Annotated in this window: 37 protein-coding genes and 2 pseudogenes; 21 read left to right on the top strand and 18 right to left on the bottom strand. The window is 61.4% G+C overall.

The genetic code is table 11. From position 1 onward, the window contains the following. The 3 genes and pseudogenes from Q7T10_RS14625 to Q7T10_RS14615 form a co-directional block, all read left to right on the top strand. Nucleotides 1-779 (top strand): annotated as a pseudogene (locus tag Q7T10_RS14625) (translational GTPase TypA); the annotation flags it as partial. Nucleotides 780-874: 95 nt separating this feature from the next. After that, nucleotides 875-1,747 carry a DMT family transporter gene (locus Q7T10_RS14620; RefSeq protein ID WP_304749578.1) on the top strand — a complete coding sequence of 291 codons (873 nt, stop codon included), beginning with the start codon at nt 875-877 and terminating at the stop codon, nt 1,745-1,747. After that, nucleotides 1,744-2,871, top strand: coding sequence for an enoyl-CoA hydratase/isomerase family protein (locus Q7T10_RS14615; RefSeq protein WP_304749576.1), 1,128 nt, complete (start codon nt 1,744-1,746; stop codon nt 2,869-2,871). The genes Q7T10_RS14620 and Q7T10_RS14615 overlap by 4 nt, the downstream gene beginning before the upstream one ends. A 15-nt stretch (nt 2,872-2,886) precedes the next feature. Here the strand turns inward: Q7T10_RS14615 and Q7T10_RS14610 are convergent, their stop codons facing one another. The 4 genes from Q7T10_RS14610 to smpB all read right to left on the bottom strand — a co-directional run bounded on the left by Q7T10_RS14610 (nt 2,887) and on the right by smpB (nt 5,226). Next, nucleotides 2,887-3,702: an anti-sigma factor gene (locus tag Q7T10_RS14610; RefSeq protein ID WP_304749573.1), complete on the bottom strand. Its 816-nt coding sequence runs from the start codon at nt 3,700-3,702 to the stop codon at nt 2,887-2,889. A 20-nt stretch (nt 3,703-3,722) separates the two neighbouring features. Further along, complete coding sequence (locus tag Q7T10_RS14605) at nt 3,723-4,268, bottom strand: RNA polymerase sigma factor (protein ID WP_304749571.1); 546 nt, start codon at nt 4,266-4,268, stop codon at nt 3,723-3,725. 7 nt (nt 4,269-4,275) lie between these two features. Then, on the bottom strand, nt 4,276-4,659 hold the full coding sequence (locus tag Q7T10_RS14600; RefSeq protein ID WP_304749570.1) for a hypothetical protein: 384 nt from the start codon (nt 4,657-4,659) through the stop codon (nt 4,276-4,278). Between the two features lie 93 nt (nt 4,660-4,752). Next, complete coding sequence (smpB, locus tag Q7T10_RS14595) at nt 4,753-5,226, bottom strand: SsrA-binding protein SmpB (RefSeq protein ID WP_304749568.1); 474 nt, start codon at nt 5,224-5,226, stop codon at nt 4,753-4,755. A 68-nt stretch (nt 5,227-5,294) separates the two neighbouring features. Here smpB and Q7T10_RS14590 point away from each other — a divergent pair, with 68 nt between their 5' ends. Both Q7T10_RS14590 and Q7T10_RS14585 read left to right on the top strand, forming a co-directional pair. Beyond that, nucleotides 5,295-5,738, top strand: a complete 444-nt coding sequence (locus Q7T10_RS14590; RefSeq protein ID WP_304749565.1) for a type II toxin-antitoxin system RatA family toxin — start codon at nt 5,295-5,297, stop codon at nt 5,736-5,738. A gap of 1 nt (nt 5,739) precedes the next feature. Beyond that, on the top strand, nt 5,740-6,075 hold the full coding sequence (locus Q7T10_RS14585; RefSeq protein WP_304749562.1) for an RnfH family protein: 336 nt from the start codon (nt 5,740-5,742) through the stop codon (nt 6,073-6,075). Between the two features lie 33 nt (nt 6,076-6,108). Here Q7T10_RS14585 and Q7T10_RS14580 read toward each other — a convergent pair whose 3' ends face one another. Beyond that, nucleotides 6,109-6,642 (bottom strand): DUF4124 domain-containing protein, encoded by a 534-nt coding sequence (locus Q7T10_RS14580; RefSeq protein WP_304749560.1) that lies wholly within the window; start codon nt 6,640-6,642, stop codon nt 6,109-6,111. Nucleotides 6,643-6,780: 138 nt separating this feature from the next. Between Q7T10_RS14580 and guaB the strand changes: the two genes are divergently transcribed. The 6 genes from guaB to Q7T10_RS14550 are packed head-to-tail and all read left to right on the top strand — an operon-like array spanning nt 6,781 to nt 13,922. Next, complete coding sequence (gene guaB, locus Q7T10_RS14575) at nt 6,781-8,250, top strand: IMP dehydrogenase (RefSeq protein ID WP_304749557.1); 1,470 nt, start codon at nt 6,781-6,783, stop codon at nt 8,248-8,250. 12 nt (nt 8,251-8,262) lie between these two features. Further along, the gene (guaA, locus tag Q7T10_RS14570) at nt 8,263-9,873 is read left to right on the top strand and encodes a glutamine-hydrolyzing GMP synthase (RefSeq protein WP_304749554.1); all 1,611 of its coding nucleotides are present in this window, start codon (nt 8,263-8,265) and stop codon (nt 9,871-9,873) included. A gap of 32 nt (nt 9,874-9,905) precedes the next feature. Beyond that, entirely contained in the window at nt 9,906-10,544 is a 639-nt protein-coding gene (locus Q7T10_RS14565; RefSeq protein WP_304749553.1) for an FMN-binding negative transcriptional regulator, read from the top strand. Further along, on the top strand, nt 10,531-11,925 hold the full coding sequence (gene tadA / locus Q7T10_RS14560) for a tRNA adenosine(34) deaminase TadA (RefSeq protein WP_304749552.1): 1,395 nt from the start codon (nt 10,531-10,533) through the stop codon (nt 11,923-11,925). The genes Q7T10_RS14565 and tadA overlap by 14 nt, the downstream gene beginning before the upstream one ends. Nucleotides 11,926-11,933: 8 nt before the next feature. Beyond that, nucleotides 11,934-12,971 (top strand): LD-carboxypeptidase, encoded by a 1,038-nt coding sequence (locus Q7T10_RS14555; protein ID WP_304749549.1) that lies wholly within the window; start codon nt 11,934-11,936, stop codon nt 12,969-12,971. 36 nt (nt 12,972-13,007) lie between these two features. Further along, a complete protein-coding gene (locus Q7T10_RS14550) occupies nt 13,008-13,922 on the top strand; it encodes an adenylate/guanylate cyclase domain-containing protein (RefSeq protein WP_304749547.1) in 915 nt (304 codons plus the stop codon). A 1-nt stretch (nt 13,923) separates the two neighbouring features. Here Q7T10_RS14550 and Q7T10_RS14545 read toward each other — a convergent pair whose 3' ends face one another. Further along, nucleotides 13,924-15,783, bottom strand: coding sequence for a GspE/PulE family protein (locus Q7T10_RS14545; protein ID WP_304749544.1), 1,860 nt, complete (start codon nt 15,781-15,783; stop codon nt 13,924-13,926). A gap of 143 nt (nt 15,784-15,926) precedes the next feature. Next, the gene (locus Q7T10_RS14540) at nt 15,927-17,063 is read right to left on the bottom strand and encodes a PilT/PilU family type 4a pilus ATPase (RefSeq protein WP_304749542.1); all 1,137 of its coding nucleotides are present in this window, start codon (nt 17,061-17,063) and stop codon (nt 15,927-15,929) included. A 30-nt stretch (nt 17,064-17,093) separates the two neighbouring features. Here Q7T10_RS14540 and Q7T10_RS14535 point away from each other — a divergent pair, with 30 nt between their 5' ends. The 4 genes and pseudogenes from Q7T10_RS14535 to Q7T10_RS14525 all read left to right on the top strand — a co-directional run bounded on the left by Q7T10_RS14535 (nt 17,094) and on the right by Q7T10_RS14525 (nt 19,092). After that, nucleotides 17,094-17,696: a VC1465 family Xer recombination activation factor gene (locus Q7T10_RS14535; protein WP_370653776.1), complete on the top strand. Its 603-nt coding sequence runs from the start codon at nt 17,094-17,096 to the stop codon at nt 17,694-17,696. A 233-nt stretch (nt 17,697-17,929) separates the two neighbouring features. Continuing rightward, a pseudogene (locus Q7T10_RS20825) lies at nt 17,930-18,337 on the top strand (VC1465 family Xer recombination activation factor); the annotation flags it as partial. A 191-nt stretch (nt 18,338-18,528) separates the two neighbouring features. Beyond that, nucleotides 18,529-18,837, top strand: a complete 309-nt coding sequence (locus Q7T10_RS14530; RefSeq protein WP_304749539.1) for a hypothetical protein — start codon at nt 18,529-18,531, stop codon at nt 18,835-18,837. 57 nt (nt 18,838-18,894) lie between these two features. Further along, complete coding sequence (locus Q7T10_RS14525; RefSeq protein WP_304749536.1) at nt 18,895-19,092, top strand: hypothetical protein; 198 nt, start codon at nt 18,895-18,897, stop codon at nt 19,090-19,092. Nucleotides 19,093-19,419: 327 nt separating this feature from the next. Here the strand turns inward: Q7T10_RS14525 and Q7T10_RS14520 are convergent, their stop codons facing one another. Genes Q7T10_RS14520 through mltG form a run of 6 tightly spaced genes read right to left on the bottom strand, consistent with a single transcriptional unit; the run spans nt 19,420 to nt 23,977 of the window. Continuing rightward, nucleotides 19,420-20,076 (bottom strand): ankyrin repeat domain-containing protein, encoded by a 657-nt coding sequence (locus tag Q7T10_RS14520; protein WP_304749534.1) that lies wholly within the window; start codon nt 20,074-20,076, stop codon nt 19,420-19,422. A 23-nt stretch (nt 20,077-20,099) separates the two neighbouring features. Continuing rightward, complete coding sequence (locus Q7T10_RS14515) at nt 20,100-20,894, bottom strand: TatD family hydrolase (protein WP_304749531.1); 795 nt, start codon at nt 20,892-20,894, stop codon at nt 20,100-20,102. 48 nt (nt 20,895-20,942) lie between these two features. Beyond that, nucleotides 20,943-21,305, bottom strand: coding sequence for a PilZ domain-containing protein (locus Q7T10_RS14510; protein ID WP_304749529.1), 363 nt, complete (start codon nt 21,303-21,305; stop codon nt 20,943-20,945). A 9-nt stretch (nt 21,306-21,314) separates the two neighbouring features. Then, nucleotides 21,315-22,316 (bottom strand): DNA polymerase III subunit delta', encoded by a 1,002-nt coding sequence (locus Q7T10_RS14505; RefSeq protein WP_304749526.1) that lies wholly within the window; start codon nt 22,314-22,316, stop codon nt 21,315-21,317. After that, nucleotides 22,313-22,954, bottom strand: a complete 642-nt coding sequence (gene tmk / locus Q7T10_RS14500; protein ID WP_370653775.1) for a dTMP kinase — start codon at nt 22,952-22,954, stop codon at nt 22,313-22,315. Before tmk ends, Q7T10_RS14505 begins: the two co-directional genes overlap by 4 nt. A 39-nt stretch (nt 22,955-22,993) precedes the next feature. After that, a complete protein-coding gene (gene mltG, locus Q7T10_RS14495) occupies nt 22,994-23,977 on the bottom strand; it encodes an endolytic transglycosylase MltG (protein ID WP_304749583.1) in 984 nt (327 codons plus the stop codon). 47 nt (nt 23,978-24,024) lie between these two features. Between mltG and Q7T10_RS14490 the strand changes: the two genes are divergently transcribed. Further along, nucleotides 24,025-24,942, top strand: a complete 918-nt coding sequence (locus tag Q7T10_RS14490) for a folate-binding protein YgfZ (RefSeq protein WP_304749522.1) — start codon at nt 24,025-24,027, stop codon at nt 24,940-24,942. A 7-nt stretch (nt 24,943-24,949) separates the two neighbouring features. On the opposite strand, the gene Q7T10_RS14485 is transcribed toward Q7T10_RS14490, so the two are convergent. Next, complete coding sequence (locus Q7T10_RS14485) at nt 24,950-25,849, bottom strand: YbgC/FadM family acyl-CoA thioesterase (protein ID WP_304749520.1); 900 nt, start codon at nt 25,847-25,849, stop codon at nt 24,950-24,952. A gap of 112 nt (nt 25,850-25,961) precedes the next feature. Between Q7T10_RS14485 and Q7T10_RS14480 the strand changes: the two genes are divergently transcribed. Beyond that, nucleotides 25,962-27,098 (top strand): iron-containing alcohol dehydrogenase, encoded by a 1,137-nt coding sequence (locus tag Q7T10_RS14480; protein WP_304749518.1) that lies wholly within the window; start codon nt 25,962-25,964, stop codon nt 27,096-27,098. Nucleotides 27,099-27,213: 115 nt separating this feature from the next. Continuing rightward, nucleotides 27,214-30,693: a DUF2126 domain-containing protein gene (locus Q7T10_RS14475; protein ID WP_304749515.1), complete on the top strand. Its 3,480-nt coding sequence runs from the start codon at nt 27,214-27,216 to the stop codon at nt 30,691-30,693. A 33-nt stretch (nt 30,694-30,726) separates the two neighbouring features. Here Q7T10_RS14475 and Q7T10_RS14470 read toward each other — a convergent pair whose 3' ends face one another. Continuing rightward, on the bottom strand, nt 30,727-31,731 hold the full coding sequence (locus tag Q7T10_RS14470; protein ID WP_304749513.1) for a sodium:calcium antiporter: 1,005 nt from the start codon (nt 31,729-31,731) through the stop codon (nt 30,727-30,729). Between the two features lie 98 nt (nt 31,732-31,829). Continuing rightward, complete coding sequence (locus Q7T10_RS14465) at nt 31,830-32,708, bottom strand: transglutaminase family protein (RefSeq protein ID WP_304749510.1); 879 nt, start codon at nt 32,706-32,708, stop codon at nt 31,830-31,832. 224 nt (nt 32,709-32,932) lie between these two features. Here Q7T10_RS14465 and Q7T10_RS14460 point away from each other — a divergent pair, with 224 nt between their 5' ends. The 3 genes from Q7T10_RS14460 to Q7T10_RS14450 all read left to right on the top strand — a co-directional run bounded on the left by Q7T10_RS14460 (nt 32,933) and on the right by Q7T10_RS14450 (nt 37,021). After that, nucleotides 32,933-35,560 carry a circularly permuted type 2 ATP-grasp protein gene (locus tag Q7T10_RS14460; RefSeq protein ID WP_370653774.1) on the top strand — a complete coding sequence of 876 codons (2,628 nt, stop codon included), beginning with the start codon at nt 32,933-32,935 and terminating at the stop codon, nt 35,558-35,560. Then, nucleotides 35,560-36,495 (top strand): transglutaminase family protein, encoded by a 936-nt coding sequence (locus tag Q7T10_RS14455; protein ID WP_304749507.1) that lies wholly within the window; start codon nt 35,560-35,562, stop codon nt 36,493-36,495. The genes Q7T10_RS14460 and Q7T10_RS14455 overlap by 1 nt, the downstream gene beginning before the upstream one ends. A gap of 70 nt (nt 36,496-36,565) precedes the next feature. Further along, nucleotides 36,566-37,021, top strand: coding sequence for a RidA family protein (locus Q7T10_RS14450; RefSeq protein ID WP_304749505.1), 456 nt, complete (start codon nt 36,566-36,568; stop codon nt 37,019-37,021). Between the two features lie 39 nt (nt 37,022-37,060). On the opposite strand, the gene Q7T10_RS14445 is transcribed toward Q7T10_RS14450, so the two are convergent. After that, the gene (locus Q7T10_RS14445; RefSeq protein WP_304749503.1) at nt 37,061-39,271 is read right to left on the bottom strand and encodes a Cache 3/Cache 2 fusion domain-containing protein; all 2,211 of its coding nucleotides are present in this window, start codon (nt 39,269-39,271) and stop codon (nt 37,061-37,063) included. A 158-nt stretch (nt 39,272-39,429) separates the two neighbouring features. After that, a partial coding sequence (locus Q7T10_RS14440) for a chromate transporter (RefSeq protein WP_304749501.1) occupies nt 39,430-40,540 on the bottom strand: 1,111 nt, incomplete at its 5' end.

Raw genomic sequence — 40,540 nt, 5'->3', positions numbered from 1 at the left:
TGGCCTTGCGGGTCAAGGAAACCGACGAAGAAGGTATCTTCGAAGTCATGGGTCGCGGCGAACTGCACTTGACCATTCTGCTGGAAAACATGCGCCGCGAAGGCTTCGAGATGGCGGTCTCCAAGCCGCGCGTCGTCATGAAAGACGTGAACGGTGAGAAGTACGAGCCGATCGAGTTGGTGACTGCCGACATCGAAGAGATTCACCAGGGCGGCGTGATGCAGGCTTTGGGCGAGCGCAAGGGCGACCTGGTCAACATGGAATCGGACGGCCGTGGCCGCGTGCGCCTGGAATACCGCATCCCGGCCCGTGGCCTGATCGGTTTCACCAACGAATTCCTGAACTTGACGCGTGGCTCTGGCCTGATCTCCAACATCTTCGACAGCTACGAACCGCACAAGGGTGACATCGGCGGCCGCAAGAACGGCGTGCTGATTTCCATGGACGCAGGTGAAATTTTCACCTATGCACTGGGCAAGCTGGACGAACGCGGCCGCATGTTCGTCAAGCCCAACGATCCGGTGTACGAAGGCATGATTGTGGGTATCCACAGCCGTGACAACGATCTGGTGGTCAATGCCACGCGCACCAAACAGCTGACCAATTTCCGCGTCAGCGGCAAGGAAGACGCGATCAAGATCACGCCCCCGATTGAATGCACGCTGGAGTACGGCGTTGAATTCATCGAGGACGACGAGCTGGTTGAAATCACGCCGAAGTCAATCCGCCTGCGCAAGCGCTACCTGACCGAGAGCGAGCGCAAACGCGCTGGCCGCTAAAAAGGCAACAGTACTCTGCAACTCGCAGAGCTCACGAAATCCCGGACATGATCCGGGATTTTTTTGTAGCACGGGTGCTGAAAACCTGTTCCTTCATGAAGTTAACCCATAACCGCGCCGTCGTTCTCATGGTAGCCGTGGCCCTGATGTGGTCCACGGCCGGGGTCATCACGCGCCATCTTGAGTCCGCCCGCAGTTTCGAGATTACCTTCTGGCGCTCCGCCTTCACGGCGTTGTCGCTGCTGGTGATCCTGCCGTTTTTTCAGGGACGCCAGGTATTTCGCCAGATCCGCCGGGGCACGGTGGCTTTCTGGATATCAGGCGTCTGCTGGAGCGTGATGTTCACCGCTTTCATGGTGGCACTGACCTTGACCAGCGTGGCCAATGTGCTGGTAACCATGTCGATTGGCCCCTTGCTGACCGCACTGCTGGCGCGGATTTTTATCGGACACCGCATCCCGACGCGTACCTGGATTGCGATTGTCGTGGCCGGTGCCGGCATCGTCTACATGTACGCTTCGCAGGTGGGTGATGCGTCCCTGGCCGGAACACTGGTGACGTTGTGCGTCCCGTTGGCGGGGGCGTTGAACTGGACCGTGACCCAGCACTCCCACGCGCAGGGCCACGACGTGGACCTGGTGCCTGCCGTGCTGGTAGGGGCCGTGATCTCGGTGGGCCTGACGCTGCCATTGGCGTTTCCATTTCAGGCCACGTCCCACGACCTTGCGTTGCTGGCCTTCCTGGGTTTGGGGCAACTGGCTATTCCCTGCGTGTTGTCGGTCATTTGTGCGCGTGTCCTCAAAGCGCCGGAAATCTCGCTGCTGGCTTTGCTCGAAGTGATTTTCGGCATCCTGCTTGCATGGGTGGGCGCGCATGAAGTCCCCGGCGCATCCGTGCTCACTGGCGGCGCTGTGGTGATTGGCGCGCTGGTTGTCAATGAACTTATTGGATGGAGAAACAGACGATGACTGCGAAAAGTGACCTGCCAAGCGGTGATGCCCCCGATGTTCTGACCGAAGTTCGTGGTCAGGTCGGCTTCATCACGCTCAATCGCCCCAAGGCCCTCAACGCCCTGTCGCTTGGCATGATCCGGGCGCTGACGGAATGCCTGCAGGTCTGGCGCGACGATCCGGCCGTCAAGGCCGTGGCCATTCGTGGCACCAGCAAGACGGGCCCTTTTGGCGCCTTTTGCGCCGGTGGCGACATCCGCTTTTTCCATCAGGCCGCGCTGGCGGGCAACCCTGAACTGGAGGACTTCTTCACTGAGGAATATGCCCTCAATCACCTGATCCACACCTACCCCAAGCCCTACATTGCCTTCATGGATGGCATCGTCATGGGCGGCGGCATGGGCATCAGCCAAGGCGCCAAAATCCGCATCGTCACTGAGCGGACCCGGATGGCCATGCCTGAAACGAATATCGGGCTGTTTCCCGATGTGGGCGGCGGCTATTTCCTGAGTCGCTGCCCCGGACGCATCGGCGAGTGGTTGGCCCTGACGGGTGAAATGATGGGGGTAGGGGAGGCGCTGGCGTTTGGGCTGGCCGATGCATGCCTTGACGTGTCCCAGCTGGCCCCGGCCTGGGATGCGTTGGCAAGCACCGACTTTGCCCGCCCCGACGCCATCGAGAGCTGGCTCGCTATGCATTCAATAGCTGCTCCCGCTTACTCCACGGGGGCTAGAAGCCAGATTGACCATTATTTCGCACTGCCTTTGGTCGTTGATATCGTGCGTGAACTGGAAGCTGATACCGATGAGTGGGCGCAACATACGGCAGCCAGCTTGCGCAAACGTTCGCCGCTGATGTTGCATGTGGTGCTGGAGCAGATTCGCCGGGCCCGCACGATGTCGCTGGCCGATGACCTGCGCATGGAGCGTGACATGGTGCGCCACTGCTTTCACACCCGCCATCTGGAGCGCAGTGCCAGCCAAAGTGAGACGGTGGAGGGCATCCGCGCACTGGCCGTGGACAAGGACCACACACCACGCTGGAATCCGGCCCGCATTGAAGATGTCACTCCCGCCATGGTGGCACCGTTCTTTTCCAGCCCCTGGACACCCCGGAGTCATCCGCTGCGCGAACTGACCTGAGCGGACAGTGGCCCCTCAAAGCTGGCGATAAACCGCTTCCGCGAGATTCATCAGTGCCTCACGGGGCAGCTGTCCGGCCAGCGCATAGCCGAAGCCCTGGTCGATCCAGTAGAAGCTCGGAATCGGACCGTCAGCGCCGAAGTGAAAGCTGGTCTCACGTGCCGCCAATCCGCCCGGCGCCTTGTCGACGGCCCCCAGATAGAGCGTGATACGGCTGCCTGCAGCGTTCTGGAACATGAACTGCGCCCGTGCGCCGGCTTCGCCTGGCAGCAGGCGTCCGCCCACGAGTTCATAACCCTGGGGTGCCAGATTCGGGACCTTGAGCGGTTTGCCAACACGCTTGGACAGCCATTGCACCAGGTGCTCCTGGTCAGCGGCCGTGACCTCGACCGGGTGCCGTATTTCCGGCGAATACACGGCGTGCGCAAAACTGGCCTGCCGCACAAAATTCTGCTCAAACTGCGTGTTCGCCAGAATGAGCGACGACGGCCGGCCTTGCCAGGCCGTGTGGGAGAACCAACCCACACCAAAAGCCAGCATCACTCCGGCGGCCATGCCACCCCAGCGCCACCATTGGCTTATTGCCTGTTGCGAGGCAGCGGTCTGCTGCGAAATGGTCATCAGTGCTGCAGGAACCGGCTCGTCCAGGACGTGCTGATGCAGGTGTCGCAGGGCGTCGCGCTGCTGCTGCCACTTCGCTATCGTCGCCTGCGCTGCCGGGTCCTGCGCCACGCGCGACTGCAGCGCCGCAAGCTCCCCGGCTGAAAGCTGGCGGTCCACGAACTTGTGGATTTCGTCTTCGGTCAACGGATGAAGGTCAGTCCTGTCCATGGTGTCTTTTCTCTGGCTCATTACAGGCGCCGAAGGGGGGTTACGGAGCTTGCCGGCGTGCCGGCTGCTGGCGGTTGGTGGACACCGCGCGCCGGTTCATCCAGCAGTTCCTGCAGGCGACTGCGGGCACGGGACAAACGCGACATGACGGTGCCAATTGGGACTCCCGTTATTTTTGCCACTTCCCGGTAGCTCATGTCCTCCACACTGACCAGCAGCAGAACCGCCCGCTGGTCCTGTGGCAGGCGCAGCAGGCACCGCTCCAGGTCAATGGCATGGCCCAGACCCGGGTCCGGTGCCACCAGCTCATGCGCCACGTCGTCAAGATCCACTGTGCCGCCCGGCGCCTGCCGCGTGGCGCGACGCACCTGGCTGGCAAACAGGTTGTGCATCACCGTGAACAACCAGGCTCGCAGGTCAGAACCTGCGGCCCATAAACGCCACTTGCTGCAGGCACGTTCCAGCGTGTCCTGCACCAGGTCATCTGCAGCCCATGTGTCGCCCGTCAGCGCGCGGGCATACCGGCGCAGTGCTGGAATCTGAGCGACGATGGGTTGGCGATTCATCAATGAATTACGGCTTGGCGGCCTTCCACACCTGGTTGAAACCGTCACCGGTTTTGTCGCCAGGCTTGGCGTCCTTCACCCAGTAATAAACGGGCTTGCCTTTCACCGCCCATTGCTTTTTGCCGTCGTCACGGGTGATGATGGTGTAGTCGCCCGAGGCTTTGTCAGTCTCGGTGGCCATGAACGGCGGCCAGTTGGTCGCGCAGGGACCATTGCACACCGACTTGCCGCTGCCGGCGACATCTTTGTCAAACGTGTAAAGCGTCATGCCGTTCGGGCCGACCAGCACGCCGTCGGCGACCTGGGCGGGAGCCGCGGCCATGGCAGCGCAACCGCCCAGAAGGGCAAGCGCCAGCGACACGGTCAGGGTAGCGCGAGAGAGGTATTTCATGGTGAACTCCTGAGTTGATGAAAGCAAACAAGCATTTGCACTTCCATAAACACCCGCACCGTCCCGTTTATTCCCACTTGCGGGAAAAAAATGTTATCGCCGATGAATTTTCATGGCCCGCTCCACCTCGCGCTTGCCTTCGCGGTCCTTGATGGTGTCACGCTTGTCGTGTTCAGCCTTGCCCTTGGCCAGGGCAATGTCGCATTTCACTTTGCCCGCTTTCCAGTGCAGGTTCAGCGGCACCAAGGTGTAGCCTTTTTGCTCAGTTTTTCCAATGAGCCGCTTGATCTCTTCCTTGTGCATCAAGAGCTTCTTGGTCCGTACCTTGTCAGGACTGATATGGGTGGAAGCGGTGTTCAGAGGCGTGATCTGCAGGCCGATGAGGAACAATTCACCGTTGCGGATGACCACATACCCATCGGTCAGCTGCACCTTGCCTTCGCGCAGCGATTTGACTTCCCAGCCTTCCAGCACCAGCCCTGCCTCAAAGCGCTCTTCAAAAAAATAGTTGTAGGCGGCCTTCTTGTTATCGGCAATGCGGGCAGCAGTTTCGGGTTTCTTGGCCATAAGTTAGATGTGGGGTTGTAAGTCGTGCGTACAAGGCTTGTCTACAATCCCGCGCAGACCTCCATTCTATGAAAACCATCGCGAAGTCCGTCCTGATCTGGTACAGCCCGCAAGAAATGTATGCGCTTGTGACTGAAGTTGACCAATATCCCCAGTTCCTGCCCTGGTGTGATCGCGCCCGGGTGGTCGCCACTGACGCAGGCGGCATGACGGCGGAAGTCGGCATTTCGTTCAGTGGTCTGCGCCACACGTTCACCACCCGCAACGAACATGTGCCGGATCGCCAGGTCACCATGACGCTGGTGAATGGCCCGTTTTCACGGCTCGATGGCGAGTGGAACTTTGTGCCACTGGGCGATGGAACGCAGCGGGCCTGCAAAGTGGAATTGACGCTGAGTTATGGCTTTGACAACGCAACGCTTGGCAAACTGGTCGGCCCCGTATTTGACAAGATTGCCGGCAGCCTGGTCGACGCCTTCGTCAAGCGGGCAACGCAGGTGTATGGCGAGTGAGATGAACATTCAGGTGACCGTGGTCTATTCGCCTGGCCCGCGGGATGTGCGGGAGGTATCCCTGCACCTGACTGCATCGAGTACCGTTTTGCAGGCACTGCGGGCAAGTGGTTTCCTGCAGCTATTTCCAGCCATTGACCTTCAGGCCGCTGTGGTCGGTGTCTGGGGCCGCAAGGCCAGTTTGAGCCAGCCACTGCGGGAAAACGACCGGGTCGAAATCTATCGGCCGCTCACCGTGGACCCCAAGGTGGCGCGACGGGAGCGATTTGCGAAGCAGGGCGCCCGGACCGCGGGTCTTTTTCAAAAGAAACGCGCTGGGGCCAAGGCCGGGTACTGACCGGTCCAGTGAACCGGCTACCGGAAGTACCGCCTATTTGCAGTCGGCGTCAATGACGGACTGAATGCGTTTGACCTCAGCGGCACGGGCGGCATCATCCATCACTTCACGTTCGCCCTTGTCGTTGGTTCGGGCAATGCGGACCCCGGAATCAAAGCTGGTTTTGGCTTGTTTGGCACGCGCGCAATTTTCGACTTTTGCTTTCAGGACCTTCTCTTCCTCAGCCTTGCGTTTTGCGACCTCGGCTTCTTCAGCCTTCTTTTTCTTCTCAGCGAGTTCCTTATCCACGCCACTCAACCGGGGTGCACTGGCAGCACCTTGTGGCGCCGATGCCGGCGTCGTCACGGCGGCGGCCGTTGCCGCGGCATTCGTGGGGGCATCAGTTGTAACTGCTGCTGCGCTGCGGCCGCCGGGTCGTTTGAGAATATTCTTCTCCGGAACCTCTGCCGATGGCGCACGGTCGCTGTAGACCTTTCGCCCATCCTTGTCAGTCCACTGCCACTGCGCCGACGCTGCCAGCGACGTCAGGCAAAGGGCAACAGTCAAAAAATGTCGGATATGTTTCATGCATGAAGTTTAGCGCGCGTCTGACGGGATATTCCGTTGAACACTGCCTTTGGGCCGCTCCATTTGTCCGTTTATCGGCATCTCGTTCAGGGTTAGTACCCGGTGACGCGGGTACAATCCGCCATTTGGAGCCCAGACATGCGCCTAATTGGCAAAGCGCTCACCTTCGACGACGTCTTGTTGGTGCCAGCGTTCTCCCAGGTCCTGCCCAAGGACACCTCACTTTCCACCCAGTTTTCCCGCAATATTCGCCTGAACTTGCCGCTTGTGTCGGCAGCCATGGATACGGTGACTGAAGCCCGGCTGGCCATTGCCATTGCGCAGGAAGGCGGCATCGGTATCGTGCACAAGAACCTGACGCCGCAGGAGCAGGCTGCCCATGTCGCCAAGGTCAAGCGTTATGAATCCGGCGTGGTGCGTGACCCTGTCGTGATCACACCCGAGCACACCGTGTTGCAGGTGCTGGAGCTGTCCGAGCAACTGGGCATTTCCGGCTTTCCGGTATGCGACGGCGGCAAGGTGGTGGGCATTGTCACCAGCCGTGACCTGCGGTTCGAGACCCGCTACGACGTCAAGGCGCACCAGATCATGACGCCGCGCGAGAAGCTGATCACGGTCAAAGAGGGCACTTCGGCCGCCGAAGCCAAGGCCCTGCTCAACAAATACAAGCTTGAGCGCGTGCTCGTGGTCAACGACGACTTTGAACTCAAAGGTCTGATCACGGTCAAGGACATTACCAAGCAGACGAATTTTCCCAATGCCGCACGCGACGCGTCGGGCCGCCTGCGCGTGGGCGCGGCGGTCGGCGTTGGCGAAGGGACGGAAGAGCGCGTTGAACTGCTGGTCCGGGCTGGCGTGGATGCCATTGTTGTCGACACGGCCCATGGCCACAGTCACGGCGTCATTGAGCGTGTGCGCTGGGTCAAGAAGAATTATCCGCAGATCGACGTGATTGGCGGCAATATTGCCACCGGTGCCGCCGCGCTGGCGCTGCTGGAGGCCGGTGCCGACGCGGTCAAGGTCGGCATTGGTCCTGGCAGTATCTGTACCACGCGCATCGTGGCCGGTGTCGGTGTGCCGCAAATCATGGCCATCGACAGTGTGGCGACCGCCCTGCGCGGCACCGGTGTGCCACTGATTGGCGACGGTGGCATCCGCTTCAGCGGCGATATTGCCAAGGCAATCGCCGCAGGCGCCGGCACCGTCATGATGGGCGGCATGTTTGCCGGCACCGAAGAAGCGCCCGGCGAAGTCATCCTGTTCCAGGGTCGCAGCTACAAGAGTTACCGCGGCATGGGCAGCATTGGTGCCATGCAGCAGGGCAGTGCCGACCGCTACTTTCAGGAGTCGAGCACCGGCAACCCCAATGCCGACAAACTGGTGCCCGAGGGCATCGAAGGCCGCGTGCCCTACAAGGGCTCGATGGTCTCCATCATTTACCAGATGGCCGGCGGTCTGCGCGCCAGCATGGGTTACTGCGGTTGCCCCACGATTGAAGATATGCAGAACAAGGCGGAATTTGTGGAAATCACCTCTGCCGGCATTCGTGAAAGCCATGTGCACGACGTGCAAATCACCAAAGAAGCGCCCAACTACCGGGCGGACTGATCTGCAACAGCCATGCATCAAAAAATCCTTATCCTCGACTTTGGTTCCCAAGTCACCCAGCTGATTGCACGTCGCATCCGCGAAGCGCATGTTTTTTGCGAAGTTCACCCCTGTGATGTGACCGATGACTGGGTTCGCGCCTATGCCCGCGACGGCAAGCTCAAGGGCATCATCCTCTCGGGCAGCCACGCCAGTGTCTACGAAGAAACCACCGACAAGGCGCCGCAAGCGGTGTTCGAACTCGGTGTGCCGGTGCTCGGCATCTGCTACGGCATGCAAACCATGGCACACCAGTTGGGCGGCGTCGTGCAAAGCGGGCACAAGCGCGAGTTCGGTCCTGCCGATGTGCGGGCGCATGGTCACACCCAGTTGCTGGAAGGGATTCAGGACTACAGCACCCCCATGGGCCACGGCATGCTGGAGGTGTGGATGAGCCATGGCGACAAGGTCACCGAGCTGCCGCATGGTTTCAAGCTGATGGCCAGCACCGATAGCTGCCCGATTGCCGGCATGGCCGATGAAGAGCGCCGCTTCTACGGTGTGCAGTTTCATCCTGAAGTCACCCACACCAAGCGCGGTGCCGCGATTCTGGAGCGCTTCGTACTGGATATCTGCGGTACCCGGCCCGACTGGATCATGGGCGACTACATCAGCGAAGCGGTTGAACAAATCCGCGCGCAGGTCGGCACAGACGAGGTGATTCTGGGCCTGTCCGGCGGTGTGGATTCATCCGTGGCGGCTGCGTTGATCCACCGTGCTATCGGTGACCAGCTCACCTGCGTGTTCGTCGACCATGGCTTGTTGCGCCTGAATGAAGGCGACATGGTGATGGAGATGTTTGTCGGCAAGCTGCACGCCAAGGTGATCCGCGTCGATGCTGCAGACCAGTTCCTGGGGCATCTGGCGGGCGTGAGCGAGCCCGAGGCCAAACGCAAGATCATTGGCCGCGAATTTGTGGAAGTGTTCAAGGCCGAGGCCGGCAAGCTCAAGAACGACCAGTCGCGCCATGTGGCCTGGCTGGCGCAGGGCACGATTTATCCCGACGTGATCGAGTCGGGCGGTGCCAAGAGCAAGAAAGCGGTCGTCATCAAGAGCCACCACAACGTGGGCGGTTTGCCCGAGCTGCTGGGCCTCAAGCTGCTGGAGCCGCTGCGCGAGTTGTTCAAGGATGAAGTGCGCGAGTTGGGCGTGGCCCTGGGCCTCCCGTACCACATGGTTTACCGCCACCCGTTCCCGGGACCGGGCCTGGGTGTGCGAATTCTGGGTGAGGTCAAGAAGGAATACGCCGACCTGCTGCGCCGGGCCGACGCCATCTTCATCGAAGAATTGCGCAATTTCATCGACCCTGACAGTGGCAAAAGCTGGTATGACCTGACCAGTCAGGCGTTCGCCGTGTTTCTGCCGGTCAAGAGTGTGGGCGTGATGGGAGACGGCCGCACCTACGACTATGTGGTGGCCTTGCGCGCCGTGCAGACCAGCGATTTCATGACCGCTGACTGGGCCGAGCTGCCCTATGCACTGCTCAAGAAAGTGTCCAGCCGCATCATCAACGAGGTTCGCGGTATCAACCGTGTGACCTATGACGTCAGCAGCAAGCCGCCGGCAACCATCGAGTGGGAATAAGCCGGACCCTGGACGGATACCGCTGACAGATCATGTACTTGCCGCCGCAGTTCAATTCAAAAAACAAATCTGACGCGGCAGAGGTCATGCGAGCCAATCCGTTCGCCAGCCTGATCAGCGTGGACGAGGCCGGCCTGCCTTTTGTCAGTCACATTCCGCTGCACCTTGAAGAGCGGGGTGCCGACCATGTTCTGCTGGGACATGTCGCGAAGGCCAATCCACACTGGCGTTACCTGCAAGCGCGCCCGCAAGCCGTGGTGACCTTCATGGGCCCGCACGCCTACCTGTCACCCAGTGTGTACCCGGATCTGACCCGGGTGCCGACCTGGAACTACCTGGCCGTTCACTGCACAGTGCAAGCCTCCCTGATCGAAGACCCGATTGCGAAAGACGCCCTGCTCAAAAAACTCATTGCCGATCATGAACCCGCCTACGCCGAGCAGTGGCGTGGTCTGGGGGACGAGTTTGCGCAGAAGATGCTGGCCGGCATCGTGGGCTTTGAATTGCGGGTGACTGAACTGCAGTGCAAGCTGAAGATCAACCAGCACCGACCTGAATCGTTTGACGCCATGCGTGCCATGTATGCATCGGGCAACGACAATGAGCGTGATCTGGCCTCGTGGATGGAGCGACTTGCAGTAACCACGCAGCGGCTAAATGGAGATGGATGACGCCACTTTCATGGCCCAGGCACTGGCACAGGCGCGAGTCGCGCTGGCCGCCGGTGAAGTGCCGGTAGGCGCCGTGGTGGTGCGCGATGGTGTTGTGATTGCCGTAGGCAGCAATGCCCCCATTGGTCGCCACGATCCGACCGCCCACGCCGAAATTGCCGCCTTGCGCGTCGCTGCATTGGCCTTGGGCAACTACCGCCTGGATGACTGCGAGCTGTTTGTCACCCTGGAGCCTTGCGCCATGTGTGTCGGCGCCATGCTGCATGCGCGCCTGAAGCGCGTGGTGTATGGTGCGCCAGACCCCAAAACCGGTGCCGCAGGCTCAGTACTGGATTTGTTCTCCAATCCCCGATTGAATCACCAGACGCAAGTGCAGGGCGGGGTGCTGGCCGATGAGTGCTCTGCCCTGTTGCAGAGTTTTTTCAAACAGAAACGTGAGGAGATCCGGATGAGCAGCAGCCCTGTGCGCGACGATGCCGTGCGAACGCCTGATGCGCAGTTTGCCGAGTTGCCCGGCTACCCGTGGCCCCCGCATTACCTGAACGATTTGCCAGCGCTGGCCGGGTTGCGCATGCATTACCTGGACGAAGGTCCCTCTGACGCCCCATTGACCTACCTCTGCCTGCATGGCAACCCCGCCTGGAGTTACCTGTATCGAAAAATGATTCCCGTATTTCTCGCAGCCGGGAGCCGGGTTGTGGCGCCCGACCTGATCGGCTTCGGCAAGAGCGACAAGCCGAAGAAGGATGCCTTTCACAACTTCACCTGGCACCGGCAGGTGCTGCTGGAGTTCGTCGAACGGCTGGATTTAAAAAATGTCGTGCTGGTGGTGCAGGACTGGGGCGGGCTGCTAGGACTGACCTTGCCCATGGCCGACGAACGCAGGTACTGCGGCCTGCTGGTGATGAATACCACCCTGGGCACCGGCGACACGCCGTTGTCGGCAGGCTTTCTGGGCTGGCGTGACATGTGTGCCAAGAACCCTGAATTTGACGTCGCCCGTTTATTCGCCCGTGGCAATCCCGACATGAGTCCACAGGAGTGCGCCGCCTACGCGGCTCCGTTTCCGGACCGCGGCCACCGCGCGGCACTGCGGGCGTTTCCGGCGATGGTGCCCGAATTCGAAGATTCGGACGGCGCTGCCATCTCACGCCAGGCCCGTGACTTCTGGAGAGAGCGCTGGTCTGGCCAAACCCTGATGGCCGTTGGCGCGCAAGACCCGGTGCTCGGTTTGCCGGTCATGCAGAATTTGCAGCAACTGATTCGCGGTTGCCCGGAGCCAATGGTCCTGGCACAGGCCGGGCATTTTGTGCAGGAGCATGGGGACGCGATCGCGCGGGCTGCTGTCAATCATTTCGTATCTCCCCAATCTGCCAATTAATTGACACCGTGAAACAAGACTCCGTGAAGAAGCACATCTATATTTACTCCCCATCCGGAGCCGTGCGCGACAAGGCGGCTTTTCGACGCGGTGTGGCGCGACTCAAGGCGCTGGGGCATGAAGTCGAGATTGATAGCGCAGCGCTGGCCAGTCATTTGCGCTTTGCGGGCGACGACGAAACCCGGCTCGCTGCCATCCATCGCGCTGCCGCCAGCGGGGCTGACCTTGCACTGGTTTCTCGGGGCGGCTACGGCCTGACCCGCATTCTGGGCGGCATCCGCTACAAGGCGGTGGCCAAAGCGATTGAAAAAGGCACGCAGTTTGTCGGCATCAGCGACTTCACGGCGTTTCAGAGTGCCGTGCTGGCCCGGACCGGCGGTATTACCTGGGCCGGGCCTGCGTTATGCGAAGGTTTTGGCGTCGGTGGCAAGCCGGACATGGTGGATGGCCACGGTCATGGCGAAGCACCAATACCGGATGACATCATGGAGGCCTGCTTTGACGATCTCATCAGCGGGCAGGGGGAGGGCGCCGGATGGCGACAAAACCGGGAGACGCCCCTGGTTGCTATAAATTCAATAGCTGATAGCGCAATAAACACGGGGGCTAGAGCCGACTTTTCTATCAAGAAGGCGGTCATGTGGGGCGGCAACCTGTCGGTGTTGGTATCGCTGCTGGGCACCCCGTATTTCCCGGAGATCAAAGGTGGCATCCTGTTTCTGGAAGATGTGGGAGAGCACCCCTATCGCATCGAGCGCATGCTGACCCAGCTGCTGCACGCCGGTGTACTGGGGCGTCAAAAAGCGATTCTCATGGGTCAATTCACCGAGTACAAGCTGGTGCCGCACGACCGCGGGTACAAGTTGCAGACGGTGGTGAGCTGGCTGCGCCAGCAGATCAAGGTGCCGGTGCTCAGCAACCTGCCCTATGGCCACGTCGCCACCAAAATCATCCTGCCGGTCGGTGCCAAAACCGACCTGATTGTAGAAGGGCGTGATGCTTTGCTCTTTTGGGGTCACATCTCCGACGCCGCGGATATGCCCTAAACTGTGCCCAAATCAAAGAAACGGAATCAGTCGGGAATGGGCGCTCAAACTACGGTGGTATTTACCGATCTTTTCGGCAGCACAAGTGCCTTTGAATCGTTGGGGAACGCCCGGGCAACACAGGCCGTAACCCAGATAACCACCTGGATTGCCAAAATAGTTGAGTCCCATGGCGGGCGCGTTGTCAAGATGCTGGGCGATGGCGTACTGGCGTTATTTGGTGACACTCGTTCAGCCATCAATGCCGTGGTGGAGATGCAGCGCACCCATCAAAAGCGAATGACCCAGATACCGCCTGCCAACCGCATGCCCATCCGCATTGGTGTTGCCAGTGGTGACGTAGAAATTGTGGCTGGCGACTGTTATGGTGATGCGGTCAATGTTGCCGCCCGGTTAAGCGATCTTTCTGGTCCGCATCAGATATGGGTCAACGCCGCAGCGCTGGATGGCGCCAATGAAGCAGATGGTGTGCGCTTTCGCCTGCTGGGTCCCATCAGCATTCGCGGTCGTGCCGAGCCCTGTACCGTCTATCAGGTCGATTGGCAGGAAGACGTGACCACGGATTTTCTGACCATGCAGGCTGATCTTGATCCCATGCGCGATGGCCCGCAGACAGATGCATTGGGGGGGCAGATTGAACTGACCTGGCTGGACACCAAGAAGACCTTCAAGTCGTTCGAGCTGCCGATTCATATTGGGCGGGTACGTCAGGCTGAGTTTGTAGTCAACGACCCACGTGTCTCCCGTACCCACGCCCGCATTGACTGGCGCAATGGCAGCGTCATGCTGGTGGACGTCAGCTCCTATGGCTGCTGGGTGCGTTTTTCCGGCGCTGGCTCGGATCTTTTACTCAGGCGCGAGGAATGTGTCTTGCATGGACGCGGTGAAATTGCGCTGGGCTCGTCGTTTGCCGATTTGAGCGCTCCCACCGTGAGTTTCTCGGTATCCTGACTCAGGCGTAAGCGGTTCTCGCCTGCTTCAGGTCAATCAGACCGGCGACCACCTTCTCGAGGGCGTCCTGTCGCAGGGTTCGCATACCGGCCCTGGACGCCTCGGCAAAGATTTCCGAGGTTGCGGCGCGCGACTGGATTTTTTGCTTCATGTCACCCACGTTTTCCAGCACCTCGTAGATGCCCATGCGGCCTTTGTAGCCGCGGCCACCGCACCGTTCACACCCCACGGCATGGCGGGTGTGAATTTGTGACACGGGATCGCCCGACGCAGCCGAGGTGGCCGCAGCAAGCAATCGCTTGTGACCTTCTTCAGCGGTCAAGGCGGTGCCATCGACGTATTCGTGCACGAGTGACTCGTACTCCTCGCGAGAGAGCGCCGTGGACACCGCACAGTGTTGGCACAGGCCGCGAACCAGCCGTTGCGCCACGATGCCGATCAGGGAGTCTCCGAAGTTCATCGGATCCATGCCCAGATCGAGCAAACGGATCACGCTCTCTGCCGCACTGTTGGTGTGCAATGTGGAGAGAACCAGGTGGCCGGTGAGTGAGGCTTCAATGCAGACTCGTGCGGTTTCCTCATCACGCACCTCGCCAATCATGATGACGTCCGGGTCTGCCCGCAGGAATGCCCGCATGGCCGTGGCAAACGTCACCCCGATCTTCGGATTGACCTGAAGCTGGCGCAGCCCCTTTTGGGTAATTTCAATTGGATCTTCGGCGGTCCATATCTTGCGGTTGTCGGTGTTGATGTGGGCCAGAAGAGAGTGCAGGGTGGTGGTCTTGCCCGATCCGGTGGGACCGCAGGCCAGGATGAGGCCGAACGGCCGCTCGGACAGGCGTTTGATGATCTTGTCGTCCCGTGCGGAAAACCCGAGTTGCGGCAGGGGGATGGGTTTGCTGGACGCCAGCAGCCGCATGACCACATCTTCAAGACTGTCATGCGTCGGCAATATCGCCACCCGCAACTCAAGCTTGATATCGGAGAACTCATTGAAATTGATCTTGCCGTCCTGCGGCCGGCGGCGCTCGGAAATGTCCAGCCGACTCATGATCTTGATCCGCGATACCAGGGCCGCCCGCAATGAAAATGGCAGCAGCAGATAGTCTTCGAGATCGCCATCCTTGCGAAACCGGATGCGCGAGACATCATCGCCCGGATTTGTTTCAATATGAATATCGGATGCTTTCTGGCCATAGGCGTCAATGATCATCTGGTTGACCAGTTTGATCACGCTTGAGCTTTCATTCACCGCGTTGACCTGCTCCTGGTCGCCCGCGCCTTTTAGCTCGATCAGGGCGTCGGTCAGCAGTGCGTGCACGTCCAGTGGCGCATGATCGCCCGCTCCGGGCCAGCCATCAGGCCCATTCTTTGATGCCGTGTCCTGCGGCGCCTGGGCATGGTTTTCCAGCGCCAGCCGGCGGTCAATCTGGAGTTTGGGAGCCCAAACCAGCGACACGATGCAATCCGCCATGACACCTAGCCGCAGCTCCAGTTCGCGCTTGAGCGGAGTCGGAGAGGCCGCGTAAAGTACGCCGGATTCCACTCCCAGCGGCAGAACATGGTATTTCAACGCGTCTGCCCACGACAGGCGATCCAGTGCCTGCGGCTCGACCTGAAAGACGGTGGCATCGACTTCCGGCGTACTGAGCATGTGTGCACGCGCATGCTCGAGCTGCAACTCGCTCACCAGTCCCGATTCGAGCAGCACGTGTTCAGAGCCGCGTTTACCTTCTGCGGGATTGATGGGGAGCTTGCCCAGGGCCTTGATATCGGTGAGTTTCAGATCAATGAGCGACTCGGCCAGGGTGCTGACCGGAGCGCTTCTTGCGTCATGGATCAGCACGCGCAATTCGGTCATATTCCGGGCGGGTCCCTGTCTCGGCGCAGGCTCTTCCGCTAGCGGACTGGGCGCGGTCTTGGCCCACTGGTCATTTTGTGTCGTTGGCTCGGCCGTCATGTATTGTTTCCACTGGAAGAATGGTCTGGAGTGTCTTTGCGTGGCTAGCGCTGAATCGTCAGACCGGTTGGGTCCGGGAGTTTGCCTGCGCTGAGCCTGATCTGGAGCGACAGGTCCGTCTTGGAGTCCGCGTAGTCGATCGCCTGAGCCTGGGTGATCTCGTGCCGCGTGAACAGATCAAACAATGATTGGTCAAACGTGTGCATTCCGAGCTCGATGCTCTTGCCAATCGCCGCCTTGATCTGATCGATTTGACCTTTCTGTATCAGGTCTGAAACAAAAGGGGACTGCAGCATGACTTCGGTGGCAGGAACCAGGCTGCTGTGGGTATCCCGGATCAACCGCTGCGCAACCACACCTTTCAGATTCAGCGAAAGATCCATCAAGGTCTGCTTTCTTGATTCTTCAGGGAAGAAATTGATGATTCGTTCAATGGCCTGACTGGCGTTGTTCGCGTGCAGCGTCGAGAGGCACAGATGTCCGCTTTCGGCATAGTTCATGGCGTGCTGCATCGTCAAGCGGTCGCGTATTTCACCGATCATGATCACGTCTGGCGCTTCACGCATGGCATGTCTGAGCGCCTCATCAAAGGAGTGGGTATCGAGTCCCACTTCGCGCTGGTCCACCACGCACTTCCTGTGCGGGTGAAGGAACTCGATCGGGTCTTCGATCGTCAGGATGTGACCAGCAGCCTCCTGATTTCGATAGTCAAGCATCGCGGCCAGGGTGGTCGATTTGCCCGATCCGGCGGCGCCCACCATAAGGACCAGGCCGCGTTTGAGCGTCGCCAGCTTCTGCAGGACCGCCGGCATCCTGAGGGCGGCAATCGACGGGATTTTGTTCTTGACATAGCGCGCAACCATACCGACCTGGCCGCGCTGAAGATATACATTCAATCTGAAGCGGCCCAGTGGCTCGAGCCCGACAGCAAGGTCGCATTCCAGATCCACCTCGAACTGCTTTATCTGCGACTCGGTCATCAGCGAGTAGGCAAGTTCCTTCACACGACCAGGAGGTAACTGGGACATCGCCAACGGTCGCATTTCGCCATCAACTTTGACGTTTGGCGCTGCGCCGACCGTCAAGAACAAATCAGACGCATCCACCTCGACCATGTATTGAAGACACGCGACAAGCTCATCTGGCAGGGCTGGCAACTGAGCAGGGTCAAATCTCTCCATGGCTTAACCCTGTATACTTATTAACATAATATACATCGTATCAAGTACGATAAGAAAAAACTGACACCCCGGAAAACCCGTGAAACCCGCGCTCTGCTTGGCTCTCGCTTCAAAATACTGTTATCGGACGCTGGGCTCACACCTGAAGCGGCTGCGCAACTTCTTCACGTCACGCCACGCACCATTCGGTACTGGATTTCCGGCACCGTCACTGTACCTTACGCGGCCTACAAGCTGGTGCGCGTCATGAGGCTGTTTGAGCTGCCGTGCAAGGGCTGGGAGGGCTGGCACATGCACTCGGGCAAGTTGTGGACGCCTGAGGGCCACGGCTTCACGCCTGAATGCCAGGGCTGGTGGTCGCTCCTGGTGCGTCAGGCTCGGTTGTTCCGGGACATGGCACAACGGGAACGCCAGCTCGATATCGCCATGCAGCGCACGCTCAATGGTCCGCTCAGGACGGCGCAAGCCGGGCCATCGGCAAAGGCGGAGCCTGACGCTGGCCGGGTGGCGTCGGACGTGCTGATCGCGGCGGCAAATGTACCCCTTACCCCCCCGTACAGTAATACGGGGGGGAAAGTACCAAAACTGGAACGTCCGTCCGTTGTTGTAGCGGTTGAAAGGGGTACGCCATGAGCGCCTTCACTGATCGCCTGTACGGCTCGTGGAATGCCCAGAACGGGGACAGAAACGCGAAGCGGGTCAACCGTGGGGAGGGGTACCCGAGCCACCACACCAAGCCTCCGGCGGGCCTTGCTGCTGGCCTGAGCGCGAAGCCCTCGCCCTGCCCTGATGCTAGTTCGCGGGATGGGTTGCGCCCTGCCAGTCGCTGCCTCGCGCCCTAAAAGACCGGTTTTATTTGCCTACAAATGAAAGAATTTCCAATGAAATCAACAACTTGCAAGTCTATACATCGTATGAAGTACAGTCACAGTTCCAAACACACAAAATCCTGCCGTCATGACCCGGACACACGCGCCCAGCTTGGGTTTCGTCTTCGCTATGCTCGTCTTCGGCTGGGTTGGTCAATTGTTGAGGCCGGGAAGTATTTTCAGGTCACAGAACGCACTTGGCATAACTGGGAAACCGGCTCTCACCGTATCCCGTTTGCAGTGTACAAGCTGGCCCGCATCCTTTCGCGCTACGAGCTGCCCGGCAAGGCTTGGGCTGGCTGGCGCTTTGAGGCAGATCAATTGATCACGCCTGAAGGTCGCCAGATCACGCCACAGGATGGCGCTTGGTGGTCGCTGCTGATCCGGCAGGCTCGGTGTTTCCGCTCGGCTTACGATGATGTGAACCGGTTGCGCATATTGCTGGATAAAACAACAGGTCTATCGGCCCCCGGCCTTAGCACGGGCGTAGCCCGGGCGCTGGCCGGTGCCGGTGGGCTTGTCCCATATAAAACAACTGCTCAAACAAGTCTTCCACCGTCTGAAAATAGACATCAAAATGACGTCATAATGGCGGCATGGCCTATTCACTCAGACTCCCCGACGCCCTTGACGCCGCTGCACGCGCCAAGGCCGACTACCTCGGCATTTCCCTCAACGCCCTCCTTTGCGTCGCCTTGGACGCCTACCTGCGCCATCCGGCTGACCCTCCAGCGCCCGCCAGCGAACCTGCCTCGGCCAGCGAATGCCCATCTAAAACAACTTTCCGCGAACCAGCCGCACCTGGCGAATCCGGCCCTGTCGAGCCCGCCAAGCTCACCCGAGCCGAAAAGCAGGCCCGCTACGAAGCCGAAAAACGGGAGCGCAAAGCCCTCTCAGGCCGGTAGCGCAAAGACAGCGGCGGCGAAGGCCGCCAAGCTGGCAAGCGCGCCAAGGGGAACCCCATGAGTGCCATCACGGAAGCGATCAATGCCCTGAATCGCCGGCTCGTCCACGCGGACGCCATCGGGGAAGCGTTTGCCTTGGCGGGGGGTGAGTCTGCCCCGGTATGGGTGCACGTGTACCGCGAACAGGTCGAAGCCATCCGGGAGGCTGCTGAAGCCGTCGAGGTGCTGCTCAACCGGGAAAGCGTGGCCGCATGATGACTGCCCACATACAGAGCGCGAGGGGCCTTCCGGGGTATGGGGCGCAGTCCCATGGGAGCGAAGCGAAACGCCGGGAGGGGTACCCGATCGGTCAAGCCACACCTGTCGACACCTTACAAGCCCGGTGCACGACCTGGCGTTTCCCGGTCAAAGCTGCCCCTTTGCGGGCGGGGTTGCTGCGTGCCACAGATGCCGCTTCGCGCCCTGAAAAACCGGCTGTTCGGACTTCCGAAAACGCCCTTTTTTTACCCGAATCGGAAAAATCTTCCGCTAAATCAACACGTTAGAGAGATATACATCGTATGAAGTACGATTCAGAGGTTTTCACCAGGTTCCCTTGGGCTGCCGAGCACGGACAAAGGCCGCAATGATCTCGGCTGACTCCGGCCGATTCGCACGGTGGGCAAAATCGATGGCGGACAATCCCTGGTCGTTCTTGAGCAATGGATCTGCGCCGGCCTCCAGCAGCAGTTTCACCGCCGCCGGCGTGCCATAGTTGGCGGCCATCATGAGCGGCGTGGTGCCGTTCGGGGATGCCGCATCGATATAGGCATGGTTGTCCAGCAACAAGGTCATTGCCGCCAGATGCCCATGGGTGGCTGCGTAATGCAGCGGCGCCCAGCCAGGTTTGTTGACATCGGCACCTTTTGTGATGAGTTGCTGGCAAACCTCTGTCAAACCTTTGAGCGAGGCCAGCATGAGCGGGCTCTCATCCTTCGGAGTACGAGCTTCAACATTGGTCTTGGGCCAGTTGATCAGGACGGCGGCGACCTTGAGCGACGGCTCCCGAACTGCGAGAAACAGGCCAGTCGCACCTTCTGCATTGAGTGTATTCGCGTCAAATCCCCGATTCAGCAAGGCAGTGACCGTGCCGGCGTCATCGCGTTTGACGGCCATGAAAAAATCGTCATACGAACCCGCATGACAAATAGAAAATCCATAAAAAACAATAAGATATAAAAGACTCTTAAAGTAATGCATGATATTTCTCAGGCCGCCAGACCTCACAGCAGAACACCCTTGAACAGGCGGTCGAAGTTGCGACTGGTGATTTCGGCGACCTGCTCCACCGGGCATTGCCTAAGTTCAGCCAGACAGGCGGCAACAAAGGGTACATACGAAGGATTGTTGGTCTTCCCCCGATGCGGAACGGGCGCCAGGTAAGGGCTGTCGGTTTCAATCAGCAACCGGTCGAGTGGCACAAAGGCCGCCACATCGCGCAGATCCTGTGCGTTCTTGAACGTCAAAATCCCGGAGAAAGAGATGTAAAAACCCAGGTCCAGCGCCGCCCGTGCCACCTGGGCGGTTTCGGTGAAGCAATGAAAGACCCCGCCGGCACTTGCCACGTCACCGTCTTCACCTTCCTCCCGAAGAATGGCCAAGGTATCGTCGGACGCGCTTCGGGTGTGAATCACCAGCGGCTTGGCCAATTGCCGGGCGGCGCGGATGTGGGTGCGAAACCGGTCGCGCTGCCAGGCCATGTCGGCCACGCTGCGTCCTCCCAGGCGATAGTAGTCAAGCCCGGTTTCACCAATCCCGACGACCCGTGGCATGGCGCCCCGCGTCAGCAAATCCTGCAGACTGGGCTCTGTGACGCCTTCATTGTCCGGGTGTACGCCAACGGTCGCCCAAAAATTGTCGTACCGGGTGGCCAACGCCTGAACAGCGGAAAACTCTTCCAGCGTGGTGCAAATACACAGGGCGCGATCAACCTGCGCCTGCGTCATGGCCTCGCGGATGACAGGCAGTTCGGCGGCGAGTTCGGGAAAGGTTAAATGGCAGTGCGAATCGGTAAACATGGAAAGTCCGATAAACCCAGATCGGCTGGCAGCGGGAAAACTGAAGGCTCAGAAGGTTTGAGTCGGACGATCAGATGCCAGGTGGGCACCCAGAATCTCTTCGATCTTGAGCCTGAGCGCACGTGACTTCTCGTCTTTGGGAAACTGAATGCCAACGCCCTGCGTACGGTTGTTGGAGGCCTTGGCGGGTGTCACCCATGCTACTTTTCCGGCCACGGGATAACGTTGCGGGTCTTCCGGAAGCGACAGCAACACGTAGACATCGTCGCCCAGCTGGTACTCCCGCGATGTCGGAATAAAGATGCCGCCTTCCGAGAACAGCGGAATAAAAGCCGCATAAAGGGCAGACTTTTCCTTGATCGCCAACTGAATGACGCTGGGGCGTGGGGTAGAGGGAGGAGAGTTACTCATGCGCTGTATCTAGTGTGTAGAGTTTAGGGCGTTTTGGGCCTGACTCACAAGCGCCTCCAGCATCAGGCCGGCGTTGAAGGGGTGCTCCACCGTGCGTGTGGTGGCCGCCAACGCCCGGGCCCACGTCGTCAAGGCCGCGATAGAGCCGCCGGCGGGCAGGTCAGTGGCGTCAAAAAACCGGGGTGCGGCACCGGTTTTGACGGCCAGCACATCGTGACAAAGCTTGTGCAAGGCATCGACCGTTTGAGCTGGCGTCCAGTCCTTCAACGCGCTCACGTCCCCCCGCGCCATCGCTTTGGGCAGTCTGACCCAGGCTTGCGCGTCGCGGCCGGATTGGGAAAACAGCAAGGCGTCGTCGGGGCGACCGCCCGCAGCACGCAGCATCACGGCGGCTTGCGCCGCCGGTATGCCCTGCCCTTCAATCCATGCCAGAGAGGCGTCTGTCTCCGGCCAGACCATGGTATGTCCCAGACAGCGGCTGCGAATGGTGGGCAGCAACTGGTGTGCGGCATCACTCGCCAACACAAACTTCACGTCCCCCGGGGGCTCTTCCAGCGTCTTGAGCAGCGCATTGGCGGTCACATTGTTCATACGCTCGGCGGGAAACACCAGCACCGCCTTGCCCCGACCGCGGGCACTGGTACGCTGCGAGAACTCCACGGCGTCGCGCATCGCGTCTACCCGGATTTCCTTGCTGGGCTTGCGTTTCTTGTCGTCGATGTCGGTCTGCGCCTTCTCACTCAAGGGCCAGCCCAGCTCCAGCATTGCCGTCTCCGGCATGAGCACGCACAGGTCGGCATGGGTGCGCACATCAATGGCGTGGCAGCTGCCACAGGTACCGCAGGCGCCACGAGGGGACGGGTTGTCACAAAGCCAGGCTCTCACCAACGCCAGACCCAGGCTGTACTGGCCAAGTCCGGATGGGCCGGCGAGCAGCCAGGCGTGACCCCGTTGCGCCAAAAGCTGTGCGGCTTGTGCGGCAATCCAGGGCGCCACCGCTGTGCCGTTCATGCCAGCCACCCTCTGCCCTGCACCGTATTCAGGACGTCCTGCCAGACGGCATCGCGCGTGTTGTCGGCTTTGATTCGCGCAAAGCGACCGGGGAACGCCATCATGCGCTCCAGGTATCCCTGTGACACTCGCCTGAAGAATTCCACCGGCTGGGCCTCGAATTTGTCCGGGGTGCGCGCCCCCGCCAGACGCTGCGCCGCGATTTCAGCGGGCAAATCAAACCACACCGTCAAATCTGGCTGTCGAATCAAATCAGGCCCCGCCCCACGGACTGTCTGCACCCACTGCTCCAGAATTGATAGCGTTTTCAGGTCAAAGCCACGCCCCCCGCCCTGATAGGCGAAGGTCGCATCGGTAAAGCGGTCGCACAGCACGACCTCGCCGCGGGCCAGGGCGGGTTCGATGAGTCGCTGGAGATGATCACGCCGGGCCGCAAACACCAGCAAAGCCTCCGTCATGGCATCCATCTCGTCGTTCAAAACCATCACGCGCAATTTTTCAGCGAGCGGTGTTCCCCCCGGCTCACGGCTAAGTGTGACCACCCTGCCCTGCGCCCTGAACGCCTGCGCCAAGCCGTCAATGTGTGTGGACTTTCCCGCGCCATCGATACCCTCAAAACTGATGAAAAGTCCATCCATGGTTGTCATATGCCGCTGCTGCTCACACTAATGCTCACGTTATTGCCCACGCTGGTATTTGTTGACGGCCCGATTGTGCTCGTCCAGGCTGGCGCTGAACTGGCTGGTGCCGTCGCCGCGCGCCACAAAATACAAGGCCTTGGTGGGCGCGGGTTGTACGGCCGCCAGCAGCGCCGCCTTGCCTGGCATGGCAATCGGGGTTGGCGGCAGCCCGGCGCGGGTATAGGTATTCCAGGGCGTGTCGGTTTGCAGATCGCGGCGGCGCAGGTTGCCGTCAAAGGATTCGCCCAAACCGTAGATGACAGTGGGATCGGTCTGCAGCATCATGCCAATGCGCAACCGGTTGGCAAAAACTCCGGCGATCATGGCGCGGTCACTGCCACGCCCCGTTTCCTTTTCGACAATGCTGGCCAGAATCAGCGCCTGCTCCGGCGATGTCAGGGGCGTATCGGGCGAGCGCTGGCTCCAGGCGGCCTCCAGCCGTTTGTCCATGGTCCGCATCGCGCGTTTGAGGACCGCCAGGTCGCTGCTGCCCTTGGCATAGGTATAGGTGTCAGGGAAAAAACGGCCCTCCGGATGCACCCCCGGTTTGCCCAGTGCCGTCATGATCAAATCGGGCGTCAGCCCTTGTGTCTCCGGCTTGAGCTGCTCTGCTTTTGAGAGCGCCGCCCGAACCTGGACGAAGTTCCAGCCTTCCACCAGCGTCACGGCGCGTAGCGCCTCTTCGCCGCGCACCAGCTTTCGCAGCAGGCTGCGCGGATTGATGCCGCGTTCAATTTCATAACTACCGGCCTTGATCTGGCGAGCGTCCCCCGACAGGCGAAACCACCAATACAGCAGTGACGGACTGACCTGCACCCCGGCATCGCTTACCGCCTGCGCCACGCCGCGCACGGACGTGCCGGGCTCGACCGACAGGTCAACCGTATCGGCGCTCACGGCCAGGCCCTGGTTCAGCCACCAGACTGCGCCGCCCCCTGCCAGCGCAGCCAGCACAACAATTAACGTAAAGAAGCGACGCACAGCCCTACAGCCTTCCATGAAATCGATGGGGGATGATAATTCACCTCATGAAAATTGAACTCAAGGGCGTCGCGCCGCTGTCCCATCTTGGCGTGATCCGCGTGGAAGGTGAAGACGCCGCCAAATTCCTTCATGGCCAGTTGACGCAGGATTTTTCGCTGCTGGGCCTGTCAGAGGCCCGGCTGGCGGCCTTTTGCTCGGCCAAAGGCCGGATGCAGGCCAGTTTCATTGGCTTCAAACGCAGCCACACCGAAATCCTGCTGGTGTGCAGCCGGGACATTCTGGCCACCACCCTCAAGCGCCTGTCCATGTTTGTGCTGCGCGCCAAGGCCCGGCTGACCGACGCCAGCAGCGACTACGCGCTGTTCGGGCTGGCCGGTGACGCTATCGAATCAATAGCTGGTGACGCCCAATCGGCGTGGGCCAAGACCGATATTGGCAATGCAACGGTAGTCAACCTGTACCCGGCCGACGGCGTGCGCCGGGCGTTGTGGCTGGCACCGGTCGCCGAGACAGCGCCGGCCGGCCAGGCGCTCAGCACGCAAGACTGGTGTTGGGGGGAAGTGCGCAGCGGCATTGCCATGATCACCGCGCCTATCGTGGAAGCTTTCGTGCCGCAAATGCTGAACTACGAGTCGGTCGGCGGCGTGAACTTCAAGAAGGGCTGTTATCCCGGCCAGGAGGTGGTGGCGCGCAGCCAGTTTCGCGGCACCCTGAAGCGCCGCGCCTTTTCAGCGCATTCCGACGCGCCGATGAAGGCGGGCGACGAGGTGTTTCAGGCCGACGATGACACCCAGCCGTGCGGCATCGTCGCGCAGGCCGCGCAGTCACCCTCAGGTGGCTTTGACGCGATTGTCTCGGCGCAGGTTTCTGCCGTTGAGGCCGGTGGGCTGCATCTGGGTGCAGCCAGTGGCGCGGCCGTTGTCGTTGCGCCGCCGCCCTACCCCTTGCTGGCAGATATCTAGAGGCTCGCTAAGCGGTCCCGACCAGGGCCTGGTAGCCCGGCGGTAACGCGTGGACCATCTCGATGTGCACGATGCCGGCCTCTTCGAACGGCTCACCGCGCGGCAGAAAACCCAGCCGCGCATAGAAGCCCTCGGCATTGCGCTGGGCGTGCAACAACACTTCGCGGTCACCCCGATCGGCGGCGGCCTGCATCAAGGCGCGCAGCACGTCGCGCCCCAGGTTGGAGCCGCGCAGCACGCGGTTGACGGCCATACGGCCAATCCGGCCCACACCCGGCGCATGCTGCAGCAGACGTCCGGTCGCCACGGGCAGGCCCAGCCGGTTGCGGGCCAGCGCATGCACGGCGGTGTCATCGGCCTCGTCCCACTCCATCTCAACCGGAATGCGTTGCTCTTCCAGGAAGACTTCGGTGCGCACCTTGCGGGCCGCGGCCCCGAGCGCCTGCCATGTTCCAAGCTCGACCCGGGCCATCGGCTCCCACGCCTCGTAACCCGTCAGGATGTCGCAAAGAGCGATCGGCACCGGCCTGGAGGTCTGAGTGGCCGGGTCGGCAAAGACATAAATAAGTTCGCAACTGATCAGGTGGTCATCGCCCCGAAAAATCGCACCTGTGAACACCATCGACGAGGTGCCGATGCGGCTGCATTTGAGCGCCACGTCCAGCTGGTCGTCCACCCGTGCCGAGGCGTGGAATTCGACCGTGGCTTTCTTGACGTAGATATCTCCTTCCAGCGCCTGCATGGTCGTGTCATACGGCAAGGCCAGGGCGCGCCAGTAGTCGGCCATGGCAGTGTCGAAGTACATGAGGTAATGCGCGTTGAACACAATCTTCTGCATGTCCACCTCGGCCCAGCGCACGCGCAGGCGATGGAAAAATCGGAAATCCTGGCGTGTCGCATCAGTCATGGGTCGGTACTCGATTGAAAAGCATGCTCAAGGGCACCCGTGTTACGGCGGTGACTCGTGACGGGGTCGGTTGTTGGTAAAGTCGACCTTTTATCCTACACCGCAAAACGCCATGGCTCTGATCTACTACGTGACTCAAATCCAGTTTGACTTTGGTGCCATCAAGCTGCTCAAACAGGAGTGCGACCGGGTTGGCATCACGCGCCCGCTGATCGTGACCGACCCTGGCGTCAAGGCGGCTGGCATTTTGCAGAAAGCGCTCGATGCCCTGCCCGGCATGACCGTGGCGGTGTTTGACCAGACGCCGTCCAATCCCACCGAGGCCGCCGTGCGCGCCGCCGCTGCAATGTACAAGGCCCAGGGTTGCGATGGCCTGATTGCCGTTGGCGGTGGCTCGGCCATTGACTGCGCAAAAGGCGTGGCGATTGCGGCGACCCATGAGGGCCCGCTGACCCACTACGCCACGATTGAAGGCGGCTCGCCACGCATTACCGAACGTGTTGCGCCCCTGATTGCTGTGCCCACCACCAGTGGCACCGGTAGCGAAGTAGCGCGCGGCGCCATCATCATCGTGGACGACCATCGCAAGTTGGGGTTTCATTCGTGGCATCTGGTGCCCAAGGCCGCCATTTGCGACCCCGAGCTCACGCTGGGACTGCCGCCGAAGCTTACCGCTGCCACCGGCATGGACGCCATCGCGCATTGCATGGAGACCTTCATGGCCCCCGCGTTCAACCCGCCGGCCGATGGCATTGCGCTGGACGGCCTGACACGCGGCTGGGCACACATCGAACGCGCCACGCGTGATGGACAGGACCGCGAAGCGCGCCTGAACATGATGAGTGCTTCCATGCAGGGCGCCATGGCCTTCCAGAAAGGCCTGGGCTGCGTGCATTCGCTCAGCCACAGCCTGGGCGGCGTCGACCCTCGGCTGCACCACGGCACGTTGAATGCCATGTTCCTGCCGGCTGTAATCCGCTTCAACTCGGCCGCTGAATCGATCCAGAAGGAGCAACGCCTGCAGCGCATGGCGCATGCCATGGGCCTGACGTCGGGCAGCGACATCCCGGAAGCCATCAAGGACATGAACGCCCGGCTGGACCTGCCAGCCGGACTGGCCGCCATGGGCGTGCAGAGCGACTGGTTTGACAAGATCATCAAGGGCGCGATGGCCGACCATTGCCACAAGACCAACCCCCGCATTGCCACCGTTGAAGAATACCGCGACATGCTGACCCAGGCGATGTGACCGTTGCGGGACGACGGTCCTGCAGGCAGAGGCATGGCCCGACACCTGCTGGCACCAACATTGCTAGCATGTGTCCATAGTGAGGTTTTGCCTTGCTCAACCAACGAGACAAGCCATGTCCATTCACGCTGCCCTGAACCACGTTACGCACTACAAATACGACCGGCTGGTCAATCTGGGCCCGCAGGTGATCCGTTTGCGGCCAGCGCCGCATTGCCGCAGCAAGATCATTTCGTACTCGCTGAAGGTGGAGCCGGCTGATCACTACATCAACTGGCAACAAGACCCGTTCGCCAATTACCAGGGTCGGCTGGTTTTTGAGAAGAAGACCCGCGAATTCAAGGTCACGGTCGATCTGGTGGTCGAGATGGCGGTCTACAACCCGTTCGACTTCTTTCTGGAACCGGGCGCTGAAAAATTCCCCTTCAAGTACGAAGCGCTGCTGGCGCAGGAACTGGCGCCCTATCTGGCAGCCGACCATCTGACCAAGCGGCTCAAAGCCTGCCTGGCCCGCATCGACCGCAGAAAGCGCCGCACCATCGATTTTCTGGTGGACGTGAACCAGATGGTGCACAAGGACATCAGCTACCTGATTCGCATGGAGCCTGGTGTGCAGTCGCCGGATGAAACGCTGAAGCTGGCATCGGGGTCATGCCGCGACTCAGCCTGGCTGATGGTGCAACTGCTGCGCCATTGCGGCCTGGCGGCCCGTTTTGTATCCGGCTACCTGATCCAGTTGAAGCCCGATGTGAAGTCGCTCGACGGACCCAGTGGCACCGAAGTCGATTTCACGGACCTGCACGCCTGGTGCGAGGTCTACCTGCCCGGCGCGGGCTGGGTCGGGCTGGACGCCACATCGGGCCTGCTGGCCGGTGAGGGTCACATTCCGCTGGCCTGCACCCCGCAGCCCTCAGGCGCTGCACCGATTGAGGGCGGCATGGACAAGTGCGAGGTGGAATTTGCCCATCACATGGCAGTCACGCGTATTTATGAATCCCCACGCGTGACCAAACCCTATACCGAAGAGCAATGGCAGGATGTCATGGCGCTGGGCATGGCAGTGGACCATGAGCTGGAAGCAGGGGACGTGCGCCTGACCATGGGCGGCGAGCCGACCTTTGTGGCCGTAAATGACCGCGACGCACCAGAATGGAACACGGACGCCCTCGGACCCACCAAACGTGGCTTTGCCACCGAACTGGTGCAGAAGTTGCGCACCGAATACGGCCAAGGCGGCTTTCTGCACTTCGGCCAAGGCAAGTGGTACCCCGGCGAGCAGCTGCCGCGTTGGGCGCTGAATATTTACTGGCGTGCTGACGGCCAGCCGGTGTGGGCCAACCCCGCGCTGTTTGCGGATGAGCGGGTGCCGACCCATTACACCAGCGAGGATGCCCACCGGTTCACCCAGACCCTGGCGGCCAGGCTGGGCGTCACCGACGAGTTCATGCTGAGCGCCTATGAGGACGTGTGGTACTACCTGTGGCGCGAGCGTCGGCTGCCAGTCAATGTGGACCCGTTCGATTCGAAGCTGGACGACGAGATGGAGCGCGCCCGCTTGCGCCGCGTGTTTGAGCAACAACTCGACAGCGTGGTCGGTTATGTGCTGCCCGTGAAGGTGGCTGACAAGGCAGGCCCGAGCGGCCCCGTGTGGACCACCGGCTCCTGGTTTTTGCGTGACGAGCGCCTGTACCTGATGCCGGGCGACTCGCCCATGGGACTGCGCTTGCCGCTGGACTCCCAGCCGTGGGTCAGCAAGGCGGATTACCCCTACCTGACCGAGCAAGACCCCTCGGCCCCGCGCTCGGGACTGCCTGCGCACGAGGCATTGGCAACACGCTATGCGCCGGGAGCGACCCCCTACCTGTCGGGCACTGGACCCCAATCCGAAGCCCCTCGTTTGCGCCAGACCGTCACCGGCCTGGACACCGCGCACATGGCAACCAGTGCCCAAAGCCGTGCGCAGGCCGAGCCCGCCGAGTTTGCCCGGGTGCCCGCGCGGCAGGAATCGGCGGCCTGGATCACCCGCAGCGCGCTGTGCGTGGAGGTGCGTGACCCACGCCGGGCCAGCGGCCCCAAGGCCGAAGCCGTGGGCGAGAAGTCGAGCGTGATTTACGTCTTCATGCCGCCCCTGGAAAAGCTGGAGGACTACCTGGACCTGCTGGCCGCCATCGAAGCCACCGCCGAAGAACTGAAGGTCCAGATCGTGCTGGAAGGCTACCCGCCACCGCGCGATCCGCGCCTCAAGCTGCTGCAGGTCACGCCCGATCCGGGCGTGATCGAGGTCAACATCCATCCGGTCACCCACTGGGGCGAACTGGTCAGGAACACCGAGTTCCTGTACGGCGTTGCATTCGAGTCGCGCCTGTCAGCCGAGAAGTTCATGAAAGACGGGCGACACACCGGCACCGGCGGCGGCAACCACTTTGTGATGGGCGGCGCCACGCCGGCCGACAGCCCGTTTTTGCGCAAACCTGAGCTGCTGGCCAGCCTGCTGCTGTACTGGCACAACCACCCGTCCCTGAGTTATCTGTTCAGCGGCATGTTTGTCGGCCCCACCAGCCAGGCACCACGCGTGGACGAAGCCCGCAACGACCAGCTCTACGAGCTGGAAATCGCCATCGAGCAGATCTACAAAAACCGCGAACTGCATGGCCAGAGCATGCCGCCCTGGCTGGTGGACCGCACCTTGCGCAACATCCTGATCGATGCCACCGGCAACACCCACCGCAGCGAGTTTTCCATCGACAAGATGTACTCCCCCGACTCGGCCACCGGCCGTCTGGGGCTGCTGGAGCTGCGCGCATTTGAGATGCCCCCGCACCCCCATATGAGCAGCGTGCAGCAGCTCTTGCTGCGCGCGCTTGTAGCGCGTTTCTGGAAGGCACCCTACCAGGCGCCTGCGACGCGCTGGGGCACCGAGTTGCACGACCGTTTCATGCTGCCCACCTTCATCAGGATGGATTTCGACGACGTCATCGCCGAGATGCGCAGCGCCGGCTACGCCTTTGATACCAGCTGGTTTGCGCCGCACTACGAGTTCCGTTTCCCTCTGGTCGGCTCAGTCCAGTCGTCGGGCATCGAGCTCACCTTGCGCAATGCACTGGAGCCCTGGCACGTGATGGGCGAAGAGGGAGCCCCTGGCGGCACCGCACGATATGTCGATTCATCCCTGGAGCGCATGGAGGTGCATGTGACGGGCCTCAACGAAAGCCGCTACGTGGTCACCTGCAACGGCCAGGCCCTGCCCCTGCAATCCACCGGCACCCGGGGCGAATATGTGGCCGGTGTGCGCTACAAGGCCTGGAACCCGCCCTCAAGCCTGCACCCCAGCATCGGCGTCCATGCGCCGCTGACGTTCGACATTGTGGACACCTGGATGAAGCGTTCCCTGGGCGGCTGCCAGTACTACGTGGCCCATCCCGGGGGCCTGAACCCGGACACCTTTCCGGTCAATGCGTATGAAGCCGAGAGCCGGCGCATGTCACGCTTCGCCGCCATGGGCCACACACCGGGCACGCTGGTCGTGCCACCAGCCACCATCAATGTGGCAGGCAGCAAGGAATTTCCGTTCACGCTGGATTTGCGGCGCAGCTAGTCAATTCGGGCGGTGTCGTGCGTGGTGTGATGGCTACTGGCCGTGCAGAAATTGAACCGCGGCATTGAGCAGGTACAGGGCCAGCAGAGCAATGCTGGCCCAGCTGGCGGTATGCCACACCCGCGACACCGGCCGGTAGGCCAGTGCCACGATGACGGCGCCACTCATCAGGCCGGCGCTGAGGGCCGACACGGCATGTATCGGGGAAATATGGGCATAGATGGGCCCTGCCACATAGGCGAAGTCATCGATTGCCAGGATCAGTACATCAAACAAATTGCTACCCAGCAGATTGCCAATCGCCATATCGATCGCGCCGATACGAATGGCGCCCCAGGTCGTGGCCAGTTCGGGCACGGAGGTGGCAAACGCCACGAAGAGCGTTCCGACAAAGGAATTTGACCAACCCATTATTTGTGCCAGCTCCACACCGATCAGCGGCAGCCAGATGCCCGCACCCACAATCACGGCTGAAGCCACGCCATACCCCATCATGGCGGACTTGAGCGTCAGCGCAGGCCGCTCTGCAACGACGGTAATGGTGTTGCGCTGTTCCGTCAGATAGAGCGCACGCATGGCCACCAGGTACATCACGAAGATGGCCAGGCTGGCGAAGCTGACATGCCCGATGGAGGGCATCATGCCCTGCGTGGTCAGCAGCATGGCCAAGCTCACGCCCGCCAGCAAAATGACCCCGAAACCCGCCGACATGATGTGCCCAGGGCCGGCAAGGGCGTAAATGGCGCCTTTGCGGTAGGACACATCGATCATGGCAAGAATCGCGAGGTTGAACACGCAGCTGCCTAAGGCATCGCCCACGGCAATGTCGGGCGCGGCGGCGACGGTCACGGCACTCAAACCGGTCACCAGTTCGGGCAATGAGGTGACGGTGGCCACGAGAATCAGGCCAACCCAGTTCCGGGAGAGTCCGGTCAGTGCGGCGATGGCATCCCCGTAGCGGCTCAGGCGCACACCGGCGACGCCAATCACGCCAACGCAGAGAATGAACTGCAGCCAGATCAGGACGACGGGATTCATGGTGTTTCAGGATGAGGTGAGCGATGTGGGTGCGTATCGGCAACCACCGTCACGATAACCGAATGCAGGTTTGATGAAACAGACTGGCAAGCAGGGAGTCAAGTGCGTTTGTGTACCCGCACATCGACTTCTATGCCGAGAAAGTCGCCCGGGAAACCATGCCATGAGCCACTCACCGGGGACGCCAGGCTGGCGTGTCGCGCAACGCCGACGCGAATCAGGTCGGTGCCGCCGATCAGGTTATTGGTTGGATCGAACGGAATCCAGCCAGCCCCGGGCAGGTAAACCTGCAGCCAGGCGTGCGTGGAACCCGTGCCAGCCGGCAGCTCGCTGTCAAGCCATGGGGTGTACAGATAGCCCGACACAAAGCGTGCCGCGTAGCCGAGCTGGCGAATGGCCTCGATCATCAGCGTCGCGAAGTCACGGCAGGTGCCGCTTTGCAGGCGAAGGGTGTCGTACGGCGTTTGTACGCCGTGGTCGAACCGGGCCCGGTACTGCATCGTGTCGCGAATGAATTGCGTCATCGCCGCCAGCAGTTCACGCGTGCCGGTCACGTCCTGGCCCAGGGTGAACTGCTTGGCCCAGGTCCGCAGCATGCCGTCGGGGTCGTCGTAATAGGGTGTCAGGTAAGGCGCAAGCACGAGGCGCTCCTCGTCATCGTAGTCAAACGGAAACGTCTGCGCCCGCGGGCTCAGTGGAAAGTCGAGCGCCCGCGTGCCGGTGTGTTCGACCGAGAAAGTACACACCACTTTGAGTTCAGTCGCCGGGCTTTGCGGCTGCACCAGCGCCACGGAGTTGGAGTAGACGTCCTGGATCAGGCGAATGTCCACCGGCGTGGGCGTCACGCGCATGTCCGTCGCCAGCACGCGCAGATCATGGCTGTCACGCGGCCGGAAAAGCACCCGGTGTTCGCCGAGCGATACCGGCTGTGCGTAGCGGTAATGGGTGGTGTGAATGATGTCGAAAAAAACGGACACGGCGAGACTCCACTTCTGTCCTGACTGGCAAGGATACGCGTCGCGATGCAGACCAGCCATCGGCTGGCGCCGTGGCAGGGTGTCAGTGCCGTCCTACCCGCCACACCGCATGCCGTGCGACAGCGACAATTGCGGCGACTACGCTGGCATACTCTTACCCAGTGAAAGACGCAAACGATTCCCCTCCTGCCGCCCTCCTCGCCGGACAACCCGACGTGCAGGCAATTTCCCTGGCTTGTACCGCTGCCGCCGGTCATTTCGACGAGCTGCGCGGTGCCATGGTTTCCGTCGCCGCGCCGGTCGCCTCGTCCGCTACAAAGTTGATAGCGAACAAGGCAATCCTGACGGGGGCTTGGACCCAGTTTTTCGAACATATTGCGGATGACGGGGCGGTTGACCTGAACCAGCGTACGGCCAGCCTGGAGCGCCAGATCCGCGACAACGGCGTCACCTACAACGTGTATGCCGATGAAAACGGACCCCAGCGCCCCTGGTCGCTGGACCTGTTCCCCCTGATCGTTGAGCCCGACAGCTGGCAACAGATTGAAGCCGGCGTCATGCAGCGCATGCGCCTGCTGGAACAGGTGATGGCTGACGTTTACGGGCCCCAGCAGTTGCTGGATCAGGGTTTGCTGCCGCCCGCACTGGTTCAGGGGCACCCCGGCTATCTGCGGTCGATGCATGGCGTGAAGCCGGTGGGCGGTATTCATCTGCACATTGCCGCGTTTGATCTGGCGCGTGGACCGGATGGCAACTGGTGGGTGGTCGGCCAGCGTTGCCAGGCGCCCTCGGGTCTGGGCTATTTGCTGGAAAACCGGTTGGCCATCTCCAGCCAGTTTCCGCAGGCGTTCCAGACCATGCGCGTACAGCGACTGGCCAACACCTACCGAGCCTTGATGGACAGCCTGAAGCAGATGAGCCCGGCCGGACCGGACTCGCACCTGGCGCTGCTCACCCCCGGCCCCTACAACGAAACCTATTTCGAGCACGCCTACCTGGCGCGCTATCTTGGCCTGACCCTGGTCGAAGGCAGTGACCTGATCGTGCGTGATGAGCGCCTCTATCTCAAGACGCTCAAGGGCCTGGTGCCCGTGCATGGCCTGCTCAAACGGGTGGATGACGAGTACCTTGACCCGCTGGAACTGCGCCCCGATTCGACTCTGGGGGTGCCGGGCCTGTTGCAGGCGATTCGCGCCGGCAATGTGCTGGTAGCCAACGCGCCGGGCTCGGCCTTTCTGGAGTCGCCCGCCCTGCTGGGCTTCCTGCCCGCCTTGTCCCGACATTTGCTGGGCGAGGAACTCAAGCTGCCCGCCCTGCCCACCTGGTGGTGCGGCGAACGCTCGGCCATGGAAGAAGCCTTGCCGCGACTGCGCGACTGCGCCATCAAATCCACCTACCCCGGCTCGCCCATCCACGACAGTTTTGACGCCGTGCTCGGTCATTCATTGACACCGCGCGAAGTCGACGAATGGGCCGGCCGCATTGTGCGCCAGAGCGAAGAACACACGGTGCAGGCCTACCTGCCCCTGTCGCAGATGCCAACCTGGCAGGCCGCAGCGCCTGGCACCGCTGCCAGCCCCGCCGTCGATGGGCGGATCGTGCCGCGTTCGGTCATGCTGCGGGTGTTTGCCGTATCGGACGGCGCCAAGGCCTGGCGCGTGCTGCCGGGCGGACTGGCACGCGTGGCAGGGAGCACGGCGGATATTGCGTCCATGCAGCGGGGTGGCAGCAGTGCCGACGTCTGGGCGCTGGCCCGGGGAGAGGTTGACAAAACCACGCTCCTGCAGCCTCACCTGACGCCGGCCTCGCTGGCGCAACGCAAGCGTCTGGTCACCAGCCGCGCAGCCGAGAACCTCTTCTGGCTGGGGCGCTACTCCGAGCGCACCGAGAACGCGATCCGGCTGGCCCGCCTGACACTGGAATGCCTCAACGGGGAAGACCAGGCCTCGCCGCCCTTGCTGGCGTGGCTCACCAAAATGGCAGTGGCCAACACCCTGGTGTTGCCGGGCGTGCCCTCAGCGGCCCAGGCGCGCCGCGTCTTTGAGCGCTCGCTGATCTCAAGCCTGGGCAGCACCGATGGCGCCACCAGCGTCGGCTACTACCTGCGTGCGCTCAAGATGGCGGGTTCTACCGTGCGCGAGCGGCTGTCGCAGGAACACTGGCGAGTGATCGTGCGGGCCGAAGAAGAGCTGTTTGCGCGCTGCACGGCGCACGCCCTCAGCGGCGACTACTCGTCGCTGGACGCCCTGCAGGTGCTCAAAAGCACCAGTGACCACATGGCGGCCATCACGGGCGCGCAGACGGATCGCATGACCCGCGACGACGGTTGGCGCTTGCTGAGCATCGGGCGTCACATCGAGCGCCTGGGTTTTCTGGCGGGGGCACTGGCGCGCGGTCTGGAGACCGGCTCGGTGCACACGGATGGCGGCTTTGAGGCCATGATGGAACTGTTTGACAGCACCATCACTTTTCATGCGCAATACCAGCAAAGCCGCGACATTGCCCCTCTGATCGACTTGCTGGTGCTGGACCGCGACAACCCGCGTTCACTGGCCTGGGTTGCCCACACGCTGCGCGGGCGGCTGGCAAAACTGGCCGGCAGTGAGCCGGACGAACTCAGCGGCTTGTCGCTGCGGGTGCCCGACCCGGCGGCCTGGAGCCTGGCGAAACTGAGCGAAGCCATCGCCAGCGACACGCCGGCAGGCACGGCAGCCGACACGGAGCCCGGCTATTTTTATGCCCTGAATGAGGTTCTCATGCAATGCATGGGTGCCGCCTTCAACGTGTCGGAGGAAATCAGCACCACCTACTTCACCCACTCCGGGCAGACCAATCAGAGCGTGGGCACCTGATGAAGCTGCAAGTCACCCACGAAACCCGGTACGACTATGTGCCCGCCGTGGAAACTGCGCAGCACATGGCCTACCTGCAGCCCGTGAACACGCGCCACCAACAGTTGGTGAGCCATACGCTTGACATCAGCCCCCCACCCGCCCAGATCAGGCATGCGCTGGACGTATTCGGCAACACCCGCTGTTTCTTTTCGCTGCAGACCCCGCATACCCAACTGCGGGTGGTAGCGCATAGCGTGGTTGCCAACGACAGCCAGCCGCCACCCAGCAGCACCATCAGCTGGGAGCAGACCCGGGATCTCTTCCGCTATCAGTCCGGTGGCCGTTTTGATGCAGCGAGCGAATTTGTATTTGCCTCGCCTTTTGTCCCCCGACACCCCGAATTTGCGGCCTATGCGCGGCCCAGTTTTGCGCCGGACGTCAGCGTGTTGGCGGCGGCGCAGGATCTGATGCGCCGCATTCACAGCGACTTCGTCTATGAAAGCCAGAGCACCGAGGTCAACACACCGGCGCTGGAGGCACTGGCCCAACGCAAAGGTGTTTGCCAGGATTTCGCACACATCATGATTGCCTGCCTGCGCGCCATGGGCATCCCGGCACGCTACGTCAGCGGCTATCTGCTCACTGAGCCGGCGCCCGGCACGGTCAAGCTCAAGGGCAGCGATGCGTCCCACGCCTGGGTCTCGGTCTATGTGCCGGACCTGCCGCCGGATGAACGCTGGTGCGATCTGGACCCCACCAACAACCGCTGTGGCTGGCACTCGCCGGGCGAAGACTACGTGACATTGGCCACCGGGCGGGACTTCATTGATGTCTCACCGATACGCGGCGTCATTCATGGCGGCGCCAGTCATACACTGACGGTGGGGGTCACTGTGGAGGCCGCGCCCGCTGAGAGCCAGGGCCAGTCGCAGAGGCAGTCTGCTATCAAATAGATAGCTGCTACCGCAGATGATACGTGGGCTAGAGGCCAATTTCATTCATAAATCAACCCAAAGGACAATCATGAACATCTACGCCAAACTGACCGAACTCAACATCACCCTGCCGCCCGTGGCCATTCCGGCGGCGGCTTATGTGCCTTTTGTTCAAAGCGGGAATCTGGTATTCCTGAGTGGCCACATCGCCAAACAGGATGGCAAACCCTGGGTCGGTCAGCTCGGCAAGAACATGACGACCCTTGAGGGCAAAGCGGCGGCGCGGGCCATTGCCATCGACCTGCTGGGCACCTTGCACGCGGCGACAGGCGACCTGAACCGCGTCAGGCGCATTGTCAAAGTCATGTCACTCGTCAACTCCACCGGTGACTTCACCGAGCAGCACCTGGTGACCAATGGGGCCAGCGAGTTGATCGGGGAGGTCTTTGGCGACAAGGGCGCGCATGCCCGCAGCGCTTTTGGCGTAGCCCAGATCCCGCTGGGCGCCTGCGTTGAAATTGAACTGATCGCCGAACTGGCCTGAACCGGACAGACGCCGGCCGCAAGAGGCCGGGTCTGGCGCCTAGAAGCTCTCCCAATCCGCGTCTGGCGCCCGGCTGGCCACAGGCGCCGGCTTGGCGGCTGCGAGCCTGACAGGTGCCGCCACTGCCAGCGGCTTCTTCATGGCAGCGGGTGCCTGCGTCGTGCCTGCCGCCAGTGGTTTCCTGGCCGGACTACTTGATCGGCTGTTGCCCAGCGCCGGTGCGGGCTTTGTCGGCTGCGGCCGTTGGTGCGGGAGGGCGGTGGCACGCGGTGTAATGTCCCTGGTGGGGCGGCGTGGCGTCGACGTCACGGACATGCCTGTTGCGCTGATCTTGAACACGGCCACGGCCTGCGCCAATTGATCGGCTTGCTCGCGCAGGCTTTCAGCCGCGGCGGCACTCTCCTCCACCAGGGCGGCGTTTTGCTGCGTCATCTGGTCCAGGTTGCCAATCGCCTGGTTGACGTGGGCAATGCCCGAGCTCTGCTCGGCCGACGCAGCCGTGATCTCGCCAATGACATCGGCCACCTTGCGCACCGATTGCACAATGTCGCTCATGGTGCTGCCGGCATCCGACACCAGCTTGGTGCCCGATGCGACCTTGTCGACGGAGGTACCAATCAGTGTCTTGATCTCCTTGGCCGCCTCGGCGCTGCGTTGCGCCAAGCTGCGTACTTCACTCGCCACGACCGCAAACCCGCGGCCCTGTTCGCCCGCCCGGGCGGCCTCGACGGCGGCATTCAGGGCGAGGATGTTGGTCTGAAAGGCAATACCGTCGATGACACTGATGATGTCCGCGATTTTCTTGGAGCTTTGGTTGATGTCATTCATGGTGGTGACCACCTCGCCCACAACTGCACCACCGCGCGCGGCCACTTCGGCGGCCGATGCCGCCAGCTGGTTGGCTTGTCGCGCGGCGTCGGCCGACTGTTTCACGGTCCCGGTAAGCTGCTCCAGGCTGGATGCCGTGCGCTGCAGATTGCTGGCGGTTTGCTCGGTGCGCACGCTCAGGTCCTGGTTGACGCTGGCGATCTCGGCACTGGCCGTGCCGATGCTGTCAACCGATGCACGGACCTGCGACAAGGCTTGCATGTAGCGCTGTCGCATGCCTTCAACCTCATTGACCAGTGCGCCGATTTCATCCTGTCGATCCGTATGAAAGACCTGGGTCAAATCACCCTGGGCCACCGCCGTGACCGCGACCGTCAACTCGCCCAGGGGTTGGCTCACGGTGCGACGCACCAGCAGATACAGGCCGATACCCAGCAAGACCGTGGTGGCGGCCAGCAGCGCCCAGATGACCGCCATATTGGCCCAGTAGGTGGCCATGGACTCGCTCTCCGATACCTCGGCAACCAGCCATCCGGTTCCGGCTTTGGTTTTCCGCATGACCGCCCACTTGTCGTCCTGCTTGGCACCCAGAAGGGTGAATGCATTGCGCTCATAGCCGTCCGGTGCAGCAGCGATGGCAGTCAGGAACTTTTCGGCCTGCGGGTAGACCTCCAGGACTTTTTTACCTTTGGCGCTCGGATGCGCTGCAAAATGCGCCCCTGTTAGCGGTCCCGGCGAGTCGATGAAATAGATACCCCCGGTTTCAAAAAACCGCACGTCCGCGATTTGCTTTTCCAGCGCGACCTGTTGAAGCCCAATGTCATTGCCCACAAAAAAGATACCAATAACCGCGCCCGCCGCGTCTTTGATGGGGTCGTAGTGGGTCATATAAGGCTTGCCGAACAACAGGGCGGGTCCCGTGTAGCTTTGGCCGGCCAGTATCAGCTTGTAAGCCGGGTGGGCGCGATCCAGCAAGGTTCCCAGTGCGCGTTCCCCATCCTGTTTTTTGAGGGAGGTGGTGATGCGCAGGAAATCTGCCCCTTTTTTCGCAAATACCGTCGCCACCCCGCCAGTGTCCCTGGTGAATTTGTCAACGGCACCGAAGTCATTGTTGACGAGCGCACCAAAACTGTTGAGTTCACCGGTGGCCTCGTTCAAGGTGGGTGCCGGGTCGAAATCCTGTCGAAAACTCTTGTAGGAGCGCAGCATCAACTCACGGTTGACCTGATCGGAGGCATCCGCCACGGCGACCACGCTTTGCACTCGATCGGCCACCGACGTCACCATCAAGGCGTGCGTGCTGCGCTGTTCTATGACGCCGATGGCAATGCTCACCGCAAGCAGCACCGCAGCAAGCCCGGCCAGGGACAACAGCGCCAGCCTGCGCGCGACTGACTGATTTTTGGCGGTGGATGGATCCATGACGACGTCCTTGTGAAAATTATTGGAAACGACCGATAGCCCGTCATCCTGGCACTACCCTTGGCGTCGTCAACAGTCTAGTCGGATATGCCGTGGCCCAGTCCCATGGAAAACACGGGTGTTAAAGGACGGAATGGCGACAAGGTGATGCCAGATGTTTATCCGGCCCAGCCTGCCATCCGCAGCGCCAAACCCGCCAGCGCACAGCCTGCAATCACTGGTATCACGCCCAGCTTGTAGCGCAGCAAGGCCACCGCGGCCGCAAAGGCCAGTGCCAGCGCCGCCACGTCAATATTCAAGCCAAATAGGCCTCCAGCCCCCGTCCTTTGTGCGATGTGTACTATAAAAAACAGAGCAAGACTGGCAATCACCCCGACCACGGCAGCGGTGATGGCGGTGAGCGGCGCGGTGAACTGCAGTTTGCCGTGGGTGGACTCCACCAGCGGGCCGCCTGCCAGGATGAACAGAAAGGACGGCAGAAAGGTAAACCAGGTCACCACGGTGGCGGCCAGCGCCGCGCCCAGAAACAGCGCCTCCGGCCCCAGCACCTGTTTGCTCCAGCCGCCTAAAAATCCCACAAACGCCACGACCATGATCAGCGGGCCGGGCGTGGTCTCCCCCAAAGCCAAACCGTCCATCATCTGCGGCCCGCTGAGCCAGGCAAACTGCTCCACTCCGCCCTGGTACACATAGGGCAAGACGGCATAAGCGCCGCCAAACGTCAGCAGCGCTGCCTTGGTGAAGAACCAGCCCATTTGTGCGACTGCACCACTCCAGCCCTGCCAGGCGATGAGCGCGCCCATGGGCAGTAACCACAGCAGTGCGCCCACCGCCAACACCGTGGCCAGGCGGGATTTTTTGAAGCGGGCATGGGGCGGCGTGGGCGTGTCATCGTCGATGAGGGCAGGGCGCTCCGCCCTGTCATGCGCCTTGGCCGCCCCATGCCCGCCACCCGCCGCAAATTGCCGGGGCGCAAACCGCTGACCCAGCCAACCGGTCAGCGCCGCCGCCAGCACCACCCATGGAAAGGGCACGTTCAAAAATGCAATTGCTATAAAACTAATAGCTGCTACCGCCCATAACACGGGAGCTGTAGATGGTTTTTTCAATGTTTTCGAGCCAATGCGGTGCACCGCCTGCAACACGATCGCCGCCACGGCGGGCTTGATGCCATACAGCAGCCCGGCGACCCAGGGCACGCTGCCAAAGGCCACATAAATCCAGCTCAAGCCGATCAGGATAAACAGCGAGGGCAGCACAAACAGCGCC

Source organism: Rhodoferax sp., assembly GCF_030646845.1.
Lineage (GTDB): Bacteria > Pseudomonadota > Gammaproteobacteria > Burkholderiales > Burkholderiaceae_C > Rhodoferax.
This window is presented reverse-complemented; position numbering and strand designations above follow the sequence as displayed.

Excerpts from the sequence above, each read along its gene's own strand:
- Q7T10_RS14620 (WP_304749578.1), top strand. The coding sequence starts at position 875 with ATGAAGTTAACCCATAACCGCGCCGTCGTTCTCATGGTAGCCGTGGCC.
- Q7T10_RS14615 (WP_304749576.1), top strand. The coding sequence starts at position 1,744 with ATGACTGCGAAAAGTGACCTGCCAAGCGGTGATGCCCCCGATGTTCTG.
- Q7T10_RS14610 (WP_304749573.1), bottom strand. The coding sequence starts at position 3,702 with ATGGACAGGACTGACCTTCATCCGTTGACCGAAGACGAAATCCACAAG.
- Q7T10_RS14605 (WP_304749571.1), bottom strand. The coding sequence starts at position 4,268 with ATGAATCGCCAACCCATCGTCGCTCAGATTCCAGCACTGCGCCGGTAT.
- Q7T10_RS14600 (WP_304749570.1), bottom strand. The coding sequence starts at position 4,659 with ATGAAATACCTCTCTCGCGCTACCCTGACCGTGTCGCTGGCGCTTGCC.
- smpB (WP_304749568.1), bottom strand. The coding sequence starts at position 5,226 with ATGGCCAAGAAACCCGAAACTGCTGCCCGCATTGCCGATAACAAGAAG.
- Q7T10_RS14590 (WP_304749565.1), top strand. The coding sequence starts at position 5,295 with ATGAAAACCATCGCGAAGTCCGTCCTGATCTGGTACAGCCCGCAAGAA.
- Q7T10_RS14585 (WP_304749562.1), top strand. The coding sequence starts at position 5,740 with ATGAACATTCAGGTGACCGTGGTCTATTCGCCTGGCCCGCGGGATGTG.
- Q7T10_RS14580 (WP_304749560.1), bottom strand. The coding sequence starts at position 6,642 with ATGAAACATATCCGACATTTTTTGACTGTTGCCCTTTGCCTGACGTCG.
- guaB (WP_304749557.1), top strand. The coding sequence starts at position 6,781 with ATGCGCCTAATTGGCAAAGCGCTCACCTTCGACGACGTCTTGTTGGTG.
- guaA (WP_304749554.1), top strand. The coding sequence starts at position 8,263 with ATGCATCAAAAAATCCTTATCCTCGACTTTGGTTCCCAAGTCACCCAG.
- Q7T10_RS14565 (WP_304749553.1), top strand. The coding sequence starts at position 9,906 with ATGTACTTGCCGCCGCAGTTCAATTCAAAAAACAAATCTGACGCGGCA.
- tadA (WP_304749552.1), top strand. The coding sequence starts at position 10,531 with ATGGAGATGGATGACGCCACTTTCATGGCCCAGGCACTGGCACAGGCG.
- Q7T10_RS14550 (WP_304749547.1), top strand. The coding sequence starts at position 13,008 with ATGGGCGCTCAAACTACGGTGGTATTTACCGATCTTTTCGGCAGCACA.
- Q7T10_RS14545 (WP_304749544.1), bottom strand. The coding sequence starts at position 15,783 with ATGACCGAATTGCGCGTGCTGATCCATGACGCAAGAAGCGCTCCGGTC.
- Q7T10_RS14540 (WP_304749542.1), bottom strand. The coding sequence starts at position 17,063 with ATGGAGAGATTTGACCCTGCTCAGTTGCCAGCCCTGCCAGATGAGCTT.
- Q7T10_RS14530 (WP_304749539.1), top strand. The coding sequence starts at position 18,529 with ATGGCCTATTCACTCAGACTCCCCGACGCCCTTGACGCCGCTGCACGC.
- Q7T10_RS14525 (WP_304749536.1), top strand. The coding sequence starts at position 18,895 with ATGAGTGCCATCACGGAAGCGATCAATGCCCTGAATCGCCGGCTCGTC.
- Q7T10_RS14520 (WP_304749534.1), bottom strand. The coding sequence starts at position 20,076 with ATGCATTACTTTAAGAGTCTTTTATATCTTATTGTTTTTTATGGATTT.
- Q7T10_RS14515 (WP_304749531.1), bottom strand. The coding sequence starts at position 20,894 with ATGTTTACCGATTCGCACTGCCATTTAACCTTTCCCGAACTCGCCGCC.
- Q7T10_RS14510 (WP_304749529.1), bottom strand. The coding sequence starts at position 21,305 with ATGAGTAACTCTCCTCCCTCTACCCCACGCCCCAGCGTCATTCAGTTG.
- Q7T10_RS14505 (WP_304749526.1), bottom strand. The coding sequence starts at position 22,316 with ATGAACGGCACAGCGGTGGCGCCCTGGATTGCCGCACAAGCCGCACAG.
- tmk (WP_370653775.1), bottom strand. The coding sequence starts at position 22,954 with ATGGATGGACTTTTCATCAGTTTTGAGGGTATCGATGGCGCGGGAAAG.
- Q7T10_RS14490 (WP_304749522.1), top strand. The coding sequence starts at position 24,025 with ATGAAAATTGAACTCAAGGGCGTCGCGCCGCTGTCCCATCTTGGCGTG.
- Q7T10_RS14485 (WP_304749520.1), bottom strand. The coding sequence starts at position 25,849 with ATGACTGATGCGACACGCCAGGATTTCCGATTTTTCCATCGCCTGCGC.
- Q7T10_RS14480 (WP_304749518.1), top strand. The coding sequence starts at position 25,962 with ATGGCTCTGATCTACTACGTGACTCAAATCCAGTTTGACTTTGGTGCC.
- Q7T10_RS14475 (WP_304749515.1), top strand. The coding sequence starts at position 27,214 with ATGTCCATTCACGCTGCCCTGAACCACGTTACGCACTACAAATACGAC.
- Q7T10_RS14470 (WP_304749513.1), bottom strand. The coding sequence starts at position 31,731 with ATGAATCCCGTCGTCCTGATCTGGCTGCAGTTCATTCTCTGCGTTGGC.
- Q7T10_RS14455 (WP_304749507.1), top strand. The coding sequence starts at position 35,560 with ATGAAGCTGCAAGTCACCCACGAAACCCGGTACGACTATGTGCCCGCC.
- Q7T10_RS14450 (WP_304749505.1), top strand. The coding sequence starts at position 36,566 with ATGAACATCTACGCCAAACTGACCGAACTCAACATCACCCTGCCGCCC.
- Q7T10_RS14445 (WP_304749503.1), bottom strand. The coding sequence starts at position 39,271 with ATGGATCCATCCACCGCCAAAAATCAGTCAGTCGCGCGCAGGCTGGCG.